54 protein-coding genes and 5 tRNA genes (1 of these 59 running past the window's edge) are annotated in these 57,671 nt (G+C 44.7%); 38 read left to right on the forward strand and 21 right to left on the reverse strand.

The features are described from left to right. The first annotated feature begins 86 nt into the window (after positions 1-86). The 10 genes from dnaA to PHILAsVB114_RS00055 all read left to right on the forward strand — a co-directional run bounded on the left by dnaA (position 87) and on the right by PHILAsVB114_RS00055 (position 10,435). Positions 87-1,499, forward strand: a complete 1,413-nt coding sequence (gene dnaA, locus PHILAsVB114_RS00005) for a chromosomal replication initiator protein DnaA (protein ID WP_095697381.1) — start codon at positions 87-89, stop codon at positions 1,497-1,499. A 315-nt stretch (positions 1,500-1,814) separates the two neighbouring features. After that, on the forward strand, positions 1,815-2,945 hold the full coding sequence (dnaN, locus tag PHILAsVB114_RS00015; protein ID WP_095697383.1) for a DNA polymerase III subunit beta: 1,131 nt from the start codon (positions 1,815-1,817) through the stop codon (positions 2,943-2,945). 7 nt (positions 2,946-2,952) lie between these two features. After that, the gene (gene recF / locus PHILAsVB114_RS00020) at positions 2,953-4,047 is read left to right on the forward strand and encodes a DNA replication/repair protein RecF (protein WP_095697384.1); all 1,095 of its coding nucleotides are present in this window, start codon (positions 2,953-2,955) and stop codon (positions 4,045-4,047) included. After that, a complete protein-coding gene (locus PHILAsVB114_RS00025; RefSeq protein WP_095697385.1) occupies positions 4,047-4,499 on the forward strand; it encodes a DciA family protein in 453 nt (150 codons plus the stop codon). The genes recF and PHILAsVB114_RS00025 overlap by 1 nt, the downstream gene beginning before the upstream one ends. A gap of 184 nt (positions 4,500-4,683) precedes the next feature. Next, a complete protein-coding gene (gene gyrB / locus PHILAsVB114_RS00030) occupies positions 4,684-6,645 on the forward strand; it encodes a DNA topoisomerase (ATP-hydrolyzing) subunit B (RefSeq protein WP_095697386.1) in 1,962 nt (653 codons plus the stop codon). After that, on the forward strand, positions 6,645-9,137 hold the full coding sequence (gyrA, locus tag PHILAsVB114_RS00035) for a DNA gyrase subunit A (RefSeq protein ID WP_095697387.1): 2,493 nt from the start codon (positions 6,645-6,647) through the stop codon (positions 9,135-9,137). Before gyrB ends, gyrA begins: the two co-directional genes overlap by 1 nt. A gap of 76 nt (positions 9,138-9,213) precedes the next feature. Beyond that, a tRNA-Ile gene (locus tag PHILAsVB114_RS00040) sits at positions 9,214-9,288 on the forward strand. Between the two features lie 14 nt (positions 9,289-9,302). Beyond that, positions 9,303-9,375: transfer RNA gene (locus PHILAsVB114_RS00045), tRNA-Ala, on the forward strand. A gap of 1 nt (position 9,376) precedes the next feature. Continuing rightward, positions 9,377-9,889 (forward strand): peptidylprolyl isomerase, encoded by a 513-nt coding sequence (locus tag PHILAsVB114_RS00050; protein WP_095697388.1) that lies wholly within the window; start codon positions 9,377-9,379, stop codon positions 9,887-9,889. Between the two features lie 3 nt (positions 9,890-9,892). Next, on the forward strand, positions 9,893-10,435 hold the full coding sequence (locus tag PHILAsVB114_RS00055; RefSeq protein ID WP_095697389.1) for a rhomboid family intramembrane serine protease: 543 nt from the start codon (positions 9,893-9,895) through the stop codon (positions 10,433-10,435). A 48-nt stretch (positions 10,436-10,483) separates the two neighbouring features. On the opposite strand, the gene PHILAsVB114_RS00060 is transcribed toward PHILAsVB114_RS00055, so the two are convergent. Then, complete coding sequence (locus PHILAsVB114_RS00060; protein ID WP_095697390.1) at positions 10,484-10,747, reverse strand: cell division protein CrgA; 264 nt, start codon at positions 10,745-10,747, stop codon at positions 10,484-10,486. A gap of 36 nt (positions 10,748-10,783) precedes the next feature. On the opposite strand from PHILAsVB114_RS00060, the gene PHILAsVB114_RS00065 reads away from it, so the two are divergent. Beyond that, on the forward strand, positions 10,784-11,410 hold the full coding sequence (locus tag PHILAsVB114_RS00065; protein WP_095697391.1) for an aminodeoxychorismate/anthranilate synthase component II: 627 nt from the start codon (positions 10,784-10,786) through the stop codon (positions 11,408-11,410). Here PHILAsVB114_RS00065 and PHILAsVB114_RS00070 read toward each other — a convergent pair whose 3' ends face one another. Then, complete coding sequence (locus PHILAsVB114_RS00070; protein ID WP_095697392.1) at positions 11,411-12,952, reverse strand: protein kinase domain-containing protein; 1,542 nt, start codon at positions 12,950-12,952, stop codon at positions 11,411-11,413. After that, positions 12,949-13,722, reverse strand: a complete 774-nt coding sequence (locus tag PHILAsVB114_RS00075; protein WP_095697393.1) for a PP2C family protein-serine/threonine phosphatase — start codon at positions 13,720-13,722, stop codon at positions 12,949-12,951. Before PHILAsVB114_RS00075 ends, PHILAsVB114_RS00070 begins: the two co-directional genes overlap by 4 nt. Between PHILAsVB114_RS00075 and PHILAsVB114_RS00080 the strand changes: the two genes are divergently transcribed. From PHILAsVB114_RS00080 to PHILAsVB114_RS00125, 10 genes are all read left to right on the forward strand, one after another. Beyond that, positions 13,721-14,467 carry a glycerophosphodiester phosphodiesterase gene (locus PHILAsVB114_RS00080; RefSeq protein ID WP_204246799.1) on the forward strand — a complete coding sequence of 249 codons (747 nt, stop codon included), beginning with the start codon at positions 13,721-13,723 and terminating at the stop codon, positions 14,465-14,467. The genes PHILAsVB114_RS00075 and PHILAsVB114_RS00080 overlap by 2 nt on opposite strands. 3 nt (positions 14,468-14,470) lie before the next feature. Next, positions 14,471-15,301: a prephenate dehydratase gene (gene pheA, locus PHILAsVB114_RS00085; RefSeq protein WP_095697394.1), complete on the forward strand. Its 831-nt coding sequence runs from the start codon at positions 14,471-14,473 to the stop codon at positions 15,299-15,301. Continuing rightward, positions 15,298-16,566, forward strand: a complete 1,269-nt coding sequence (gene serS, locus PHILAsVB114_RS00090; RefSeq protein ID WP_095697395.1) for a serine--tRNA ligase — start codon at positions 15,298-15,300, stop codon at positions 16,564-16,566. Before pheA ends, serS begins: the two co-directional genes overlap by 4 nt. Further along, positions 16,563-17,378 (forward strand): HAD family hydrolase, encoded by an 816-nt coding sequence (locus tag PHILAsVB114_RS00095; RefSeq protein WP_095697396.1) that lies wholly within the window; start codon positions 16,563-16,565, stop codon positions 17,376-17,378. Before serS ends, PHILAsVB114_RS00095 begins: the two co-directional genes overlap by 4 nt. A gap of 58 nt (positions 17,379-17,436) precedes the next feature. Then, a tRNA-Ser gene (locus PHILAsVB114_RS00100) sits at positions 17,437-17,519 on the forward strand. 146 nt (positions 17,520-17,665) lie between these two features. Next, positions 17,666-18,463, forward strand: a complete 798-nt coding sequence (locus tag PHILAsVB114_RS00105) for a succinate dehydrogenase subunit SdhC (RefSeq protein ID WP_095697397.1) — start codon at positions 17,666-17,668, stop codon at positions 18,461-18,463. An 18-nt stretch (positions 18,464-18,481) separates the two neighbouring features. After that, complete coding sequence (locus PHILAsVB114_RS00110; protein WP_095697398.1) at positions 18,482-20,365, forward strand: fumarate reductase/succinate dehydrogenase flavoprotein subunit; 1,884 nt, start codon at positions 18,482-18,484, stop codon at positions 20,363-20,365. Beyond that, entirely contained in the window at positions 20,365-21,126 is a 762-nt protein-coding gene (locus PHILAsVB114_RS00115) for a succinate dehydrogenase/fumarate reductase iron-sulfur subunit (RefSeq protein WP_095697399.1), read from the forward strand. Before PHILAsVB114_RS00110 ends, PHILAsVB114_RS00115 begins: the two co-directional genes overlap by 1 nt. Positions 21,127-21,129: 3 nt before the next feature. Further along, positions 21,130-21,501, forward strand: coding sequence for a fluoride efflux transporter FluC (locus PHILAsVB114_RS00120; protein WP_095697400.1), 372 nt, complete (start codon positions 21,130-21,132; stop codon positions 21,499-21,501). Beyond that, entirely contained in the window at positions 21,498-21,836 is a 339-nt protein-coding gene (locus tag PHILAsVB114_RS00125) for a fluoride efflux transporter FluC (protein WP_095697401.1), read from the forward strand. The genes PHILAsVB114_RS00120 and PHILAsVB114_RS00125 overlap by 4 nt, the downstream gene beginning before the upstream one ends. Here PHILAsVB114_RS00125 and PHILAsVB114_RS00130 read toward each other — a convergent pair. Beyond that, entirely contained in the window at positions 21,825-23,279 is a 1,455-nt protein-coding gene (locus tag PHILAsVB114_RS00130) for an aminopeptidase P family protein (protein WP_095697402.1), read from the reverse strand. The genes PHILAsVB114_RS00125 and PHILAsVB114_RS00130 overlap by 12 nt on opposite strands. A 68-nt stretch (positions 23,280-23,347) precedes the next feature. Between PHILAsVB114_RS00130 and PHILAsVB114_RS00135 the strand changes: the two genes are divergently transcribed. Together PHILAsVB114_RS00135 and PHILAsVB114_RS00140 are read left to right on the forward strand one after the other, a co-directional pair. Then, positions 23,348-23,436 (forward strand) — tRNA-Ser (locus PHILAsVB114_RS00135). 27 nt (positions 23,437-23,463) lie between these two features. After that, on the forward strand, positions 23,464-24,732 hold the full coding sequence (locus PHILAsVB114_RS00140) for an FAD-dependent oxidoreductase (protein ID WP_095697403.1): 1,269 nt from the start codon (positions 23,464-23,466) through the stop codon (positions 24,730-24,732). 2 nt (positions 24,733-24,734) lie between these two features. Here PHILAsVB114_RS00140 and PHILAsVB114_RS00145 read toward each other — a convergent pair whose 3' ends face one another. Both PHILAsVB114_RS00145 and PHILAsVB114_RS00150 read right to left on the reverse strand, forming a co-directional pair. Further along, on the reverse strand, positions 24,735-25,322 hold the full coding sequence (locus PHILAsVB114_RS00145) for a DAK2 domain-containing protein (RefSeq protein ID WP_095697404.1): 588 nt from the start codon (positions 25,320-25,322) through the stop codon (positions 24,735-24,737). Further along, positions 25,319-26,320 (reverse strand): dihydroxyacetone kinase subunit DhaK, encoded by a 1,002-nt coding sequence (locus PHILAsVB114_RS00150; protein WP_095697405.1) that lies wholly within the window; start codon positions 26,318-26,320, stop codon positions 25,319-25,321. The genes PHILAsVB114_RS00145 and PHILAsVB114_RS00150 overlap by 4 nt, the downstream gene beginning before the upstream one ends. Positions 26,321-26,491: 171 nt before the next feature. Here PHILAsVB114_RS00150 and PHILAsVB114_RS00155 point away from each other — a divergent pair, with 171 nt between their 5' ends. The 6 genes from PHILAsVB114_RS00155 to PHILAsVB114_RS00180 all read left to right on the forward strand — a co-directional run bounded on the left by PHILAsVB114_RS00155 (position 26,492) and on the right by PHILAsVB114_RS00180 (position 33,800). Next, positions 26,492-27,490, forward strand: coding sequence for a substrate-binding domain-containing protein (locus tag PHILAsVB114_RS00155; RefSeq protein ID WP_095697406.1), 999 nt, complete (start codon positions 26,492-26,494; stop codon positions 27,488-27,490). 119 nt (positions 27,491-27,609) lie between these two features. Then, complete coding sequence (locus PHILAsVB114_RS00160; protein WP_095697407.1) at positions 27,610-29,106, forward strand: sugar ABC transporter ATP-binding protein; 1,497 nt, start codon at positions 27,610-27,612, stop codon at positions 29,104-29,106. 2 nt (positions 29,107-29,108) lie between these two features. Then, positions 29,109-30,131 carry an ABC transporter permease gene (locus PHILAsVB114_RS00165; RefSeq protein WP_095697408.1) on the forward strand — a complete coding sequence of 341 codons (1,023 nt, stop codon included), beginning with the start codon at positions 29,109-29,111 and terminating at the stop codon, positions 30,129-30,131. After that, the gene (locus PHILAsVB114_RS00170) at positions 30,131-31,153 is read left to right on the forward strand and encodes an ABC transporter permease (protein WP_095697409.1); all 1,023 of its coding nucleotides are present in this window, start codon (positions 30,131-30,133) and stop codon (positions 31,151-31,153) included. Before PHILAsVB114_RS00165 ends, PHILAsVB114_RS00170 begins: the two co-directional genes overlap by 1 nt. Next, positions 31,153-32,241 carry a M42 family metallopeptidase gene (locus tag PHILAsVB114_RS00175; protein ID WP_095697410.1) on the forward strand — a complete coding sequence of 363 codons (1,089 nt, stop codon included), beginning with the start codon at positions 31,153-31,155 and terminating at the stop codon, positions 32,239-32,241. The genes PHILAsVB114_RS00170 and PHILAsVB114_RS00175 overlap by 1 nt, the downstream gene beginning before the upstream one ends. 23 nt (positions 32,242-32,264) lie before the next feature. Further along, complete coding sequence (locus tag PHILAsVB114_RS00180; protein ID WP_095697411.1) at positions 32,265-33,800, forward strand: FGGY-family carbohydrate kinase; 1,536 nt, start codon at positions 32,265-32,267, stop codon at positions 33,798-33,800. Between the two features lie 6 nt (positions 33,801-33,806). Here the strand turns inward: PHILAsVB114_RS00180 and PHILAsVB114_RS00185 are convergent, their stop codons facing one another. The 6 genes from PHILAsVB114_RS00185 to PHILAsVB114_RS00210 are packed head-to-tail and all read right to left on the reverse strand — an operon-like array spanning position 33,807 to position 38,524. Continuing rightward, complete coding sequence (locus PHILAsVB114_RS00185) at positions 33,807-34,835, reverse strand: zinc-dependent alcohol dehydrogenase (RefSeq protein WP_095697412.1); 1,029 nt, start codon at positions 34,833-34,835, stop codon at positions 33,807-33,809. Positions 34,836-34,840: 5 nt separating this feature from the next. After that, complete coding sequence (locus tag PHILAsVB114_RS00190) at positions 34,841-35,671, reverse strand: class I fructose-bisphosphate aldolase (RefSeq protein ID WP_095697413.1); 831 nt, start codon at positions 35,669-35,671, stop codon at positions 34,841-34,843. Continuing rightward, positions 35,664-36,551: an NAD(P)-dependent oxidoreductase gene (locus PHILAsVB114_RS00195; protein ID WP_095697414.1), complete on the reverse strand. Its 888-nt coding sequence runs from the start codon at positions 36,549-36,551 to the stop codon at positions 35,664-35,666. Before PHILAsVB114_RS00195 ends, PHILAsVB114_RS00190 begins: the two co-directional genes overlap by 8 nt. A gap of 9 nt (positions 36,552-36,560) precedes the next feature. Further along, complete coding sequence (locus PHILAsVB114_RS00200) at positions 36,561-37,364, reverse strand: BtpA/SgcQ family protein (protein WP_095697415.1); 804 nt, start codon at positions 37,362-37,364, stop codon at positions 36,561-36,563. 58 nt (positions 37,365-37,422) lie between these two features. Further along, a complete protein-coding gene (locus tag PHILAsVB114_RS00205) occupies positions 37,423-38,193 on the reverse strand; it encodes a DeoR/GlpR family DNA-binding transcription regulator (RefSeq protein WP_095697416.1) in 771 nt (256 codons plus the stop codon). A 19-nt stretch (positions 38,194-38,212) separates the two neighbouring features. Then, entirely contained in the window at positions 38,213-38,524 is a 312-nt protein-coding gene (locus tag PHILAsVB114_RS00210) for a putative quinol monooxygenase (protein ID WP_095697417.1), read from the reverse strand. Between the two features lie 170 nt (positions 38,525-38,694). Between PHILAsVB114_RS00210 and PHILAsVB114_RS00215 the strand changes: the two genes are divergently transcribed. Then, positions 38,695-38,767: transfer RNA gene (locus PHILAsVB114_RS00215), tRNA-Arg, on the forward strand. A gap of 1 nt (position 38,768) precedes the next feature. Here PHILAsVB114_RS00215 and PHILAsVB114_RS00220 read toward each other — a convergent pair. Both PHILAsVB114_RS00220 and PHILAsVB114_RS00225 read right to left on the reverse strand, forming a co-directional pair. Next, a complete protein-coding gene (locus PHILAsVB114_RS00220) occupies positions 38,769-39,893 on the reverse strand; it encodes a hypothetical protein (protein ID WP_095697418.1) in 1,125 nt (374 codons plus the stop codon). Between the two features lie 9 nt (positions 39,894-39,902). After that, the gene (locus PHILAsVB114_RS00225) at positions 39,903-40,094 is read right to left on the reverse strand and encodes a hypothetical protein (RefSeq protein ID WP_095697419.1); all 192 of its coding nucleotides are present in this window, start codon (positions 40,092-40,094) and stop codon (positions 39,903-39,905) included. Between the two features lie 328 nt (positions 40,095-40,422). Here PHILAsVB114_RS00225 and PHILAsVB114_RS00230 point away from each other — a divergent pair, with 328 nt between their 5' ends. After that, complete coding sequence (locus tag PHILAsVB114_RS00230; RefSeq protein ID WP_095697420.1) at positions 40,423-42,012, forward strand: alkaline phosphatase PhoX; 1,590 nt, start codon at positions 40,423-40,425, stop codon at positions 42,010-42,012. Positions 42,013-42,124: 112 nt separating this feature from the next. Further along, complete coding sequence (locus PHILAsVB114_RS00235; RefSeq protein ID WP_095697421.1) at positions 42,125-43,717, forward strand: metallopeptidase domain-containing protein; 1,593 nt, start codon at positions 42,125-42,127, stop codon at positions 43,715-43,717. A gap of 3 nt (positions 43,718-43,720) precedes the next feature. On the opposite strand, the gene PHILAsVB114_RS00240 is transcribed toward PHILAsVB114_RS00235, so the two are convergent. Together PHILAsVB114_RS00240 and PHILAsVB114_RS00245 are read right to left on the reverse strand one after the other, a co-directional pair. Next, positions 43,721-44,959 (reverse strand): Glu/Leu/Phe/Val family dehydrogenase, encoded by a 1,239-nt coding sequence (locus PHILAsVB114_RS00240; RefSeq protein ID WP_095697422.1) that lies wholly within the window; start codon positions 44,957-44,959, stop codon positions 43,721-43,723. Positions 44,960-44,968: 9 nt separating this feature from the next. After that, positions 44,969-46,057, reverse strand: coding sequence for a molybdopterin-dependent oxidoreductase (locus tag PHILAsVB114_RS00245; protein WP_095697423.1), 1,089 nt, complete (start codon positions 46,055-46,057; stop codon positions 44,969-44,971). 77 nt (positions 46,058-46,134) lie between these two features. On the opposite strand from PHILAsVB114_RS00245, the gene PHILAsVB114_RS00250 reads away from it, so the two are divergent. Further along, positions 46,135-47,571, forward strand: coding sequence for a GuaB1 family IMP dehydrogenase-related protein (locus PHILAsVB114_RS00250; RefSeq protein WP_095697424.1), 1,437 nt, complete (start codon positions 46,135-46,137; stop codon positions 47,569-47,571). Between the two features lie 4 nt (positions 47,572-47,575). Here PHILAsVB114_RS00250 and PHILAsVB114_RS00255 read toward each other — a convergent pair whose 3' ends face one another. Then, positions 47,576-48,970 (reverse strand): aspartate aminotransferase family protein, encoded by a 1,395-nt coding sequence (locus tag PHILAsVB114_RS00255; protein WP_095697425.1) that lies wholly within the window; start codon positions 48,968-48,970, stop codon positions 47,576-47,578. Positions 48,971-49,134: 164 nt separating this feature from the next. On the opposite strand from PHILAsVB114_RS00255, the gene PHILAsVB114_RS00260 reads away from it, so the two are divergent. Both PHILAsVB114_RS00260 and PHILAsVB114_RS00265 read left to right on the forward strand, forming a co-directional pair. Further along, positions 49,135-49,749 (forward strand): D-alanyl-D-alanine carboxypeptidase family protein, encoded by a 615-nt coding sequence (locus PHILAsVB114_RS00260; protein WP_095697426.1) that lies wholly within the window; start codon positions 49,135-49,137, stop codon positions 49,747-49,749. 9 nt (positions 49,750-49,758) lie between these two features. After that, positions 49,759-51,180 carry a glycosyltransferase gene (locus PHILAsVB114_RS00265; RefSeq protein WP_095697427.1) on the forward strand — a complete coding sequence of 474 codons (1,422 nt, stop codon included), beginning with the start codon at positions 49,759-49,761 and terminating at the stop codon, positions 51,178-51,180. Here the strand turns inward: PHILAsVB114_RS00265 and PHILAsVB114_RS00270 are convergent. Continuing rightward, on the reverse strand, positions 51,177-51,977 hold the full coding sequence (locus tag PHILAsVB114_RS00270; protein WP_095697428.1) for a tryptophan 2,3-dioxygenase: 801 nt from the start codon (positions 51,975-51,977) through the stop codon (positions 51,177-51,179). The two genes, PHILAsVB114_RS00265 and PHILAsVB114_RS00270, sit on opposite strands and share 4 nt — an antisense overlap. Then, a complete protein-coding gene (locus PHILAsVB114_RS00275; RefSeq protein ID WP_095697429.1) occupies positions 51,974-53,248 on the reverse strand; it encodes a kynureninase in 1,275 nt (424 codons plus the stop codon). Before PHILAsVB114_RS00275 ends, PHILAsVB114_RS00270 begins: the two co-directional genes overlap by 4 nt. A 24-nt stretch (positions 53,249-53,272) precedes the next feature. Here PHILAsVB114_RS00275 and PHILAsVB114_RS00280 point away from each other — a divergent pair, with 24 nt between their 5' ends. From PHILAsVB114_RS00280 to PHILAsVB114_RS00290, 3 genes are read left to right on the forward strand one after another with little or no spacing between them, the layout of a single operon-like run. Next, complete coding sequence (locus PHILAsVB114_RS00280; protein ID WP_095697430.1) at positions 53,273-55,042, forward strand: ABC-F family ATP-binding cassette domain-containing protein; 1,770 nt, start codon at positions 53,273-53,275, stop codon at positions 55,040-55,042. A 14-nt stretch (positions 55,043-55,056) separates the two neighbouring features. Beyond that, positions 55,057-55,587, forward strand: coding sequence for a TIGR00645 family protein (locus PHILAsVB114_RS00285; RefSeq protein ID WP_095697431.1), 531 nt, complete (start codon positions 55,057-55,059; stop codon positions 55,585-55,587). Continuing rightward, positions 55,587-56,519 (forward strand): DMT family transporter, encoded by a 933-nt coding sequence (locus PHILAsVB114_RS00290; protein WP_095697432.1) that lies wholly within the window; start codon positions 55,587-55,589, stop codon positions 56,517-56,519. The genes PHILAsVB114_RS00285 and PHILAsVB114_RS00290 overlap by 1 nt, the downstream gene beginning before the upstream one ends. Here PHILAsVB114_RS00290 and PHILAsVB114_RS00295 read toward each other — a convergent pair. Beyond that, positions 56,458-57,081 carry a DedA family protein gene (locus PHILAsVB114_RS00295; RefSeq protein ID WP_095697433.1) on the reverse strand — a complete coding sequence of 208 codons (624 nt, stop codon included), beginning with the start codon at positions 57,079-57,081 and terminating at the stop codon, positions 56,458-56,460. The two genes, PHILAsVB114_RS00290 and PHILAsVB114_RS00295, sit on opposite strands and share 62 nt — an antisense overlap. Further along, on the reverse strand, positions 57,078-57,671 hold the 3' end of the coding sequence (locus PHILAsVB114_RS00300; protein ID WP_095697434.1) for an NAD-dependent malic enzyme. Its footprint extends 783 nt past the window's final position; only the last 594 of its 1,377 coding nucleotides appear in the window; its start codon lies beyond the right edge, outside the window; its stop codon occupies positions 57,078-57,080. Before PHILAsVB114_RS00300 ends, PHILAsVB114_RS00295 begins: the two co-directional genes overlap by 4 nt.

Below are 57,671 nucleotides of genomic sequence, written 5' to 3' on the forward strand. Positions count from 1 at the left end.
ACCCCCTAAAAAGGCTCAACCCGCGGTTTAGGACACAGCCTGTGGATAACCATGTGGATAAGAGCTTTTTAGGGAAAAGGTGTCAAATGGCCGTTATTGAGATTGAACTAACCGATCTCTGGGGCCGTGTTATCGACGTCGTTTCAGCAGATGCGCCACAACACCGCGCATTTCTCTCCCTTACAAAACCACTTGGACTATTACAAAGTGATGGAACAACAAATTTATTAGTTGCAGCTCCTAATGCTTTTGCAAAAGATGTACTTGAGACCCGCCTTCGCGCATTAGTCAGTGAAGTTCTCACTCGCGAGCTCGGTGAAAAAACAAATATTGCAGTCACAATCGATGAAACTTTAGAAGCCACCGATCTTCCTGCGCCAGATGTTGATATTGAAATCGTTCCTGCTCGCGCCGGCACTGGCCGTGAAGATGTTTCAACACAACCTTCTTCTAAAAACGCTGAGTCTTCACAATTAAACCCTCGTTATATTTTTGAAACTTTTGTTATTGGCGCCTCCAATCGTTTTGCTCATGCCGCAGCTGTTGCAGTAGCTGAAGCGCCAGCAAAGGCATACAACCCTCTCTTTATTTATGGTGAGTCAGGCCTTGGAAAAACCCACTTATTACACGCTATTGGGGCTTATGCAAAAGAGCTATATGGACACGTCCGTGTGCGATATGTATCTAGCGAAGAGTTTACGAATGACTTTATTAACTCGATCCGTGATGACAAGGCTTCTGTTTTCCAACGCCGTTATCGCGATCTAGATATTTTGCTTGTCGATGATATTCAATTCTTAGAAAATAAAGAGCGCACCCAGGAAGAGTTCTTCCACACTTTTAACACTTTGTATAACGCTAATAAACAGATCATTATTTCTAGTGACCGTCCGCCAAAGCAATTAACAACTTTGGAAGATCGTCTGCGCTCCCGATTTGAGTGGGGTTTGATTACTGATATTCAACCGCCTGAATTAGAAACTCGTATTGCTATTCTTCGCAAAAAAGCTGCGCAAGATAAATTAAACGCACCTGATGATGTTCTTGAATACATCGCTTCGAAGATTTCAACAAATATTCGTGAGCTAGAAGGCGCACTTATTCGCGTTACCGCATTTGCTAGTTTGAACCGCCAGGGTGTTGACCTTGGTTTGGCTGAAATTGTCTTAAAAGATTTGATTCCAAATGATGCAACCTCTGAAGTAACGGCTGCAACGATCATGGCCCAAACCGCTTCATATTTCAGCCTTACTATCGATGACCTCTGTGGCACTTCTCGTTCCCGAGTATTGGTAAATGCTCGCCAGATCGCGATGTATTTATGCCGCGAACTAACCGAGCTCTCTCTTCCAAAAATTGGTCAGACTTTCGGCGGCCGTGATCACACAACAGTGATGCACGCAGATCGCAAGATTCGCCAATTGATGGCAGAGCGTCGTTCTATCTATAACCAAGTGACAGAGCTGACAAATAGGATTAAGCAACAGGCAAGAGCGTAAAAAGTCCAAATTTTCCTATTTAGGGGTGTTTACCCCCAGTATGGGGAAAACTTGTGGATAACTGTGGAGATCTAACCGATTTCTGTGGATAACCAACAAGTTATTCGAGTAGTGAGTAAAGGAAAGGGGTTGTGTAATGAAGTTAGCGCGCGTTACACACAGCTTCGCCCACAGAAAAAGTGGAGAAGTTCAAGGCTCTGAACAGGGCTTTCACTCTTTACCCACAGATAACGCGCTGGTTACTACTACTACCTTTATATATAAAAATGTCTCCGGAAGAGAACTTACACACAACCAGATGGAAAGAGGTGCGGCGTGAAATTCACCGTCGAACAATCAGCACTCGCAGATGGCGTTAATTGGGTTTCGCGTTCTTTATCCACGCGCCCGATTATGACCGCACTCCTTGGAATAGTTATCGACGCAAGTGGCGATGAAGTATTTCTATCCGGATCAGATTTAGAAACATCGAGCAAAGCTCACTTTGCAGCCGACATTAAAGAAAAAGGAAAAGTATTAGTTCCAGGAAGATTGCTCGCAGAAATCACTCGCTCACTTCCAAACAAACCAATCTCTATTTCTTTAGATGGCTCTCGCGTATTAGTTACATCAGGATCTGCAAAGTTCACACTTCCAACACTCTCGCTCACTGATTATCCAAACCTGCCAGAACTACCAGAGCCAACTGGAGTGATCGCAAGTGACACATTTGCAAACGCTGTTGCGCAAGTTGCAATTGCTGCAGGCCGCGATGATTCACTACCAACACTTACTGGCGTGCACATCGAAGTAAATGAAAACACTGTGACCCTCGCCGCAACAGATCGCTACCGCTTAGCAGTACGCGAAATTCAATGGTCGCCTTCACAACCAGGAGTTTCGACAACTGCGTTACTACGCGCTCGCACAATCGCAGATGCAGCTAAATCATTAGTTGGGACAAAAAACGTTTCTATCTCCCTTGCGCCGAGTGCCAGCAATGATCGCCTCGCTGGTTTTTCCGGAGATGGCAAAACAATGACATCTCGCATGTTAGATGGAACATTTCCTCCGTATCGCCACCTACTTCCTCAAGACATAACAAGTACCGCAGTTATTGAAGTTGCACCATTTTTAGATTCAGTACGCCGCGTTGCACTTGTAACAGATAAAACCGTTCCGTTACGTCTTGAGTTTGCAAACGCGCAACTATCTCTTGAAGCCGGCGCGGGCGAAGATGCACAAGCAACCGAAGTTCTCGATATTTTGCTAACGGGTGAACCAATTTCAATTGCTTTTAACCCAACTTATTTAGCAGATGGCTTACAAGCAGTTGGCACACCATTTGTGCAGATCTCATTTACTGGATCAAGCAAGCCAGCAATTTTGATGGGTAAAACAGAATCCAATTCAGCTGCAATCGAGAACTATCGCTATTTATTAATGCCAATGCGCTACGCCTCATAGGCCGCGCATGCGTATTAAAAAGTTAGAACTTACTAACTTCCGCTCTTATAAAGAGCTATCACTGGAACTTGCTTCAGGCGTCTCTACTTTTATTGGAGATAATGGTTGCGGTAAAACAAATATTGCTGAAGCAATAATCTATTTATCTTTTCTTTCATCCCACCGTGTTTCAAGCAATCAACCACTTATCGCTTTAGGCCACGACCAAGCAATCATTCGATCAGAGATAACACGCGAGGATCGAACACTGCAGGTTGATTTAGAAATTAATTTAAATAAAGCAAACCGTGCGCGCTTAAATCAAAACCCCACCAGAAGCCAACGCGAAATATTAGGTGCTTGCCAAGTTATTTACTTCTCCCCAGAAGACCTAGATCTAGTGAGAGGAGATCCCAATCAGCGCCGTGATTTCCTCGATAAATTACTGATAACTCGCACCCCTCGAATAGCAGGTGTTATTGCAGATTACGAACGAGTTGTTAAACAACGTAACGCTTTACTTAAAACACGATCATCTGCCAACGCCCTTGCGCCATGGAGTGAGCAACTTATTAACTTTGGCGCCCAATTAACAGCAGAACGTATTGCTTTAGTTGAGGCGCTAAACCCATGGGTTGCCAAAAACTATGCCAACCTCAATGAGGTAAAAGCTGCGAGTATTGCTTATAAATCAAGCACAGAAGGCTTAACAACAAATGTAGAAAAAAACGCACAGATTCTCACCGAGCGTTTAGCAGAAGTTTCATACCAAGAGATCGAACGCGGCGTGACTCTCATTGGTCCACATCGCGATGACCTACATTTACAACTAGGAGAGTTTCCTGCAAAAGGATATGCAAGCCACGGTGAATCCTGGTCAATTGCTATTGCCCTACGTATTGGTTCTTTTAACTTATTAAAATCAGAGGGCGCCGAACCAATTCTTATCCTTGATGATATTTTTGCCGAGCTAGACACATCCCGCCGTCAACAATTAACATCTGTGGCACAAATAGCAGAACAAACGATTATTACAGCCGCGGTTGAAAGTGATTTACCTGCAGAGTTGTTAACAGAGAGATATTACGTAACACCTGGTGCGGTTAAGAAAGCGAGAAGCTAATGGCAAAGCGCGATCTCGCAATTGATTTATTTCGCTCATTTAAAACTGGTGTAATTAAGAAAAGAAAAGTTATGGAAGTTCGAAATAACATTGCAACAGATCCACAACTACTCGGTGAAGTGCTGACCAACCTCATTGAAGAGCGAGATTGGAAATCTGGAGTTGCAGAAGGAACGCTTTTTACACAATGGGCAACAATTATTGGCGACGATATTGCACAACACGCATCCCCTGTTTCAATTAATGAAAATGTTTTAACAATTCAAACAACATCGACTGCGTGGGCAACACAATTAACACTTGTGCAAAGTGAAATTTTAAAAACAATTCAAAACAATCCATTTGGCGCAACAATCGAATCAGTTGTCATCATTGGTCCAAACACGCCTTCATGGAAGCGTGGAATCAGATCTACGCGCGATGCCAGAGGCCCCCGCGACACCTACAACTAAAGGTTGACCAATACATTTAAAGCATAACTAGTGGCTCAACCTAGTATCGTCCCTCAACCTGCGGATTTGCGCTCGGCTATACCCACTCCTACGCCTTATTTGCGCTAAACCTACTCGGATTTACCACTAGGATTAGCAGCGTGCTTGTGGGCAATTCCCACCCAGCGGCTTTTAGAGGAGTTTCATGCCAGGCAAAAGCGGTAATTACGACGCTAGCGCAATCACAGTCCTTGAAGGACTTGAGGCTGTCAGAAAACGCCCAGGCATGTACATCGGATCCACCGGTGAGCGCGGATTACACCACTTAGTTTATGAAGTGGTCGATAACTCTGTCGATGAAGCACTGGCCGGTCACTGCGATGAAATCAATGTAACTCTTATGGCAGATGGCAGTGTTCAAGTCATCGACAACGGCCGCGGTATCCCAGTTGATATGCACCCAGTTGAGAAAAAACCAGCTCTTGAAGTTGTTCTTACTGTTTTACACGCAGGTGGAAAGTTCGGCGACAGTGGTTATTCGGTCTCCGGTGGTTTACACGGTGTTGGCATCTCAGTTGTTAACGCACTGAGCTCTGATCTCTCAGTTTTTGTACAACGCGATGGTTTTCATTGGTCACAAAGTTACAAACTCGGTGTGCCAACCGCGCCACTTAAAAAAGGTGAGGCATCAAAGTCATCTGGAACAACAGTTCAGTTCTGGCCATCGGAAGAAATTTTTGAAACAACAGATTTTTCATTTGAAATTTTATCGGCACGTTTTCGCGAAATGGCATTTCTAAATAAAAGCCTCACCATTTCACTTACTGACGCCCGCGCCGGACATGTTGATGAAAAAGGCGAGCAATTACATGTGCGCTATAAGTATGACGGCGGAATTGCAGACTTCGTAAAACACCTTAATTCAACTCGTGGTGAAACACATAAATCAATTATTTACTTTGAAGCCAATGAGAACAAAAACCGTATGTCACTTGAAGTGGCAATGCAGTGGAATGAAGGCTTTTCAGAGTCTGTGTATACCTTTGCAAACACCATCAATACCCATGAGGGTGGAACACACGAAGAAGGTTTTCGCACCGCACTCACATCAATTGTTAATAAGTTTGGCGAAGAACAAGGATTTATCCGTAAGAAAGAAGATCGCCTCACAGGAGATGATGTTCGCGAAGGATTAACAGCAATTGTTTCTCTTAAACTCGGCGAACCACAATTTGAAGGTCAAACAAAGACAAAACTAGGAAACACAGAAGCAAAATCTTTCACACAAAAAGCTGTCAATGAATCTTTATCTGCCTGGTTTGAACAAAACCCTGCAGAAGGAAAAGAAATTGTTCGAAAGAGTATTGATGCCGCTGCGGCGCGCGTTGCAGCGCGTAAAGCACGCGACTTATCTCGTAATCGCAAAGGATTACTTGAAGGCCGCGGAATGCCAGGAAAGCTTGCAGATTGCCAGTGGACAGATCCTGCAAAGTGCGAGCTATACATTGTCGAAGGTGACTCTGCGGGCGGCTCAACAAAAGGTGGACGCGATTCGCGCAACCAAGCAGTTTTACCTATCCGTGGAAAGATTTTAAACGTAGAAAAAGCACGCATTGATCGCGTGCTACAAAACAATGAAGTACAAGCACTTATTACAGCACTTGGCACAGGTGTGCATGATGATTTCGATATTGCAAAACTTCGTTATCACAAAATTATTTTGATGGCAGATGCCGATGTTGATGGACAACACATTCGCACATTGCTACTAACACTTCTTTTTAGATTTATGCGCCCACTCATCGAACAAGGTTTTGTTTATTTAGCACAACCACCTCTATACAAACTTAAGTGGGGCGGCAAAGAACCAGTGCAATACGCATTCTCTGATCGCGAACGAGATGGCTTTATTAAATTAGGAATAGAAGCAGGAAAGCGACTACCAAAAGAAGATGGTATTCAACGCTTTAAAGGTTTAGGTGAAATGCCAGCAAAAGAGTTATGGGACACAACAATGGACCCAGAACATCGTGTGCTTATTCAAGTAACTCTTGAAGACGCAGCAGCAGCCGATGATCTTTTCTCTGTATTAATGGGTGAAAATGTTGAACAACGTCGTGCATTTATTCAACGCAACGCTAAAGACGTTAGGTTCTTAGATATCTAATGGATGACCTAACAAACAAACCAGATTTTGATCGCATTGAAAAAGTCGATCTACAAGTTGAGATGGCGCGTTCATATCTTGACTATGCAATGTCAGTTATCGTCGGTCGAGCACTTCCAGATGTTCGAGATGGATTAAAGCCAGTACACCGTCGCGTTTTGTATGCAATGTATGACGCTGGTTACCGACCAGATAAAGGTTATTACAAATCTTCTCGCATCGTTGGTGACGTTATGGGCAATTACCACCCACATGGTGACACAGCGATTTATGACTCTGTAGTTCGTTTAGCCCAACCATGGTCACTTCGTTATCCACTCGTAGATGGAAACGGAAACTTCGGTTCTCCCGGCAACGATCCAGCTGCTGCAATGCGTTATACAGAAGCGCGTTTAGCCCCACTTGCAATGGAGATGATGCGCGATATCGATGAAGACACAGTTAATTTTTCACCAAACTATGACGGCCGTTCACAAGAGCCAGATGTATTGCCATCTCGTTTACCAAACTTATTAGTCAATGGTTCTGCAGGTATCGCAGTTGGAATGGCTACAAATATTCCACCGCATAACCTTCGTGAAATCTGCGAAGGTGTTATCTACGCCCTTGAAAACCCAGAGCTTGCATCGGATCAATTACTCAAACACTTATTAACAGTTGTTAAAGGTCCAGATTTTCCAACAAAGGCACTCATTGTTGGACGCACCGGAATAGAAGAGGCCTATCGCACAGGTCGCGGTTCAATCATGATGCGCGCAGTTGTATTGGTTGAAGAGATTAATAAGCGCACATGTTTAGTCGTCACAGAACTTCCATATCAAGTCAACCCAGATAACCTTGCGTTAAAAATTGCCGAATTAGTAAAAGATGGAAAGATAAAAGGAATTGCAGATGTTCGAGACGAAGGTAATGAACGTCTAGGTCAACGCCTTGTTATTGTCTTGCAAAACACAGCTATTCCTAAAGTAGTTCTTAATAACCTATACAAACAAACACAATTACAAGACACATTTGGCGCCAACATGTTGGCACTAGTCGATGGCGTTCCACGCACACTACGACTAGATGAATTCATTCGTTACTACATCGAGCACCAGGTAGAAGTAATTGTTCGTCGCACAAAATTTCGCTTGGCAGAAAAAGAAAAACGAGCACATATTTTGCTCGGTTATCTCAAAGCGTTGGATGCACTCGATGCCGTAATTGCCTTGATTCGCGCAAGCACAACACCAGAAGAAGCACGCACCGGGTTGATGAAACTTCTAGATGTCGATGAAATTCAAGCCAACGCAATTTTAGATATGCAGTTGCGTCGCATCGCAGCCCTTGAGCGTCAAAAGATCAATGATGAGTACGACGGTTTAATGAAAGACATTGTCGAACTCAATGCAATCTTAATTAGCCCTGAAAAGCAGCGCGAAATAATCAAAACAGAGCTCTCAGAACTAGTTGCGAAATACGGTGATGAGCGCCGCACGCAAATAGTTGCAAGCGAAGGTGATTTCTCTGCAGAAGATTTAATTCCTGACCAAGATGTAGTTGTCACAATTACACACGGTGGTTACTCAAAGCGCACAGTTGCTGATTTATATAGATCACAACGCCGTGGTGGCCGAGGTGTAAAGGGTGCGGCGCTTAAACAAGACGATGTTGTTGACCACTTCTTTGTCGCGTCCACTCATGACTGGTTGCTCTTTTTCACAAACCAAGGTCGTGTGTATCGCGCAAAAGTTCACGAATTACCAGATGCTGGTCGCGATGCTCGCGGACAACACGTTGCAAACTTGATGGCATTTAAACAAGATGAACAAATTGCACAAGTTCTTTCTCTTAAAGATTATCAAGCTGCCCCGTATTTAGTTCTTGCAACTAAGAGCGGACTCGTTAAGAAAACCCCACTAGTTGAATATGACTCACCTCGCACCGGTGGACTTATTGCAATTTCACTTAAAGGTAGCGATGAAGTTGTTAGCGCATCCCTTGTGAATAAAGGCGATGAACTTTTATTAGTTTCTAAAAAAGGCATGTCACTTCGTTTTACTGCAGATGATGAATCACTACGACCAATGGGTCGTTCCACAAGTGGTGTCATCGGAATGAAATTCCGCGCAGGAGATGAACTACTTGCAATGGCGCGTGTTAATTCACAACTTGAAGGAAACTCATTTGTATTTACTGCAACAGATGGTGGTTATGGAAAGAAAACACCAATTGATGAATATCGCTTACAAGGTCGCGGCGGCATTGGAATTAAAGCGGCAAAAATCGATGAAGATTCACGAGGATCACTTGTTAGCGCACTTGTATTGCAAAATGATGATGAAGTTCTAGCAATCACATCTGCAGGAACAGTGATGCGAACACCTGCTGCAGAAGTACGCCAAACAGGCCGTGATTCAATGGGTGTGCGCCTAGTTAACCTTGATGAGGGCGCACTTCTGCTCTCAGTGACTAAGAACAGCGAGGATGAAATACCCGCTAAAGATGTGTAGAGTTCACCCGAGTTTGGGCTCACAGGAAGTTCGGGGTAACCTTGCGCTTCTGTAATTAGTGAAAAACACTTTTTACGGGCCTATAGCTCAGCCTGGTTAGAGCGCTTCCCTGATAAGGAAGAGGTCGATGGTTCAAGTCCATCTAGGCCCACCCCGCTCTAATACGGGGACCTAGCTCAATTGGTAGAGCACCGCCTTTGCAAGGCGGGGGTTAGGGGTTCGATTCCCCTGGTCTCCACATGACAACTACTGCAACCCTGCACACTTCACTCGGTGACATCGTTATCGAGTTGTTCCCAAATCATGCACCAAAGACAGTTGCAAACTTCGTTGAACTAGCAACTGGTGCACGTGAGTGGACTGACCCACGCACTGGTGCAAAGTCGACTGCAAATCTTTATGACGGAACTATTTTTCACCGCGTCATCGATGGCTTCATGATTCAAGGTGGAGATCCACTTGGTCAAGGAACTGGCGGACCTGGTTATCGCTTCGCAGATGAATTCCATGGCGAATTAACATTTGATCGCCCATACATTCTTGCAATGGCAAATTCAGGACCAGGAACAAATGGTTCACAATTCTTTATTACTGTGGCTCCAACAACATGGCTTAATCGCAAGCACTCAATCTTCGGTGAAGTAAAAGATGCGCCCAGCCAAGCAGTGGTCGATGTAATCGCAAAAGCAAAGACTGGCGCACAAGATAAGCCTTCTACACCGATCACAATTAATAGCGTCACAGTTAAGTAATACATGGCTTCATTGAAGCGCTCGGCAACAACAACACTTATTACAGTTATCGCTGCTGCATATCTCTATGATCTTGTAGTCGGCGGTCTTACAAATACTTTCGCTCTCCCCAGTATTGATTATTTAATGGCATCAGGGCAGTGGTATCGATTACTTACAGTCGCACTTGTCCATGGCGGAATCTTTCACTTAGCTTTTAATTTATATGCACTGATGGCACTTGGAAATCCAGTAGAACAAGCCTTTGGCAAAACAAAGTTCCTAGTTATTTTCTTTGTATCCCTTATCAGCGGATCCTTGCTCTCCACATACCTAGCAGCACCTAATCAATATTCAGTGGGAGTATCCGGCGCCGTCTTTGGTCTCTTCGGCGCATTTGCAGTTCTCAGCAAAAAATATGGCCTTGAAATTAAAAGCATTGCAGTAATTGTTGGCATTAACTTTGCGATGGGATTTGTTATTGGCGGCGTTGATTGGCGCGCACATTTAGGTGGACTTATCGGTGGCTCAATTACCACCGCAGCCCTGCTTTCACAGCGCCGTTAGTTATCCACAGGAGTTATCCACCGTGTGGATTGAATTACACGCGTGTAATTAGCGCCATTTAGTGGCGAGAGTAAAGCCAAATCCAATAAAGCTAAATCCGATAACCATGTTCCATGAGCCGATGCCTGGGATTGGATAACTTGTCTGAGTTATATAAAAAACAACGATCCAGAACAGACCTACTAGAAATGCTGCAACCATGACTGGTGCGAGCCATCTAGGGCTCTCAGCAGGAGCTGGTGTGTGATCGACAACGTCTTGCTCGTGGGCGTGCGCCTTTTGAACCTTCTTGCGGAGTTTTGATTTTGGCATAAGGCGAGGTTACACCGAAACCTTCATAATTGGCACATGGCTACCAAGATCCTCGTCATAGATAACTACGACTCCTTTGTCTTTAACCTGGTGCAATATTTAGGCCAACTCGGGGCCGAGTGCACAGTGGTGCGCAATGACGAAGTCAAGGCCAATGAAGCCAGCAAGTATGACGGCGTTCTTATTTCTCCAGGACCGGGCACTCCAGAAAAAGCTGGCGTCAGCATCGAGATGATTAATTACTGCGCAGAAAAAAAGATTCCACTCTTTGGTGTCTGCCTTGGTCACCAAGCAATTGGTGTTGCATTTGGCGCAACCGTTTCTCGTGCTCCTGAATTACTACACGGAAAAACTTCGCAAGTAATTCACGAAGGTGTTGGAGTATTAAATAACTTACCTTCACCATTTACTGCAACTCGTTATCACTCACTTGCTGTTGAGCCAGCAACCATTGGCGATCACTTAGAAATTACAGGCCGCACTGATTCTGGTGTTGTGATGTCGATGCGCCATAAGACACTACCGATTGAAGGCGTTCAATTTCACCCAGAGTCTGTGCTGACAGAGCACGGCCATAAATTACTTGCCAACTGGCTCACGCAGTGCGGGGATACAAACGCACAAAGCAAAGCTGTTGGACTTACTCCAGTAATAAGCGCGTAGTTACGGCGCTGTGTTAATCGTAATTGTTACAGGTTGACCAATAGTTTGTGTACTTCCAGCATCAGGTGCTTGTCTAATAACAACACCGATTGGTTGAGCTGCATCAAAAGCTGTTACTTCGCGAACTAAGAACCCGGCTTGCACTAACAAAGTCTTTGCTTGGATTGCATCAATTCCAATGAGCGCGGGAACTTCAACTTGTCCGCTAGCAATTTGTAATACAACTCCGCTTCCGGCAGAAATTGTGGAACCTGGCTCAGGTGAAACTTTCAAAACTGTTCCTTGTTCGCGATCAGAGGGCACCGTTTGAGTGGAAGCAATAACTAAACCAACTGCTGCCAATGAACTGCGCGCATCAATGAGAGATAGGCCAACTAAGTCAGTTGGAACAATTGCATCTCCTGGCCCATCTGAAATTGTGAGAATCACACCAGAGCCTTTTGCAGCGCGCGTTGTTGCTAGTGGAAATTGGCTAGCAACTCGATCTTTCGGTATTCGTGAATCGTGGGCGCGCGCAATTGTGACTGTGTAATCAGTTAAAAGTGCTTGGGCAGCTATTTGTGAAAGACCAACAACGTTTGGAATGCCATCAACACCAACAGATGAATCAGGCCGCGATAGGAAAACTCCGCCTGTTGCAACGGCAAGTGCTAAAACTAAAGCAAGGGCAGAGGTAAGAAACGTGCGGCGAGAAATCTTTGTCCGTGCAATCTTTGTTGTTACCGCTTGGCCCGTGCGCACTCGATGGAGATCATCAAACATTAATCCTGCAGATTGATAACGATCCTGTGGTTTCTTAGCAAGAGCCACGGCGAGTAAGACATCAATGTCACCAGCTAGCGTTGGCTGAATAGATGATGGCTTTGGTAATTCACCTGAAACATGTTGGTAGGCAATAGAAACAGGTGTGTCTCCAGTAAAAGGTGGGCGACCTGTGAGAACTTCAAATAACAAACAACCAGTTGAATAAATATCGCTGCGAGCATCTGCAGTCTCACCCATTGCTTGTTCAGGTGAGAGGTATTGCGCAGTGCCAACAATGTTCCACGTGCTTGTCAGAGTCGCACCAAAATCATCCATCGCACGCGCGATTCCAAAGTCCATCACCTTTACATCGCCCATTTCGGTAATCATGATGTTGGCAGGCTTGATATCTCGGTGAACAATTCCGCGTTCGTGTGAATATTCAAGGGCGGCAAGTATTCCTTCGCCAATTTCCAGTGCGCGATCTAATGGAATTCTCTCTCCACGATGAATTAATTCGCGAAGTGTGTGACCAGAGATTAACTCCATAACAATGTATGGCGCTGGATCTTCACCAGAGTCATAGACGGCAACAATTCCAGGATGATTTAAACCGGCAGCAGCAAATGCTTCTTTTCTAAAGCGCGAAACAAAGGATGGATCTTTAGCAAGATCGCTACGCAAAATCTTCACAGCAACTTGTCTAGCAAGTCTTTCATCTTGGGCAATATAAACATCGGCCATACCGCCGGTCCCGATCATTTCGCCAACTGTGTAGCGCCCACCAAGTAGTGTCATTGGGCAGCTCCTAATAATTGAACTGCATGCTTCTCTTCTTCAATAACATCTGCAACGACAACAGTGACGTTATCGGGGGCGCCATTGACATAGGTCGCTTCAACGAGAGCAACAACAGCCTCATCACGGTTAGATTTTTTCAACAAAGATTTAATTTCCTTCTCAGTTAAAACACTCGATAAGCCATCGCTACATAGTAGAAAACGATCCTTAGAATTTACTTCGTAAACCATGAGAACTGGCGCAACAGAACCTTCTCCCATGAGAACCTGAGTCAACATAGAGCGTTGTGGATGATCATGGGCTTCTGACATCGAAATCGTGCCTGAATCTAAAAGCTCTTGCAAGACAGTGTGATCATGGGTTAATTGCTCAAAAGTATTTCCACGAAGGCGATAGCAACGAGAATCACCAACGTGTAAAAGTGCCACACGCCCATCTCGAATTAAAAGGGCAGTCAACGTCGTGCCCATTCCGCGCAATTCGATTTCATCGCTGGCAACGCGGGCGATTTCTCCATCGATGGTGTGTAAAGAATTGAGCAACAAATCTTCAATGGAATCAGTATCAATATCTGGCGCGGTTAAAACAGGAACCATGCCAGCAAGAGTTGTGATTGCGATGCGGGATGCAACTTCACCGCCAGCATGTCCACCCATTCCATCGGCAACTGCCAATAGAGAAGAACCTGTGATTGCTGAATCTTCATTACCGCTGCGCGCTAAACCAATTGCAGTGCGCGCAGAAACAGCGAAGTAGCTCTTACTCATGCCGCCTAGCCTAATGGTTGGATTCGGCAATAATAAGGAGATGAAGTTCTACGCACACAGAGGTGCATCGGCAGATTTTCCCGAACACACAATGGCTGCCTACCGCGGGGCGATAGAACAAGGTGCACTCGGTTTCGAATGCGACATTCGCATCACTAAAGATGAAACCCCAATCCTGTGGCATGACGCAAGCATGAAAAAACAAGCCAATAACGCGGCAATTATTGCGAACAAAACATATGAAGAGATCAAGCAGATTTATCCAGAGGTAATGACGCTAAACCAACTATTTGATTTAGCTATTGAACATAAAAAATCTTTAGCGCTAGAAACCAAGCACCCTGTTCCAACAGGAAACAGAGTCGAAGAGATAGTAATTGCCGAATTACACAAAAGAAAAGAGGAGATAGCAAAATCTGGAATAGATATTGCGATTATGTCTTTTTCTTGGTTTTCAATTGAAAAAATTAAAAAAATAGATCCATCGATAAAGACCGTTATGTTGCTTCATGAATCCAACGCGCGAATCGCTCGTCGATTCACATCAGCACAAGGGATCGGACCAAGTGTTGAAATGATTAAGAAATCTCCAGAATTAGCCAAAGAAATTAAAAATTCAGGCAAAGAGTTATATGTGTGGACCGTGGATTCAACGCAGGATCTGCAGTATTGCGCAAGCGTTGGCGTAGATATTGTGATGACTAATCGCCCGGCGCATGCACGCTCTGTGCTCGGCTATTCTTAGCCAGTGAGTACATATGCATACCTTGGTCCAGTAGGTACCTTCACTGAGGCTGCACTCAAGAAAATTACATCAGCATCGGATTCACTTATTCCGTATTCAAACGTGACCGCAGCGCTCATGGCTGTGCGCGAAGGTAAAGCAGATTTCGCACTCGTTCCAATTGAAAACTCTGTTGAAGGCGTCGTTGCACGCACACTCGATGAATTAGCTACAGGTGATCCACTGGTAATTGCGGGCGAAGTTACATTACCTGTTTCTTTTTCTTTGATGGCAAAGCCCGGAACACAAAAGATTAATCGCATTGCAACCCACCCACACGCAGAATCACAATGTCGAGCATTTATCGCAAAGAATTATCCAAACGCAGAAATCATCCCAACGGCGTCAACGGCTGCAGCTGCAGAAGCTATTTCTCGTGGTGAATTCGATGCGGCCATTGCAGCTGAAGTTGCTGCAGCACATTACGGCCTAGAAGTCATCGCAAAAAATATTGGCGATAACAATGGCGCTGTAACTCGATTTGTTTTGGTTTCAAAACCAGGTGCGCTATCGGCGCCAACAGGTCGCGACCGCACATCTTTAGCGTTGTATATCGACATCGATCACGCAGGAGCACTTCTAGAAATTCTCACCGAATTCGCTAAGCGTGATGTAAACCTAACTTTCATTCAAAGTCGTCCAACTGGGCGAGTATTAGGTGATTACCACTTTATTATTGATGCCGAAGGTCACGTCAATGATCCATCAGTGTCGCAAGCACTAGAAGGACTCCGTGAAATTTGTGACGAGATTAGATTCCTAGGTTCTTATCCACGAGAGAGCAGTGCGAAATGATTGACATAAAGTTTATTCGTGAAAACCCAGATGCAGTTCGTGCATCACAAAAAGGTCGCGGCGAAGACACATCAATCGTTGATCAATTACTCGCACTCGATGAGACTCGTCGCGCTGCAATTAATGAATTTGAAGCGTTGCGCGCAGAACAAAACACATTATCTAAATCTGTTGGCGCTGCAAAAGGTGAAGAAAAAGCGGCCCTGCTAGAGAATTCAAAAGCATTAGCAAATAAAGTAAAAATTGCAGACACCAAGCGCGCAGAGATTGAAGAGCAAACAAATGCAGTTGCAAAGCAATTATCAAATCTTTTAGATCCAGATGCTCCAATAGGTGGGGAAGCAGACTTTGTTGTCATCGAACACGTTGGTACACCACGCGATTTTACAAAAGATGGGTTCCAACCAAAAGATCATGTTGAGCTCGGAAAACTATTAGGCGCAATTGATACAGAGCGCGGAGCAAAAGTCGCCGGTTCACGTTCTTATTACTTAACTGGTACCGGCGCACTTCTTGAATTTGCTTTAGTTAATTACGCAATCGCATCTGCCACTAAAGCAGGATTTATTCCGGTTATTCCACCAGTACTTGTAAATCCTGCCGCAATGGAAGGCACTGGGTTTCTAGGACAAGCCGCTGAAAATGTTTATCACTTAGAGCGCGATGAAGTGTATTTGGTAGGAACAAGTGAAGTTCCATTAGCTGCGATGCATATGGATGAAATTTTGCCAGCAGATAAGTTGCCACTTCGTTATGCAGGGTATTCAACATGTTTCCGCCGCGAAGCAGGAACGTATGGAAAAGATACTCGCGGAATCATTCGCGTTCACCAATTTGATAAAGTTGAAATGTTTTCCTTCTGCAAACCAGAAGATGCCAAGGAAGAGCACAAACGTTTGTTGCAATGGGAGAAAGACTTCCTTAACGCAATGGAGATACCCTTCCGCGTTATTGATGTGGCATCAGGAGATCTTGGCTCTAGCGCTAATCGCAAATTTGATATTGAAGCGTGGATACCTACTCAGGATGCATATCGCGAGGTAACTAGTACATCTAATTGCACAGAGTTCCAGGCGCGCAGATTAAATATTCGTTACAAAGATAACGATGGCACAAAAGCAATTGCGACCCTTAATGGCACACTCGTTGCAATTCCACGCATGATTGTTGCGATCCTTGAAAATCACCAAAACGCAGATGGAAGTGTCAATGTTCCAAAAGCACTGCAACCATTCTTGGGCACATCACGATTTGAGCTTGTGTGAGTTTTCGCCCCAAATTAATTGCTTCAGATTTAGACGGAACAATCGTTGCTCACTACGGGGAAGTAACTGAAAGAACCATTCACGCATTTCGCACAGCCCACGAGATGGGTATTGAAATATTCTTTGTAACAGGTCGACCACCACGTTGGATGCCAGAAATTAAAGAAGCGTTTGGTATCGGAAAAGCAATCTGCGGAAATGGTGCACAGCTATTTGATTTACAAAGCCAAAAAGTTCTCGAAGAGTGGCTCATCCCAGTAGATGCACAAATCGAAACAGTGAAACGATTGCGCAAAGCAATTCCACAGATTTCATTTGCATCTGAGGCTCACAATTATTTCCATCGCGAAAAGAAATATGTGCCGCGTTGGGATGTTGGTTTAGATAACGTCGGTGTAGATGACATAACAGAAATTATGACTTCTCCATCCCTTAAATTATTAGCTCGTTGTTCTGAGCAGGAACTCTCTTCTGATGAAATGCTTGCGATCGCTACAAAAGAATTAAAAGATCTCGTAACTGTTACGCATTCAAATCCACATGATTCACTCTTAGAAATTTCAGCAATCGGTGTTTCAAAGGGCGCAACACTTGCAAAAATGGCAGAACGTTTAGGAATTAGTGCAGAAGATTGTGTTTCATTTGGCGATAACCCAAATGACATTTCAATGCTCGAATGGTGCGGGCGATCATATGCAATGGCTGATGGACACCCAGATGCCCATAAGGCTGCTAAATCAATTGCAGAACCGCACACAAATGATGGAGTCGCAATGATTATTGAGGAGTTATTGAAACTTCCTGCTCGTTAATTAGCGTTAAATATTGGTCAATTTTAAGTGATGGCCTTCTTCAGGTAGATTACGCGACGGAGGGCTCGCATAGCGGCCGAGTGCACCGGTCTTGAAAACCGGCAGGTGAAAGCCTCGTGGGTTCAAATCCCACGCCCTCCGCTCTTTTTGTTGATGGCATTAATTTTCGAGCATTTGTGGCTGACTTCATACCTATTTATACGTACTTCAACCTAGCAACTTAACAACAGTCGGAGCACACTTACCCCTATAAAAGTTCCAAACTTTTAACACCAAAGGGGCTGTAGATGTCAGGAGTTTTCTCGCCAACGCGAGCAAAGATCAAAGAGCGCACACTGCGCACTGATAAATGGTGGCTCCAACCTGCAATTACATTTGGTGTTTTATTTAGTTTTGTAATTTATGCAACATTTCGTGCATTCGAAAACAAATATTATTTTGCAGAACCACTTGTTTCACCTTTTTATTCTCCTTGCCTTTCAACAAGTTGCATCGAAGGCTCATCACTTCTAGGCCAACCTTTTAATAATGAATACTTCGGAATCGGAATTTCACCAGCGCTATTTATTTTGATCTTCCCACTCGGATTCCGTATGACTTGTTATTACTATCGCAAGGCGTATTACCGTGCATTTTGGATGTCACCACCTGCTTGCGCAGTTGCAGAACCACACACTAAATACACAGGCGAAACTCGCGCACCATTAATTTTGCAAAATGGTCACCGCTGGTTCTTCTACTTCGGTTTGATTTTTAATGTGTTGCTTACATATGACGCAATTCTTGCTTTTAGAGATGCAGAAAAGCATTGGGGCCACATGAGCGTTGGAACGCTTGTGCTGTTACTTAACGCAACTCTTCTCTGGTTGTACTCAATGTCATGTCACACATGTCGTCACACACTCGGCGGACGCTTAAAACACTTCTCTAAACACCCAGTGCGTTACAAGTTGTGGTCATGGGTTTCAGTTCTCAATCACAAGCACCCAACATTTGCATGGATCTCACTCTTCGGAGTTGCATTCGCAGATATATATGTACGAAACGTCGCATCCGGCGCCTGGACAAACTTCTATTTCTTCTAAGTGAGAGCAGCTAAATAAATGACAAACCTCGAACGCCACTCATATGACGTAGTTGTCATTGGCGCGGGCGGCGCCGGTCTTCGTGCTGCGGTAGAAGCACGTGAAGCTGGTTTGCGCGTTGCAATTATTTGCAAATCTCTCTTTGGAAAAGCTCACACCGTTATGGCAGAAGGTGGCGCTGCTGCTTCTATGGGAAATGTAAACGATAAAGACAATTGGCAGGTTCACTTTCGCGACACAATGCGCGGTGGAAAATTCCTTAACCATTACAAAATGGCTGAATTACACGCCAAAGAAGCACCAGATCGCATTTGGGAACTAGAACAATGGGGCGCACTCTTTGATCGCACCTCAGAAGGAAAAATTAGTCAACGTAACTTTGGCGGACATGAATATCCACGTCTTGCGCACGTGGGAGATCGCACAGGTCTAGAACTTATTCGCACAATGCAACAACGCATCGTTGCGCTGCAACAAAAAGATGGTAAGACATATCAATCAATGGAGAGCCACCTAAAAGTATTTGCAGAACTAACAGTTACTGAAATTTTAAAAGAAGATGGAAAAATTGCAGGTGTCTACGGATACTGGCGCGAAAGTGGTGCCGAAGTTTTATTTGAAGCCCCTACAGTAATTATTGCAACTGGTGGTGTTGGAAAGACATTTAAAATTACATCTAACTCCTGGGAGGGCACAGGAGATGGTCACGCACTTGCACTTAAAGCAGGAGCAAACCTTGTTGATATGGAGTTCTTACAATTTCACCCAACAGGCATGGTCTGGCCACCATCTGTTCGCGGAATTTTAGTTACTGAATCTGTTCGTGGTGAAGGCGGAGTTCTAACCAACACCAACGGTGAACGCTTTATGTTTAAGTACATTCCAGATGTATTTAAAGATAAGTATGCCGATAATGAAGAAGAAGCCGATCGTTGGTATGCGGATCAAGATAACAACCGCCGTCCACCAGAGTTATTGCCACGCGATGAAGTTGCTCGCGCAATTAACACTGAAGTTAAAGCAGGACGCGGCACAGAGCACGGTGGAGTATTCCTCGATGTTTCAAAGCGCCTCACTGCAGAAGTAATTAAGAAGCGCTTGCCATCTATGTGGCACCAGTTCTATGAATTAGCTGGAGTGGACATTACAAAAGAGGCAATGGAAGTTGGTCCAACGTGTCACTACGTAATGGGCGGTGTTGAAGTAGAAGCAGATACTGCAGCAGCAGTGGGTGTTCCTGGTTTATTTGCAGCAGGTGAAGTTGCTGGCGGAATGCACGGTTCCAATCGCCTTGGTGGCAATTCACTTTCTGACTTACTTGTATTTGGTCGTCGCGCAGGTATGGGCGCCGCGGAGTATGTAAAGAGTGCAAAACCTGTTGCAGTAAGTGAGGCAGCAATAAAAGCTGCAGCAGAGCGCATTCAAGCGCCATTTAATCGCAGTGGTGGCGAGAACTCTTATTCATTACACGCCGAACTTCAGGAAATTACACATAACCTTGTTGGAATTATTCGCACAGGCTCTGAACTCACAGAGGCAATTACAAAAATTGCAGAGATTAGAAAACGCAGTGCAAATGTTTCAGTCGCCGGCGATCGTAAATTTAATCCTGGCTTCCACCTTGCCTTCGATCTAGACAATATGTTGCTAGTTGCTGAGAGCACAGCAAAGTCTGCAATCTCTCGTGAAGAGTCTCGCGGTGGTCACACACGAGATGACTTCCCACAACTAGATAACAAGTGGCGCCAGATAAATCACATTGCATCCTTTGACGGCAAAGAAGTAAGCGTTCGCAAACAAGCACTTCCAGCTATTCCTAAAGAACTCTTTGACCTCTTTGATATTCATGAATTAGAGAAGTACATGACACCGGATGAAATCGCGAAAGGCGGTGCACGCTAATGGCACGCAAACTAAAGATGCGCATCTGGCGCGGAGATGCAGATAACGGCGGACTTCAAGATGTCACAGTCGAAGCCAATGAAGGCGAAGTAGTCCTTGATGTAATTCACCGTGTCCAAGCAACACAGATGGGCGATCTCGCTGTGCGCTGGAATTGCAAAGCTGGCAAGTGCGGTTCATGTTCCATGGAAATTAATGGAAAGCCACGTCTTGCGTGTATGACACAAGTTGCTTCATACGGTGATGAAGAAACAATTACTGTCACACCACTTCGTGCATTTCCCGTCATTAAAGATTTAGTAACAGATGTTTCTTTTAATTATAAAAAGGCTATGGAAATTCCATCCTATGAACCACCTGCAAATCTCAAGCCAGGTGAGGCACGTATGGAGCAGATAGATGTTGAGCGCAGTCAAGAGTTCCGCAAATGCATCGAATGTTTCCTATGCCAAGACACATGTCACGTCATCCGCGACCACGAAGAGAACAAAAAATCTTTCGCTGGTCCACGCTTCTTTATCCGTATCGCAGAACTAGATATGCATCCACTGGATATGTTGAAAAATCGTAAACAAAAAGCTCAAGAAGAGCACGGTCTTGGAATGTGTAACATCACGAAGTGCTGTACTGAAGTGTGCCCAGAGCACATCCGAATCACAGATAACGCAATCATTCCGATGAAAGAGCGCGTAGTAGATGTTAAATACGATCCAGTTCGTTGGCTGGGCACAAAAATACGTAAGCGCGAGGGTATCGTTTAATACATGAACCAAATCGTCAACGTGCGATCAATTTCATTGGTCTCACTTGGCGGAGTACTCGGTTCGCTCCTTCGTTACACAATCGGTGAGTTATTCACTTCTTCGCGCACATCAACTCTGATTGCCAATCTATTAGGTGTTGCAATTGCAACCTTCTTACTTGTTCTAATGCAGCGCCGCGGCAGCACAGACCAACGCCACTTTTGGTTGCCAGGATTTTGTGCAGGTTTGACAACATTTTCTGCAGTGGCGTTATTAACACTGCAACCAAGTGATGGCGGCACGATGTATCTAAGCGCCAGCGTTATTGCGAGTTTGGCAATAATCGCGATAGTGATGCCAATAGCACGCAAAGTAATTCCGGCGCGCTCATGAGATTGGCTTACGTAATTCTTGGAGCCGCAATAGGCGCACCAGCGCGCTTTGTTATCGATCAGTACTTACGCAAGTTTGCAAATGCTCCATGGGGAACATTTGCCGTAAACGTGGCTGGCTCATTTGTTATTGGTCTGACATGGGGCGCAACACAAAACACTGTCGCCCTTGTTGCAATTGGTTTTGCCGGTGCGTTTACAACGTGGTCAACATTTATGTTAGATATCTACTTGGCAATCGAACTCAAAAAATATAGGTCAGCTGCAGTAAATTACATCGGATCATTGCTTGTTGGATTACTTGCTGCAGCTATTGCTATGAATCTAGTTGCGTAAAGAGAGCATCCACTTTTCTATTTCATCTGGGTGGCGCGGTAAATTCTGACTTAAATTACGGCAACCATCAGCTGTCACAACAACATCATCTTCAATACGGATTCCGATACCTCGATATTCAGGTGCAAACATCTCATCATCTGGCTGGATATAAAGGCCTGGCTCTACGGTTAAAACCATTCCTTCTTTAAGTGTTCCAAGAATGTAATCCTCATCGCGCGCTTTATCGCAATCGTGCACATCCATACCGAGCATGTGGCTTACACCGTGCAGAGTCCAGCGGCGATGCAGACCATTTTCTGGCAACAAGGATTCCTCTGGTGACATAGGCAGGACGCCCATATCTGACAGCCCCTTTGCAAGAACTGCTTGGCATGCAGCATTGATTGATTTAAATGTTGCACCAGGTTTTACTGCTGCAAAACCTGCAAGCTGTGCTTCATAAACCAACATATATAAAGCGCGTTGTGCGGGAGAAAACTTTCCAGAGATCGGCAATGTGCGAGTGATATCTGCTGTGTAATACGAATCCATTTCAATGCCAGCATCTATAAGTATTAGTTCACCAGGTCGGACTTCTCCGTCATTTTGAATCCAATGCAAAATGCACGCATGCGAACCAGATGCCGCGATGGTTTCATACCCCAAATCATTTCCAGCAATACGCGCACGACCAAAGAATGCTGCTTCCACAACACGTTCTCCGCGCGCAGTACTAACCGCGGCAGGCAATGAACGAATGACATCTGCAAAACCTTTTGCAGTTTCATCACAAGCGCGTTGTAACTCAGAGATCTCGTACTCATCTTTGATTAATCGAGCAGCCGATGTGTATGCAACAAAGTCTTTTTCTTGTGGATGCAGCGCAATGTTTTTATCAATCATTGGATCTTCGCCGCGAATTGTTAGCGCAGCGGCACCATCTTTTAAGAGTGCTTCAAGATCATCAACTCTGCGAGTTTCGATTTGGTAGCGAGCACGGGCTTCATTTAATGTGAAACGTCGGCCGACCCATAATTCGCCAAAACGTCGGTCGGTATAAAAAGCGTGCGTATCGCGAGTAGAGCGCGGATGAATATATAAAAATGTTTCGTGGCCAGTTTCCGTTGGTTCTAGAACAAGTACAGCATCTGCACTGGCTTCAACACCTTGTACACCAGAGTAATAAGCGAATGCAGAGTGTGGTCTAAATCTGTAATCAGTATCGTTGCTGCGAACTTTAAATCCGCCAGCTGGCAAAACTAAACGAATACCTGGATATTGCGCAGATAAAGTTGTGCGACGCAAAAACGCAGAAGTAACAGCAGGGCCTGCAACGACATCATCTAAATCAGATGGCACCCAACCCTCAGACATAAATTTGGCATAAGCAGGAGAAGGAGTGTTATCGCGCGCAGCCTTAACAGGCTCTGCAGCAGGTGAATTCACTTCTTTTTGATCCATATATGAAGTCTAAAGCGAATCGCTTTGTACCGCGACCTTCTTCTTACCTGTAAACTTTGCCTGTACAAGGAGACGTCGCATAGCCCGGTCGAGTGCGCCTCACTGCTAACGAGGTAAGGTGTAAAAGCCTTCGGAGGTTCAAATCCTCTCGTCTCCGCAGATAATTAAGTGAAGGAGTCCACGCGTGCCAACGTTTAAGGTCGCAATCGTTGGCGCAGGACCTGCTGGTTATTTCGCAGCGCAAGCGCTACAAAACGCACAGAGTGATGACAAAACATTTGCAATCGACATGATTGAACGCTTACCCACTCCGTGGGGTTTGGTACGAAGCGGTGTTGCACCAGATCATCCAAAGATTAAAACTGTGTCCAAAGTATTTGAAAAGATTGCAACAGCCGGAAACTTTCGTTTATTCGGAAACGTTGAATTAGGTACTGATGTGCAACTCAGTGACTTACAAAAGAAGTATGACGCAGTGATTATTGCAACTGGTACTTCTCTGGGGCGAAAACTTGGTATCCCTGGCGAAGAGTTAAAAGGATATTTATCTGCGGCCGACTTTGTGCCTTGGTATAACGCACATCCTGATTACACAGATGTTGATGTGCCACTAGATACGGACACAGCAATTGTTATTGGCGCAGGAAATGTTGCAATGGATGTTGCGCGCATGTTAGCCCTTGACCCAACAGAGCTAGATCCAACAGATACTGCAAACTATGCAATCGCTGCATTTAAGAAAAGTGGCATTCGCAAGGTTTATATCTGCGCTCGCCGCGGCGCAGAACACGCAGCATTTACATCTCCTGAACTTCGTGATCTACCAAAGTTAGAACACACAAATGTAATTATTAGTAAAAGCGATATCGATGCAGCAATTACTGCAGCCGGTGATGCTCCAGAGAAAGATGTGAAGAACAACTTAGATGCCATGCTGGCAATTGCTGAACATGAAAAAACAAGCCATGTGCGCACAATGGAGTTCTTATTTCACCACGTGCCAACAGAGATCAAGGGTGCTGGTCAGGTTCAAGAAGTTGTCTTTAAAACTCCAACGGGTGAAAAAGTTATTAAGTGCGGCCTTGTTATCAGCGCTATTGGCTATGAAGCACAGCCCATGACAGGCATTGCCTATGAAAAGGGCAAAGTACTAAATACAGATGGCCGCGTGAAAGACAATCTCTATGTAGTTGGCTGGGCTAAGCGCGGACCATCAGGTGTTATCGGCACAAACAAAAGCGATGCCGCTGGTGTAATTGAATTAATCATTTCTAACTTAACAACACCAAAGAACTCTGGTGACATCAATGATCTTATTGGCGCGCACAAAGTCATCACACAAACTCATTGGGAAGTGATTAATGCCGCTGAAGTCGCAAGCGGTGAACCACTCGGAAAGCCTCGCGTGAAGGTTGCAGATAAAGAAGAGCTACTACGTTTGGGCGGCTTTTAAAGTTATTTAGCTAGCGCTTCAAAAACCACAGCCACAACAGTTGCACCAGCATCTTCATTGCCTTGTGCGCGTTCGCCAATCCATCCGGCTCGGCCATGCTTTGGCGCCATTGCAGCTGTCGCAGTTGCTCCTGCGCGCGCTGCAATACCTGCAGCATTTAATCCTGCTTGTAAATCTGTTGCGCTATTTAAGGCAACGGATGCGGGATGTAGCGCATCCAATAATGTGCGCTCACCGAGTGCTGCTTTTCCACGTGCTGCAATTCCGTCATAGGCAGCAGTCACAGAGATCTGTGTATTTTTCAAAGCATCGCCATCTGTAACAGCAGCTGATGCTCGAATAAATCCTGTTGCAAACAAAGTTCCAAATGTTGAGGGTGCAAACTTTGCAATTTCGCGACCAATTAACATCAGATCTGCTTTGAGGTCACCAGTTGCACCGGCGGCGCCAGAGCGAAGACCCTTTGCAATATTGCCAGCAGTAATTCCTAGATCACCATCGCCAGCGACAGAATCTAACTCCTCAAATTTCTTTGAGTTATTTTCAAGCGCCGTTGCTACCGTTTCGATGGCGTCAGTAAATGCACTCATGCCTGAGTAAAGAATGGTGTGTGCACAGGAGTATTTATGTAGTTGAGCAATTCATCATCCACACGGATAACACTGATAGATGCACCAGCCATTTCCAGAGATGTAGCGAATTCGCCAACGTAGGCGCGGGCAACGTCAACGCCGTAACCCTTAAGAGTTTTCTTGGCGTGACGGAACATGATGTAGAGCTCCTCCGGTGGGGTAGCACCAAGGCTGTTCATCAGCACACAGACTTTGTCGCCGCTCTTTAGATCAAGGTCATTTTTAATTGCAGTCAACAACTCTTCTGTAATTTGATCTGCACTTTCTAGCGCGCTCTTGCGAATTCCAGGTTCGCCATGGATACCCATACCGATTTCCATTTCACCTGCTTTAACTTCAAATGTTGGATGACCAACTGCAGGAAGTGTTACAGGACTTAAGGCAACGCCCATTGTGCGAGTCTGCGCAGAAGCTTTTTTAGTAACGGCTACAACTTCATCGAGTGATAAACCTTTTGCGGCCGCTGCTCCAGCAACTTTGTATAGAAAGAAAATTCCAGCAATTCCGCGACGTCGCGCTTCTTCACCCTTTGGTGCAGATGCAACATCGTCTGCGCCAACTACAGTTTCAACGCGAATTCCTTCTGCTGCTGCAAGCTCTGCTGCAAAATCAAAGTTAAAAACATCTCCGCCGTAGTTTCCATAAATATAAAGAACACCGGCACCAGAGTTTGATTGTTTAGTTACTGCAAGCATCTGTTCTGCAGTCGGACTTTGGAAAACATCGCCCACTGCAACGCCATCGAGCATGCCTTTTCCAACGTAACCAAGAAAGAGTGGAAGATGGCCAGAGCCACCCCCTGTTGTAATCCCTACCTTGCCGGCAACTGGTGCATCGGCTCGGACCAGGGCGTGGTTGTCTCCATCGACTGCCTTAAGCTGGGTTGGATAGGCCTCGAGGATGCCCTCTAACATCTCGTTAACGAACTCTGTTGGCACATTTAGGATCTTTTGCATGACGTAAGCCTATCTCCCTGGGAATTAACCTTTTATAACAGCATTGTTACAAAAAGTTATCTTGTTATAACGCAACTCTTGACCAATTTTGTTAAAACAGAATATATTCGTCCTTACCTACGGGGTCAACCTGTCCCGATCCCCTGCAGAGGTAACACAAAAGGAGCACGAATGAAGAAGTACAAGCTCATCGCAGTTGTTGCTGCGACAGCGCTCTTGGTTTCAGCTGGCATCTCAACAAGCCAAGCTGCAGCAAAGAAGCGTTATGTAATCTCCGTTAAGTTGATCGGCGTCGGCTGGTTCGACAACATGGATAAAGGTATTAAGTCATGGGCTAAGTCAAAGAAGATTGACGCGACAATGACTGGTGCAACAGATGCTTCACCAGAAAAGCAATCAAAGATGGTTGAAGATCTTATTGCACAGAAAGTTACAGGTATTGGAATTGTTCCTAACGACGTAGCTTCAATCGATGGTGTTATTGCTAAAGCTAAAAAAGCAGGCATCAAGGTTGTAACTCACGAAGCAGCAGGAATTAAGAATGCTGATGCTGATATTGAAGCGTTCAATAACGCTGCATACGGCGCAGTTATGATGGATAACCTACAAGCATGTATGGGCGGCAGCGGAAAGTACGCTGCATTCGTTGGAACACTTACTAACGGAAGCCACAATGAATGGGTTGCTGGAGCACTTGCACAAGCAAAGGCTAAGTATCCAAACATCACACGTGTTGAAGATCCTCTAGAGTCAAAGGAAGATGCAGATGTTGCATACAACAAGACAAAGGAACTTCTAAAGAAGTACCCAGATCTCAAGGGTGTTGAAGGCTCATCAGCTAACGACGTAGTCGGTATCGGCCGCGCTGTTGAAGAACTTGGTCTAAATGACAAGGTCTGCGTAATGGGTACATCAATTCCTTCAATGACAAGCAAGTACGTTGCAACCGGAGCGATCGACAAGATCTTCTTCTGGGATTCAGCACTTGCAGGTCAAGCAATGTTGAACATGCTTGAAATCCTTAATAAGGGTGGAAAGATCAAGGCTGGTATGGACCTTAAGGTCGCTGGCTACAACAAGATCGTAAAGATCCCTGGCACAACAAAGGGTTGGGCAGGAGCAGCTTGGGTTATTGTTGATAAGAACAACATAACTAAGTACAAGATCTAACGATCAAGTAAAAAACAGCTTGAAAAGAGTGGGGCGCGGGAAACCGCGCCCCACTCTTACTTAAATAGCAATAAACTAAATCGGCCTCATAAAAATGTCAGAAAGGCATATACACAGAGATGGTTAAGTTGCTTACAGCGCAATACGGCGTAGAAAATATCGTCAAGAGTTTCGGTGGCGCCAAAGCACTATCAGGAGTATCGCTCTCCGTTAAAGGCGGCGAAGTTCACTGTATTGCTGGCGAAAATGGTTCTGGTAAATCCACACTTATTAAAATTATGAGTGGCGTTCATGCCCCAGATTCAGGAATCATTCAACTGGGCGAAAAAACTTTTAATCAACTCTCACCACGTGAAGCAGTCCGTGAAGGCGTTCAAGTAATTTTCCAAGATTTTTCTTTACTTCCAAACTTAACAGTTGCTGAAAATATTGCGATGCCTACCTATATTTTAAACAATTCACGCATACTAAGTAAGAATCAGACTAAAGAGATTGCATCAAATGCACTTGACCTCATTGGCGTTGATATTGATATCAACGCATCCGTTGCTGATATTTCAATCGCATCCAAGCAACTTATCGCAATCGCTCGTGCAACAAACCTTGGTGTGAAAATGTTGTTTATGGATGAACCAACAACAGCGCTCACACGCAAAGAAATCAAACGTCTATTTGAAGTTGTAGAACAGATCAAAGCACGCGGCGTTGCGACAGTCTTCGTCAGCCACAAGATTGATGAAATTCAAGAAATATGCAACACCATTACTATTTTGCGAAATGGTGAAGTTGTTGGCGACGGTTTAATGACAGACTTCAAACGTCAAGCTATTTCTAAAGCAATGACTGGACTCTCGGTCTCCGAAACTCGCATTGCGCCACCACTTAAGAAGACAACCAAAAAAGTTGTTGAATTAAAGAACTTCACCACAAAGCCAACATTTTCAAATATTTCGTTTTCAATAGCTCCTGGAGAAATCCTTGGAATGACAGGTTTGCTCGGTTCTGGACGCACAGAACTTGCAGAAGCAATCTTTGGTCAATACCCAGTTGATTCAGGCGAAATTATTGTTGACGGAAAACCAATTAAATTAAACTCTTCATCAGAGGCGCTCAAAGCAGGCATTGGTTATGTTCCACCAGATCGCCTCACACAAGGTTTATTTCTTGAGCAATCAATTCTTAATAACTTAGTTGCAGTCGGTATTGATCAATATCAAAGTAAAGGCGGAAGACTTTCAAAGAGCCGTCTTGCCCAAGCAGGAGAGCGCTGGATTAAAGACCTTCGTATCAAAACAAATAATCCTCAAAACCCTGTCACCTCACTTTCAGGTGGTAATCAACAACGCGTAGTACTCGCAAAGTGGCTGGCAATGAACCCACACTTAATGATTCTTAACGGTCCAACTGTTGGTGTTGATATCGGATCAAAGCGTGAAATTCTTGAAATTATTCGAGATCGCGCCAAAGAAGGAATGGCTTTTCTAGTTGTGTCAGATGATATTCCTGAGCTTGTTCAGATTTGTCACCGTGTGATTGTTATTAAAAATGGCCAGATTTCAAAGGAATTTAGTGAAGCGCAATTAGATGAAAAAGTTCTATATAAGGAGTTGAGTTAATTATGAATTTTAAGAAACTCCTTCTTCGCAACGAAACTGCTCTAATTATTGCAATCATCGTTCTTTCGTTGATTATTGGAATTAAGAGCCCTGAGTTCTTCACGCTGGCAAATCTTTTTGACATCTTCCGATCATCATTTGTGCAGTTAATTTTTGCACTCGGTGTGCTCATCGTGATCATCAGCGGTGGAATCGATATTTCATTTCCTGCCGTAGGTATTTTCGCCGGCTATACAGCCGTCGTATTGATGCAGCGCTTTGAATGGAATCCTGAAAATCTTCTCTTGCCAATCGCACTAGCGATTATTATCGGAACAATCCTGGGTGCGATTAACTCAATTGCAATTGCTACCTTTGGAATTCCCACATTGATTGCAACACTTGGTACCTCTGGAATTTTCCGTGGGCTCATGCTCACATTTATCGGTTCATCCTTTATCAGCGATATTCCAATAGCGCTAGATAAGTTTGCAACAGCAGATCTTCTTAAGATTCAACCTGAAGAAGGCACACTTGCCCGTCTGCATGTTTTGATTATTCCTGTAGCAATTCTGACAATTCTTATTTCACTTCTATTGACCAGAACTATGTTTGGCCGCTCTGTGTATGCACTTGGCGGAGGCGTTGAAGCAACACGTCGTTTAGGTATCTCAGTTAAACGCACCCAGGCAAAGATTTATATGTTGGTAGGCGGTCTTTCTGGTCTTGCTGGAATTTTATATGTTTCGCTACAAAGAAAAGCTAATCCATATGATCTAACCGGTTCCGAACTCGACATCATTGCAGCCGTTGTTCTAGGTGGTGCAAGCATCATGGGTGGTTACGGAACGGTATTTGGAACAGTTCTCGGAGTACTTCTTATCAGTTTGATTAAGGGCAATCTCATTCTTCTAGGCGTAAGTGGTTCATGGCAACGCGCTGCAGTGGGCGCGCTTCTCATTATTGGTATCACCGTTCAGGCACTTAACGAGAGCAAAAAAGCCAAAAATCGAAGAGTGTCAACAAGTGATGAGGCGGGCGAATAATGAACGAGCGTTTGAGTAAATTTAACACTGGCCTACTTGCCGATCGCAAGATCACACAATTGATGATCTTTACCGCTCTTACCTTTTTTATCTTCTCCTACGTTTCAAAAGATATCTTCTTTACATCATCTAACTTCGTATCGATGGCTTATCAAATCCCTGAGATTGCGATTTTAAGTATTGCCCTGATGCTTTCAATGCTCACAGGTGGAATTGATCTTTCAATTGTTTCCATCTCAAATGCTGCAGCTCTCGTTGCTTCATGGGTTATGACAAATAAAATGGGTGAGTCAGAAAACCTATCTAACAAGTGGATCATCATTGCGTGTGTGCTCGGTACGATTGTTGGTGTTTTAGCAGGCGCCGTTAACTCTATTTTGGTCGCACAACTGAATGTGACACCTATTCTTGCAACCCTTGCAACCATGACTCTTTTTAACGGAATTGCAATTGGCATGACTAACGGAGAGTCTGTCTCAGGACTTCCAGAGCAATTCATGCGAGTTGGAAATGGAACCTTCTTTGGTATCCCAACTCCATTTGTATTAATGATTGTCATCGCTCTTGCTGTGGGATTCTTCATCAACCGCACAACTCTTGGCCTTAAAGTCTTCCTTGTTGGAACTAACCGAAAAGCAGCGCAATACAGTGTTATGGGCGATCGCAAAGTAATTGCGTGGGTTTATTTAATCTCAGGTCTTTTGTCTTCACTTGCTGGGCTAATCATTGCCTCCCGCACATCGGCTGCGAGCCCGGACTTTGGCTCTTCATACATTCTTCTTGCAATCGTTATTGTCGTTCTTGGCGGCGTTAATCCAAATGGTGGATTCGGAACTGTTACAGGCGTAATTCTTGCAACAGTTGTTCTACAGATGGTTGCCTCAGGATTTAATATTTTACGCTTTAGTCAGTTCTTCTATCTTGCCGCGCAAGGTGGAGTACTTATCATCGTTATGATTCTAAACGTTGTACTTGAAAATCGCAGAACCAATAAATCTATTGCTAAGTCATTGAGGACCTAATGTCACTAATCGAGCGTTTAGAAAAATACTGTCTAACCCCTGCAATGTCAGGTTTTGAAGATGAGATGATTAAAAAGCTCAAAGCTGATTTAGAAGATTATGTTGATGAGATTCGAGTCGATGTACTTGGCAATGTGATTGCCACAATAAATGGCACATCAGCAGATGGTTCAGATTTAATGATTTTTGCTCATACCGATTCACTCGGAATGATCGTTAAGGGCGTTGAAGAAAATGGCTTTATTCGAATTGAACGAGTCGGTGGAGTTCCTGAGCGAATCCTGGCTGCATCAAATGTAGTTTTGCAAACAACCTCAGGCAAAATAGTAAATGGCGTTATTGGATTTGTATCCCATCACCTCACACCGCCAGAAGATAAATACATAGTTAAGCCAATCGGTGAGTGTTATGTTGATATCGGTGCGACGAGTGCGAAGGAAGTTGCAGCTGCTGGCGTAAAGATAGGCACACCAGTTTTGTATCGTCCAAGTTTTGAAAAACTCGTAAATAACAGAGTCGCAGCAACGTCACTAGATGATCGCGGTGGATGCGCAGTTCTAGTTGAGCTTGCACAACACTTTAGTAAGAAGCGTCCAAAAGTAACGTTGCATCTAGTTGGAACAGTTCAAGAAGAGTTCAATTTGCGTGGTGCAATGGTTGCGGCGCAACAAATTCACCCAACGGCTGCGATAAGTATTGATTTAGTTGCTGCATCTGATACCCCTGATATTCATGGGGGAAATGCCGTAGAAGTTGGCGCCGGCCCAGTAGTTGGCACATATACATTCCATGGCCGCGGAACACTAAATGGATTAATTCCACACCCACGTTTGCTCTCACTGATCGAAGAGGCCGCAGATGCGCAAAAAGTTGATCTCCAACGTCACGCAACTATTGGCTTGTTAACCGATGCTTCATATGTGCAGTTAGTTGGTGGAGGTATTGCATGCGTAGATGTCGCATGGCCAACTCGTTACACGCACTCAGGCGTTGAAGTCTGCTCACTTGATGACTTAGAAGATCTCACAAAGCTACTCATAGGAGTTGTTAAGAAGTTTCCAACCGATGAGAATTTCACTCGAGGTTAACTCTTTAACAAGGGGATAACGCCATGGGACAAGACTTACTTCTTGGAATAGATATTGGCACCTATGAATCAAAGGGCGTCCTAACTACTCCGCAAGGAAAAGTAATTGCGCAAGCAACAATTGCCCACAAGCTTTTATTTCCACGAGCCGGTTGGGCAGAACACGATCCAGAGCTAACGTGGTGGGGAGATTTTTGTAATCTATCCAAGCAATTACTTGCTACCGATGGTGTTTCACCAAGTGATATCAAAGGCGTTGGCGTCAGTGCAATTGGCCCAGATGTATTGCCTATCGATGAAAACTTCAATCCCTTGCGCATGGGAATTTTATATGGCGTTGATACACGAGCAGTCGAAGAAATTGATGAACTAAACGCTATCTATGGCGAAGACACAATTTTTAATGCAACAGCAAATACTCTGTCGTCGCAATCAACAGGGCCAAAGATTCTATGGATTAAGAAAAACGAACCTGAGGTCTATAAAAAAGCCAGATGGTTTGTTGATGCAACCACTTTTATTGTTGCTCGCTTAACTTCTCGAGTCGTAGTCGATCACTTCTCGGCCGGCACCATGGTTCCGATGTATGACCCGTGGAAAAATCAGTGGAGTGATAAGTACTGCAAAGAAATTTTAGATATTAATCAACTTCCAGAGCTTATGTGGAGCCATGAATTAGCGGGCCACATCATTGAATCAGCGTCAAAAGCCACTGGTTTAGCAGTTGGAACCCCTGTTTCTGTGGGCACAATTGATGCGGGCGCAGAGGCACTAAGCGTTAGCGTTACACAGCCTGGTGAATTAATGATGATGTATGGCTCAACAATTTTCATGATTCAAGTAACCGATAACGATCAAGCACGGGATAAAAGATTATGGGCAGGTCCTTATCTTTTCCCCGGCACATGGTGCTTACTGGCAGGAATGGCAACGAGTGGATCATTGACCCGTTGGTTTAAAGATAACTTTGCAAAAGAGTTGGTCGCAGCCGAAGAAGCAGGCGGTGAAAACGCTTATGCAGTATTAGTAAAAGAAGCAGCGGCAACGCCACCGGGGGCTGAAGGAGTAGTTGTACTTCCTTATTTCAGTGGAGAGCGCACACCAGTTATGGATCCCCGTGCAAAGGGAATGATCTTTGGTTTAAGTCTGACGCATACTCGTGGACATATTTTCAGAAGCATTCTTGAAGGTATGGGTCACGGATTTAAACAACACGTTGATTTGTTCACCGCAATTGGTGCACGTCCACACGCAATTAAATCTGTTGGTGGCGGCACAAAAAATGCCGTCTGGTTACAAGCCGTCAGTGATATTTCAGGAGTGCCACAAGAAGTTGCGCCCCTTACATTCGGTGCTTCATATGGGGATGCACTTCTTGCAGGAGTTGCAGTGGGATTAGTCTCTAGCCCAGAAGAGATTCGCGTGTGGCAAGGTAAGCCAACCATTGTGCAGCCAGATCCATCACTTGCGCCAACGTATGCACCACTGAGTGAGATTTACTCTAATTTGTATCAATCAACAAAAGAGTCAATGCACAAACTCCATGAATTGGGTTATTAAGACTAATTACGGGTGCAGCATCACGCGATAACTAGGTGAAGATGTTGCACGCTCAAAGGCTGCAGCAGCTTCTATAAGTGGAAACGTCGCGTCAACAATGGGTGATAAATCAATCTGACCTGTTGCAATGAGATCAGTTGCAACTGCGTGATCGCGGCGATCAGCGCTAACAACACCAACTGCTGAAGTTTCGCGGTTATGCATCAGGTTTGGATCAATTGCAAAAGGTGTCACTGGGTGGGCAGAGGCAAAAAGGCATATTTTTCCTCGTGTATTGAGCACATCTAGAGCATCTTGATTGACTTCTTCACTGCCATAGGCTGCGATAGAAAAATCAACGCCTCCAAGAAATGCCGCCTTCACGCGATCTCGAATATCTGGACCTGCTTGTAATACGAGATCGGCGCCGAGTGATGTTGCCTTTGCAAGGCGAGCTTCATTGACATCGACAACTGCAACACGAAGCCCAGATTTTTTCAAAACCATTAAGTTAAGCAATCCCATAGTGCCGGCGCCAAATACAACTGCGGTGTCGCCCAAGCGCGCATCTAATAAGCGCGCAGCATGTATTGCACACGATAAAGGTTCTGCAAGTGCTGCTTGATCCCACGGTGCATTACCAACCGGGAAAACACCATCGCTTCTATGTATTTTGTACTCTGCAAAACCACCAGGACCGTAGAAACCACCTTTAAGGGAGAAGTTTAAGAAGTGTTCGGCGCACCCTTTATCTTGTCCGCGAAGACAAGCACGGCACGTTCCACATGAAGATGAACCCATTGTGACTCTGTCACCAACTTTTACATTTGTTACTAACTCACCGATTGCTGCGATTTCTCCAGCATTTTCATGTCCACCAACTAGTGGGTAATCAGATTTCGCTTGACCTGTGTAAATGCGTTGTTCCCATGTGCACAGACCTGCAGATTTGATCTTGAGCAAAACATCGCGCGGTCCAATAACTGGCATTGGCACATCAACGATTTGGATCTGCTTCACTCCAGATATTGCTGCAGCCTTCATCATCTGACTCATTGTTCCTACTTCTTTTCTAGAACGAGCATTGCTTCATCAACTGATGCGTTCTTATGAACAATGGCGCGAATAGCTTTTATGAATTTAGCTGGAGTTGGATGTTGGACAATATTTCGACCATAAACAACTCCAGATGCACCAGAATCAATTGCAATGCGTGTGCGCTCCAGTAATTCGCGAGGAGGCACTGAGCCACCACCACGAACAAGTACTGGCACACCGGATGCAATCTCAACGATCTGATTGAAATCAGTCATAGGCACTGTCGGATCGACCTTTATGAGGTCGGCGCCTAGTTCTACAGCCTGTCGCACAAGGGCTGCAATCTTATTTACATCGCCCACAGAAGTAGTTCCGGTTCCTGACTTTGCAGTCATCACAAGAGGTTCAACCATCAGCGGAATTCCTTCTTCGCGGCACTTAGCGCCAATTAACTGAATGTTCTGCACGCATTGCTCTTGCAGACGAGAGTTCTCATCGATGTTAAGAAGGTTAAGTACAACAACTTTTACGCGCTTATCAAAAGCATCGGAAAGGGTGGCAAGATTTGCGGTGTCCCATGAGTATTCAATATCGCGCGCTTCATAGGCGTTAGTCACATCAAGACGCAACGCGATAGCCACATCTGTCTTTAAATTCAGTGAGTTAAAAATCTTGAGTCCACCTGGGTTTAACTGAATTGCATCTGGCTGTCCGTCAATGATGCCGGGCAATGACTTTGCAAGATCTTCAATCCCTTTTGCAAAAGATCTTTCTCCAAAGATTCCAAGGTCTAATGCAATATTGATGCACTTACCTGATTTTGGATTAAACATTCCTTCAAGGCGCTTATTCACTTAAGTTCACTCCTGCACGATTAGAAATCACTTTGACGATTGCCGAAGCGTTTAGTTCTCCCATGCCCGCGTCCACGCCCTCTTTTGCTAACTCCTCTGTTGTCACAGCAATGGAAACAGGAGAGTTAAGTCGGCTTGCAAATGCTTGAATGAGTCGAGCATCTTTTAACATTAACTTCAATGGAAAGTTAACTTCGTAATCATCCTTAATCACACCGGCGCCTACGCCTGCATAAATTGGAGTTTTAAAATCTGCAACAGCGGCAACTTCAAGAACTTTAGTGAGGTCTAGCCCAGCTTTTTTAGCCAGGGTTAGTGCTTCACCGATAGAAACAATTTGGGATGCAACAAGTAAGTTGCCCACTAGTTTCATCTTTGTGCCATTGCCGCCTACGCCCATGTAATGAAGGGTTTCGCTAATTGGCTCTAGAACCGGCAAAGACTTCTTATAAACATCTTCTGGTCCACCAATAACAATCCACAAACCACCATCGCGCGCTTCACCCTTTGTGCCGAAGACAGGAGCGTCTAGAAACGCTATACCCCTTGATTCATACACCTTTCGCTCTGCAGCGCTGGTGACAGGATCGATCGTAGAAAGGTCGATAACAATCGTTGATTTTTCTACTTTACTCGCAAGCTCTGGCCCTTTAAGAAATAGAGCATCAACTGCAACGTCATCTGCAAGGCAGTACATAAGAAAGTCAGCACCGGCTAACAATTGTGTTGGATCGCTAACAGTTTTCGCGCCAACTTTTTCAATTGCTGCATACTTACTGTCGCTTCTATTCCAGACTGTTACATCGTGGCCGGCCTTAACAAGATTTGCGACCATGCCAGAGCCCATAATTCCAAGCCCAATAAAACTTACCTTTGCCATGAATATCTCCTAACGAGATTTATTTGCAGCCGAAACAAGTTCGATGACTCGTTTTGGATCTACAGGATTAAAAGTCTTTCCATCTACCTTCATGCTGCTGCCAGCAATTACGCCATCTGCAATCTTTAAAGTATCGGCAATGGTTGTGGCATTAACACCAGTGTTTGCAAAGACAGGAATCTTCTTCGCTGTTTCTTTTGCGGCCAATAAATCTTCACTGCTATAGGCAACACCTGCAACTGGTCCAGAAATCAAGATTGCATCAAAGCCAAAGTACTCAGCAGCCTTTGCGCGTTGAGCAACGGTGCGACCTTCGAGGGCGGAAGCAAATTCAGGAACAATGTTTGTAAAGAGTGCGATGTGCTCTGCCTTTAAACGCGTGCGAGTCTGTGCAACAAAAGCAGGGTCCGGTGCCAATGGCCCCATGTCACTTGCAAAAGAGCCACACATAACTTCGCGAACAAAGGATGCACCGCAAGCAGATGCTGCTTCGATAGATGCAATTGGATCCCACAGCAGATTTACACCGTAAGGCAATTTCAATTGATCATGGACCGCACCGATCATGAACGTTGTCCATGCACCGACTTCGGAGTTCACACGAGTTGTATAAGGAAGATCGCTCTCATTACAAAATAAGAGTCCATCGATTCCACCATCTTGCAAAGCTTTCACATCGGCTGTAACAGCTGCAATCATCGCCTTTAGATCTGGCTTACTTTTAAATTGAGGCTGTCCTGGAGATGCCGGTAAGTGCACCATTCCGATAATTGGCTTGGACGCCTTGAAAATTGAAGATAATTCGATGCTCATGGTTCGATTTCAACCCCTCTGTAGGGACAAAATCTAACACAAAATATGTGATGAAATGTTACCCGTTCGGGGTCAATATCGTCGCCGCAGGCCCAAGTTGGCGCTGCATCGACTCCTTGCCATCACTAGATGTCACAAATTCATCGACGATATCAATGCCTGCCACACGGTAATTAGCTGTCACGCCACCCTTAGATGGATCGACCAAGACAATTACTTCTTCGCACCTTTCAACCATTGAACGGTTGATATCTGCAATCACCTGATCAAACTCAGTTAGCCCACCGTTCTTTGAAACTCCACCGGAGCCAATAATTGTTCTACTCGCAACAAAGCGGTTAATTGTTTCTTGTGCGATCACACCAGTCTGGGCCAAATCCGCTGTGGCAATAACACCGCCAGTACTAATTACTTCAATACCGCGGGAAGCAAGCTGGGAGGCGTGGGGAAGAGATGGCGTAATAACAGTTAAATCTAAATCATTTGGCAAGAACTGCGCGAAGACGGCAGTAGTTGAACCAGTGCCTAAGAAAATCACTTCACCCTTTTCAATTAGCGATGCCGCGTATTGACCGATTTGGGTTTTAGCCAACGTTTGATCCATTGCCCGTGGGTGTAACAAGAGATCGTGTGAATGCACTAACTGCGCCGATGCGCCGCCACGAGTAGTTTTTAAGTACCCGGCTTCTTCGAGAATATGTAAGTCGCGGCGAACCGTCATCGATGAAACGCCTAATTCATCTGCAAGGCTTGCAAAATCTACTGCGTTTTCAGATGCAACTCTTTCGAGAATTTTCTGGTGACGCTCAACAGATAGTAAACGGCGCATAATTAAGGAATCCTACAGACTAAAGAGCAGCCTTCGAATTCTCTCCTCCAAACAAAGCCTTACCTTGATATACGGTTAGTGGCTCTGCCAATAGATCATCTAATTTTCCTAAGAAGGATTTGACATGAGGCGTTTCTAAGTGTGATTGGAATGCAGCCTCATCTTTATACACTTCAATATTCATAAAAGTTCCAGGTTGATCAATTAACTCGTGCACGTGATATCCCCGCACGCCAACCTCATCCCACGAAGCGCTCGCGCCACCATGTAGTTCTTCGCGCAGTTCACTTTCTTTTCCTGGCTTTGCTTTAAATATCGCAGTAACAATCATGACTTCCCTCTTTGATATCAGTTAAAAAAGTATGAGCCCGAGTTTACTGATGTGAGTGCAAAAGCAATAGAGTCTTTTGGATAGGAAATCCGTGCGTAAAACAAGGCAATAAAAGGCTTTCGAAACGTTTGGGGGGCATATAAAAAACAGGTAGGATTCACACGCATTAAGCGCCCGTAGCTCAACGGATAGAGCATCTGACTACGGATCAGAAGGTTAGGGGTTCGAATCCCTTCGGGCGCACTTAATTAGCTTCTAAGTATTGCTTTGAAACCACTCGAACAAGAATTGGCTTAGCGCTCACCCAAGAGATCCCATAAACCTTTTCGAAAGCTTGGTCGAAGGTCATTCCTGAAGCGTACTTATCAAGTACTTCAAATGTGGATGAAATTCCACCAATTGAAACAAGCGCCTCAACAGCTATAAATCCAATGTCATATATGTGTTGTCGAGATGCAGCGTCGCACGGTTGTTGATGTTGCAAATCAAAGAACTTGTTAATACTTGCTTCTGAAAAATCAGGTAGACCGCGCAATGGCGGACGAAGCCAGTTATAACGATTAACTGAATAAGAAGCGAGACTTTCACTAGCTGAAGTTTGGCCAACCACTTGCGGTTGTCCTTCAGAGAACCAACAAGGGATTGAGAATTTCTTTAATCCATACTTCTTATATATGGATTTCTGAATCGTGTGGGTGGTTTCGTGGGCGTAATGAGATCTAATAGTTGAAATTTTTGTATTCATAGAATTTGGCAAACCAGATGTGGCCTGAGTAATCAAGCCTGAATCTAAGGAGATATTTCCGAAGGCGCCGTCACATTCTGATGCAGAAGTACATGCAACACTGACTTGGTCGGCAAATGTGTCACTTAATGTGAAGGGAGATTCGATCGTTCCCAGGCGAGTTTTAGCCCAATCCCTGTCTTGGAAATTAAATGCAATCACTAAAAACTTAGATTGTCGAGGAAAGCTTGCTCCAAGTTGATTGGCCCTAGAAATTCCATATTCAATTTCTGAATAGTTGTATAGGATTTTTGTAGATGGTCCTTTTTCCACTTCTATTTTAATCGGCGCACTCAAAGGCTGATCCAAGAGCTTCTTTGCATTAGCCCAAACAGCATCAGGAATTCCTTTGTAATTAGATTCCAGATTGGCAAAACTAGTTGGCTTTACAACTACAGGCGTAGTTTTAGAAATTGACTTCCAGAGCAGCTTTTTAGCAACCTTAGTACAAACGAATTTAACCGAATTGGAACTCTGAACCTGACCAAACTTCTTACACGCACTGCCATCTTTAATTGCGGCATTAGCTGTTGCAGGAAATGCAAGCATTCCAGCCAGAACAGCAATGAGAAGCTTTTTAGTCATAATAAGTAATTACTCAGCTGCAATAACGTCGCCAACGATCTTTACTTGGAAATCGAGTTGGTTGAGGTCGTTATTCTCCATAAATGCAGTTGCTGCTTCAGTAACGAGGTCCACGTATGACTGACCTTCTTCACGAGATGATTCATTAATTGTTAAAGGGATTTCTGCTATTAATTCAATATTGATGCTAACAATTGCCACGAGTGCTCCTTATTTAGTAAGAAGTAAAGAATACGGTGCGTTAGAGCCCTCAGTCGGGATTGAACCGAAGAGGAGTGCAAAAACTGGACGCTTTTGCCCGCAATCCAGTTTTTGACTCATCCCCTCAGATGAACACACGAACAGGGTGTGCGGGTGGTACTTAAATATCTTTGTGTAGATGGTTAGTACTAATTGAGTTAATAGAGGGTTAAGTATTTCCTAAATTCAATGTGTTCACTTTATCTACTGCAATCTGTAACCATCCGTTTTATGTGCAACTGCCAATATTCGACGCAGTAGATAACTACTAACTCGTATAAGGAGAAAAATGAAAAAGGGCTTCGTAATTGCAGCGATAGCAGCGTCGCAGATTGCTGTGGGAGTATCTCCTGCATCTGCAGCAAGTTATCCTGTTTATGTAGAACCAGTCGCATCAGGTGTTTCACTCAATGTTGTCGGAACAGTTGGCGATGTAGTCAATGGATATCAAATTGTAGGAATCCCAGATGGAATGGGATTAATTAAAGAAGGCAAGAAGCTTTCTCTCATCACAAACCACGAATTAAGCGCAACCAATCCAGTTGTAGCCGCTCGCACAACAGCAGGTGGAGCAGCACTTGGTTCATTTGTTAGCAAGATTACTTTGGATCCAAAGACTCTCAAGCCAACAGCGGCTGAAGATTTGTTTTCAACAGTTTCTTGGTATGACTATGCAAGTGGAACATGGGGAACTAACCCAACTGCTCCACTAGGTGCAGCGTTGAAAGATTCATACGGAACTCCAAATCACACAAACGCTTTTAACCGTTTCTGCTCAGCAACTCTTGCACCAGCAGGAACTTTTTATAATAAAAAGACAGGTGCTGGATTCAAAGATGCCCTTTATCTAACCGGTGAAGAAGGCGACGATGAATCTCGTGGATTTGTTTCAACAATGGATGGCGACGTTGCACAGATCCCTGGATTTGGTTTAGCAGCATGGGAAAACTTCATCCCAGTGCCAACTAATAACGATGTCACAGCAGTTATGAGCAACGAAGATGGCGCAGCAGTTGCTAGCCAGTTGTTTATGTATGTTGGCAAGAAGCAGAAGTCAGGCACTTTCTATCAAAAGGCTGGACTTACAAACGGTAAGAATTATGTTCTTAGCGGCTTCCCAGGAGATGACAACCAGATCCGTTCTCTCTTTGGAAAGAACAGCCCGATTCCAGTTGAGTTCACAGAAATCAACTATTTGCTCAGCGGTAAAGAGCAGAATGATAAAGCCCTCGAAAAAGGACTTCGTCTTTCACGCGTAGAAGATGGTCACTTTGATCCTAAGAATCCAAATGACTATTACTTCGTAACTACTGAATCAAATAAGGATTCAAAAGCAACAACTGGTAATCCAGAATATCCAGGCGCATCTCGTGACGGTGGAGCGCTATGGCGCCTACGTTTTGATGATGTAGCCAATCCTCTTAAGGGTGGAACTCTTGAAATGTTATTAGATGGCTCAGAAGATGTCTACATGAGCAAGCCAGATAACATCACAATTGATAATAAAGGCAATCTTTTGATTCAGGAAGATCCAGGCAGAAATGATGCAATCGCTCGCATTGTTGCCTACAGAATCTCTGATGGCGCACTTGGTGTAGTTGCTAAGTTCAAAGATCAATACTTCAAAAAAGGTGGAGCAGACTTCATCACAAACGATGAAGAGTCCAGCGGAATTATTGATGTGACTAGCTTCCTTAAGAAGGGAAGTTCAGATAAAGCAACATATTTCATGTTCAACGCTCAGGTTCACGCACCAGCTGCTAAGGCTCGCATGGACATTACCGATGCAACAGCGGTCGCAAATCTTGCAACAGCTATTGAAGGTGGACAGTGGTATGTAATGAAGGTTACGGACTGGAAAAAAGTCTACGGCCTCTAAAAACTAAACAAATAAGGGGCAGAGATACCTCTGCCCCTTATTTGTTTTCTAATGAGCCACGAGGGTGGGATTAGCTCTTAACTTAACCGCTCTCGAGGAATAAGATTTGCAAATGAAGCCGAAGACGACAACCAAACTTTTTGCATGTGGACTTTTGGTTGTGCTCATGCTCCCCGCACAGGCGTTTGCTGCTGCAAACCCAAAGAGTGGAGCTTCTTGTACAAAGTCAGGAATAATTAAAGAGTTTCAGAATAAAAAATTCACTTGTATAAAAGTAAACAAGAAACTTATTTGGAACAAAGGTTCCTTAATCGTAAAACCTGTAGCAGGAATCCCAGTTTCCGAACCGATTCAACAATCTATTCCAACGGGGCCGCAGGAAGTAACTCAAAAAAATTTGCCATCAGGTTGCCATGCTCGAGTATCAGCCACACTTCAATTGAAAGATGGATCCAATTGGAAAGACCTCGGTGGGCCTGATGGGTGGGAATCAATTGCCACTTGCCCGAGTACAAACCCTTATCAACCTTTTAAAACTGTAACTTTACAAAGCGGAAGCATCGTTCGATGGAAAATTTATTCGCCAGGTAATTGGGAATGGTTTGGAAGCGAAGAAACTATCACCCCTGTCTTCAAGCCAGCTAATGTCTGCCAACTGCTTGGTCAAGATGGAAACTCCAACATGAACATGGGTTTCCCAAAAAGAAGTAGTCGGTTAACAAGCAATGGTGTAATCCGAGCAATCGTTGTAGGAGTTGATTTTCCAGATGTTCAAAGTACTGGAAATCCCGCAACAGAATTCTCTGAAATGACAGACGGAATGCAGACTTTTTATAAAAAAATGTCTGGGAATCGGGTTTCTTTCAGCTTCACCTATACCGACAAATTTATTCGAATGCCCTTTGAATCAACAAAGTTTAATCTTGGAAAATGGAACAGCGGAGACTCCTGGGGATATGTAAATGCATTAATATCGGGCACGGATACAGAAATTGATTTCAGTAAATACGATGTGGCTTATTTCTTAAGCCCCCGCACAATCCCTTGGGATTCAATTGCCTACGGACCAGCATTTCCAATTGATTTACAATCAAAAGATGGAGCAATTAAGAATTCAACATTCTCAGGTGCAGATGCATACCAAAATTTTCCAGGTGCGGGCTGGAAATGGATTTCTCACGAAACCGGACACCTATTTGGTTTGCATGATCTTTATACCCTCAGTACAAAACCATCCACGTATGGATCTTGGGATCTAATGTCGCTTAATTGGTCCAATGCAGCAATTGAATTAAATGCTTGGAATAGATACATACAAGGGTGGTTAACAGATAACCAAGTTAGATGTCTAGATAAATCCAATTTATCTGCAACAGAAGTGGTCGTATCTCCAATCGCAAGAGTTGATTCTGGAGTAAAGGCGGTCACCATAAAGCTCAGCGATACGAAAATTCTCGTAATTGAATCTCGTCGGAATGAAGGTCTAGACGTGTTAAGCCCGAGTCAGGCTGGAACATTGGTTTACACAGTTGATATGACTGTGATGAGTATTCAAGGCGGTTGGAGCACACAACGTCGCACTGGTTCGACTGCACTGGATTTTTCAGATGCTGCTTTAAAAACTGGCGATAAAATTGTTGTCGATGGTGTAACTATTGAAATTCTGACTCAAGATTCTAATGGAGACAAAGTAAGAGTTTCTTAACTCTTATGGATAAAGCCCGCGCAACCTATGTGCTTCTGCAACGCGCGCAACACCAATCATGTGTGCTGCTTCGCGCCATGAAACTTTCTTAGACTTTGCCATCTCTTCAACTTCTTTAAATGATCGCATCATGATGTCATTGAGGTTTGATTTAACTTCATCAGCGCTCCAGAAGTAATTCTGCTTATCTTGTACCCATTCGAAGTATGAAACGATTACACCGCCTGAGTTAGCCAAAATATCTGGCACAACAAGAATGCCTTTATCGTTGATAATCGCATCTCCACCAGGTGTGGTTGGCGCGTTTGCGCCTTCAACAATGATCTTAGCCTTAATTCCTGTCGCTGTTTTTTCAGTAATTGAATCAGCGAGAGCTGCAGGGATTAATACATCAACATCGAGGTGAAGCAACTCATCTTGTGTGAGTTTGTCTGAGCCAGGAACATTGATGTTGCCATGTGCAAGGTGATGATCCCAGACTTCCTTGACGCTCTTAAATCCTTTAATGCCGCCCTGCACATCACTGACTGCGACAACTTTTAATCCCATGTTTTCTAAAGCAATTGCTGCCCAGTAACCAACTTTTCCGAAACCTTGAATAGCAACCGTGGCACCCTTTGGATCAATTCCTTTAACGCGAAGCGCTTCAATAGTTGAGATGGCAACACCATCACCAGTTGCAGATGTGCGACCAAGCGAACCGCCGAGAACAATTGGCTTTCCTGTAACAACACCAGGGACAGAGAAACCAGCGTTAACAGAGTATGTATCCATCATCCACGCCATATTGCGTTCATCTGTTCCAACATCTGGTGCTGGGATATCGCGCTCTGGTCCGATGATTGGCAAAATTTCAGATGTGTAACGACGTGTGAGTCGTTCATTTTCTGTAAGTGAAAGCGTGTGTGCATCAACTGCGATGCCACCTTTTGCGCCGCCGTAAGGCAAATTAGTAAGTGCGCACTTCCACGTCATAAGCATTGCAAGTGCGACGGTTTCATCCATATCTATGTCTGGGTGAAAGCGAACACCGCCCTTTGATGGGCCACGAGTTGTTGAGTATTGAACGCGGAAACCTTTATACATTTCAACATTGCCGTTATCTCGGCGAAGTGGAACAGCGACTTCTAGAATACGCCGCGGTGTTGAAAGAGTTTGCCAGTCGTTTTCGGAGAGTTGTAAAAGTTCTACAGCGCGTCGTAATTGCGAACGCGCGGTATCAAGAGCTGACTCCTTTGTCATACCCCGATACTACTCGGCAAAGACAGTGATTGTGTGCCACCCCTGAGCGCCATTAGGTAATACATCTTTTTTAACACTCGTTTGAATATCACCTTTTTTATTGACTGCACGCACTTGAATCTTGTGTTTTCCTGGTTGCACATCCCAATCAAGCCACCACTGGCGCCACGTGGTGTTATTTAACTCAGGTCCTAGATTTGCTTCGCGCCATTGATCCCAATCTATTTTTACTTCTACTTTTTCAATGCCAACGTTATGCGCCCAGGCAACTCCCGCAATTGCTCTTTTGCCGGCCGCGAAAGTTTCTTCAACGTAGGGCGTATCAATTCGTGATTGCATTTTAATTGGCGCAAATTTTGCCCAACCCTTTTTAATCCAATAACCCTGCTTAAGATCAAAACGAGTGAGCTCTAAGCGAGATAACCACTTTGTTGCAGATACATATCCATATAAGCCGGGAACAATGAGTCTGGCAGGAAAACCATTCTTAACTGGTAGTACTTCACCATTCATACCGACCGCGATAATTGCATCTCGCCCATCTAAGGTTGCAGTGGGGAATCCGGCAGTAAAATCATCAACAGAGTGACTCATGATTTGATCAGCATCTCGAGATGGTCTGGCTTCATTGATCAGATCATCTAGTCGCACACCAAGCCAGCGGGCATTGCCAACATATGGTCCGCCCACCCAATTAGAGACACAAGCAATCGTGTCATCGACTTCGATGATTGGCCTAGCAAGTAATTCATCGTATGAAAGAGTTATTGGGTTTTTAACCATTCCATCAATTGTTAACTTCCAATTTGCCGTATCTACCTGTGGAACAACAACTGCGTTATCAATAATGAAAAACTTGTCATTAGGTGTGAACAAGGTTGAGAGCTTTTCAACTTCTAGAGCCGGATCGGCAGGTGGTGCGGGTAGTGGATTTAATGCTTTAGGAAGAGATATTCCTAAACGTTCTAGTTGAACGCTTGCACCACGATGTAAGTATGCATAAGTGCCCGAGCCCAGGATTGTTGCTGCTACAACACCGCCACCTATTTTGAATAGATTTCGACGAGAGATTCCAGGTCGTGAGTTCTCCGAAGACATGCTTAAAAGGGTAACAGCAGGCTTATATTTTGGCCTTTCTAGAACTTTGCCCCGCACCAGATATAGAGTTAGCCAACGTGCGATTCATAAATAATCCGAGCCACGACCTCACCTATGACGATGTATTCATGGTGCCGAGCAAATCCGAACTCTCATCTCGTATGGAAGTTGATCTGACTTCACATGATGGTTCCGGAACAACTATTCCACTCGTTGTAGCGAATATGACTGCAGTATCTGGTCGCCGCATGGCAGAGACAATTGCTCGTCGTGGCGGGCTTGTGGTTATTCCACAAGATATTCCACTGGACGTTGTAGATAGCGTTATTAAATGGGTTAAATCCCGTCACACATTCTTTGATACTCCTCTTACTTTGTCTCCACAACAAACGGTTGCAGATGCGGTGAGCTTGTTATCAAAGCGAGCACATGGCGCAGTTGTCATTGTTGAAAACAACAAACCTGTGGGAATCGTGACTGAAGAAGATTGCGCTGGCGTTGATCGCTTCACACAACTGCACACAGTGATGAGCAAGGATTTAGTAACGCTAAATGATAATGCCGATGCACGCCAAGCATTTGATTTCTTGCACGATAACCGACGCAAACTTGCTCCAGTTGTAAATGGTAAAGGCGAGTTATCAGGCATTCTTACCCGAGTCGGTGCACTTCGCAGCACTTTATATGCCCCCGCAGTTGATGCACACAATAAGTTACGCATCGCTGCAGCCATTGGAATTAACGGAGATGTGGCGGGTAAAGCACGAGCACTTCTTGATTCGGGCGCAGATGTACTTGTAATTGATACAGCTCACGGTCATCAGAAGAAGATGTTTGAAGCACTTAAAGTGATCAAAGCTCTTAATCCACAGGTGCCATTAGTTGCAGGCAACGTTGTAACGGCTGCGGGCACAGAAGATTTAATCGATGCAGGCGCCGACATTGTGAAAGTTGGCGTTGGACCGGGCGCGATGTGCACAACACGCATGCAAACAGGTGTTGGCCGCCCACAATTTTCTGCGGTACTTGAGTGTGCTGCTGCTGCAAAGAAAAAAGGAAAGTTTGTTTGGGCAGATGGTGGCGTGCGCCATCCGCGAGATGTTGCACTGGCGTTAGCCGCTGGTGCATCAAATGTGATGATCGGTTCTTGGTTTGCAGGTACTCATGAATCCCCTGGGGATGTGCAGACAGATTCAACAGGGCGTTTATTTAAAGAATCCTTTGGAATGGCATCTGCTCGCGCAGTTGCAGCCCGCACCACTCAAGAAGATGCATTTGATCGTGCGCGTAAAGCGCTGTTTGAAGAAGGTATCTCAACATCTCGCATGTATTTAAATCCACAACGTCCAGGCGTTGAAGATTTACTCGATGAAATTATCGCCGGGCTTAGATCATCTTGCACATATGCCGGAGCGAAAACCCTTGATGAGTTTGCAGACAAAGCAGTAGTCGGCATTCAATCTTCAGCAGGTTATGCCGAAGGCCGACCACTGCATTCGTCGTGGACTATTTAATTACTTAACTGCGAATTGCAACTGCAAGGCTACGGAAGTCCTCAACCAATAGATCGATTTCTTTTTGACCATGCGCCAAGGAGATGAGCCACTGCTCATCGAGTCCTGGTGGCGTCATAATTCCGCGGTTAATTGACCAGAGCCATGAAAGCTCGGCAATTTTGAAATCAGTTGACTTGTAATCACGATAATTACGAACTGGTTCTGTTGACCAAGTGATGCAACCTTTCACACCAAAACCAACAGTATGTGCAGGCAATTCGAACTCTGAAATAATTTCAGAGATGCGGTTAAGTGCTTGCATATTGAATCCTTCTGCAACGCCGAGTGTTTCTGCAGTGCAAATCTTGTCAATTGCGCGAACACCAGCCATAGCAAGTGGGTTTCCGTTAAAAGTACCGAAGTGCGACATGCGCCCATCAGTTACGGCGTCCATGTACTTTTTCTTTCCGCCGAATGCAGCAACAGGAACTCCGCCGCCAATTGATTTAGCCAGAGTAATGAGATCTGGCTGAACACCTAGACGTTGCGCAGCACCTTGGGCACCTGCTGTAAGACCAGTCTTTACTTCATCGAAAATCAAAACGATTTCGTATTGATCGCAGAGTTCACGCACACGCTCGAGATATCCAGCATCTGGCAGAACAATTGCGATGTTTTCAAGCACTGGCTCGACAACGAAGCAAGAAATCTTGTCCTTGTGTTTTGCAAATATGCGCTCGAGAGCTTCTGCATCGTTATAAGGAACAACGAATACATCGCCCACAACAGTTGAAGGATCGATTACCGCATTTGGATTCTGAGCATCTCCAGCTTGAGCAAGTGTTGGCTTGCATGAGACTGTCAGTGGGTCATAGCTACCGTGGTAACCACCTTCGACTTTAACCAGACCAGTTTTGCCAGTGAAAGCACGAGCAGTTCTAATCGCATACATCGTTGATTCGGTGCCTGAGTTGGTGAAGCGAACTTGATCAAGGCTAAAGCGCCTACAGATTCGCTCTGCAGCATCTCTAGAAATCGGTGATGGGGTGACAAAGAGGGTTCCGACTTCCAGAGACTCTTTGATTTCCTGAACAACTTCTGGATTGAGGTGACCTGCAAGCATCGCTCCAAAGCCCATAGACAGATCGAGCACAGGGCGATCATCCATATCAACCATCCAGGCGCCTTTGGCTGACTTGATGGAGATTGGATATGGATCCCAATACTGGAAACTGGAAGGAACGCCCATAGGAAATGTCTGAGCAGCTAATTTGTTTTCTTTTTCTGATCCTGATGTTCCCTCTTTGAAGCGGGCCCATTCTTGGTCTAGTAGTGCACCAACTTTAGATTCAGATAGTGGCGTGGATGTTGCAGGGACATTTCTAAACGTTTGCGCATGATTCGCATGTGTTTTCATTTATCAAACTAGCTTCGCTTTGGATCTAGTATTTCTAGAAATGAGCGAAACGGGCTCCTTTTCAGCAGCTTTATAAATAGTGAGTTTACCTGCTTTATTTTTTTAATCAACAATTGTTTTTATGCGTAAAATTCGGACATTTTCTCGCGTGTTACAGTTTTTCTATGTTTTTTATGGCCGTTTTGGTAATGGGCGCGGCCTCCCTTTTTGGACTTGCGGCCGATGAAATAAAGCCTGAAGAAAAACAAATAGTCCAAGAAATTAAATTTACCCCTGTTCATTGTTTTAATACACCGACACAAAAATTAGTAATTCGTCCTGATTTTGTTGGTTGTGTTATTGGCGAAGACCAACCACTAGGTGAAACAGAAATTGTTGAAGGTACTGATCGACCGGAAGAAATAAATCCACTTGTACTTGCGCGTTTTCTTAGTGCACAAGCTGCTGCAAAAGAATTGGGAATCGAATTGAGCATTGATTCTGGATATCGAAGTCCAGAAAAACAAAATTACTTATATCAGCGCGCAATTAAAACTTACAAAAGTGCAGAAGAAGCAATGAAGTGGGTTTTACCTTCAGATCTATCCAGACATCCCTGGGGTCTTGCATTGGATGTGAATCTCAACCACGATAAATCTGGAGCAACGTGGTTAGAAGCCAATGGAGCCGCTTTTGGGCTCTGTCGTGTCTATGTAAACGAGTGGTGGCATTTTGAACCATTGACCGCACCAGGTGGAATCTGCCCGCCACTTCTGCCCGATGCATCACAAGTAAAGTAAAGTGCAACCGTGAATAAGCCAACAATCATTCTTGCAACAAGTAATGGCGTTGGCATGGGTCACTTGGCGCGTGCAAGTGCTATCGCTTTAGCTCTAAAACCAATTGCTAATCCAATTATTGTTTCAATGGCAGGCGGAATTGCAGAAATCTCTGACTACATGGGAATTCGCACCGAATATATCCCTGGTCGCGATCGCGAGTGGATGACCCGAGATTTGTGGGATCAATACTTACGTGATCGACTTGTTGCACTCGTTGAAGAAACAGATGCCAAACTCATTTCATTCGATGGCGTTGTTCCATACCCAGGTGTGATTGCAGCAAAAGTTAAAGCGCCACACATATCTTTAGTGTGGGTGCGCCGCGGTTTGTGGCAGAAAAAACCACAACGTTTTGTATTGGGATTGCAATCGGCGATGATGGATTACATCGTAGAGCCCGGAGATATTGCACGTTCATATGATCATGGTCCAACATCTACAAGAAAAGACGCGCAGCTAACTTCGCCTGTCTCTTTATTTCAAAAAGATACTGCGCTTTCACGCGAGGAATCACGAAAAATTCTAGGTTTAGATCCCGATCGTCCAGCAGTATTAGTACAACTGGGCACAGGCGATAGTGATGTCAATGAAAAAATGACAGCAGCCCTAGCAGGACTTATTGGCTGGAAAGATCTACAAGTTGTTCTAACAAAGAAACCAATTGATAAAGATGGCAACTCTCTAGCACCAGAAGGCCTTGATCTAAAAGTTGTCCGTTACTTTCCTTTGGCACAAGTGCTACGTGCATTCGATGCAGGTGTGTGTGCAACTGGATATAACGGAGTGCACGAGCTATTGCCGGCGCAGATCCCAACTGTCTTTGTCTCCAATATTCGCGGAACAGATGATCAAGAAGCACGCGCCAAGTGGTGTCACGACTTTGGTTTTGCTCTGCGCGCAGATCAAGCAGATTTGGCAGATATCACCGCAACAGTTGAGAAGTTACAAGATCCACAGGTGCGCACATCACTGAGCGCTAAGTGCGCAGAACTGGCTGAAGTTTCCGGAAGCACCGAGATAGCTCAGATTTTCTTAAAACTCATTGCAGATCAATCTGCCATCAAACCAGGGACACTTACCTACAAACGATTAATGCTTCAAGATCACATCAATCGTGGAATGCGACATATTGCATACATTGGTCTTCGCCGTCTCGCACTTATCTATCGCAAATTTAGACCGCATCCAGATGCTGCAAAGATGGCAACGGTTGCACCTATTTTTAGTCAGATCACAGCAACGGCAGAACTACGAGATTTGATTAAGGGCGATGTCAGATTTGAACACATGATCGCTGGCGCATCGGACGCGTATAAAAAGCGCCGCCAAGAAATTGCACACACTGCCTATAACCCACCGCTTATTGCAATTAGAAAACGCAAGAACTAAAAGCGAGAACGAATCTCCCATAAGTCTGCAAAGACTGGATTAAAGAGTGTGGAGCGCAAATACTCGGCGCCACTTGATCCGCCGGTGCCCATCTTTTGTCCAATAGTGCGTTCAACCATCTTCACGTGGCGATAGCGCCACTCTTGAATACCTTCATCGATATCTACTAAACGCTCACAAATCATCGCGCGCTCAGGATCGCTTTGGTGCACGGCGAGTAAAACATCTTGCACATTTTTATTTGCAACGTACTGCTCTGATTTATCGCGATTGATAATCGATGCTGGCATTGCGTGGCCAGCGTTGTGTAAATAAACAAGCGCTGAATCCCAGATTGAATTACCTGATGTGATTTCTGCAATATCTTTTTGGATATCTGGCGGTAAGTGCCCAGCCATTTTGCTATCGCGGCGGCCGAGTAAAGCTTCTACTTTTCTGAACTGGGCTGATTGGAATCCGCTCGATGAAGATAAATACCCGCGGAAAGAGTTAAATTGCAGAGGAGTCATTGTTTCTAAAATATCGATCTGTGCCACACAGACTTTCATAATCGTGCGAATACGGCCCAAGATGGCAAGTGCGTAATGAGTATCGCCATCTTCGAGTGCGCGCTGTGCTTGTTTAAACTCATGGATTAACTGTTTAAACCACAACTCATATGTCTGGTGAATAATGATAAAGAGCATCTCATCGTGTTCTGGTCCATCAGAGAGTGGACGCTGCAGTTTTAATAACTCATCGACTGCAAGGTATGAGGTGTAGGTCAGTGCTGAATCGAAACTCTTTGATTCGCTCATGTGACTCGTGATCCGCCTTCTTTGACCTTCTCGTATTGGCGCGTGGAAACTAAATCTCTGATTCGCTCAAAACCATCCCAGACTTCAATGTATGAGGTTGGAAGAGGTGAGATTGCTAAGCGAATTGAATTAGGTGTGCGGTAATCAGGAATCACATTGGCAAATTCGCGAAGTGCAACGCAGATACGCGCAGCATCAGGATGAACTAAAGAAATATGTCCACCGCGCTCTTTTGCATCGCGCGAAGTATTTAACTGCATCCCAAGAGGTGCCAGCCACGCATCGTATAAATCAATCATCATCTGAGTACCAACTGCTGCTTTGTGCGCAATTTTGTCGATACCTGCTTCTTTAATTATTTCAAAAGATGCTTTGATGCAGCGCAGACCAATCAAAGAAGGACTAGCAATTTGAAAACCACGGATGCCATCAGCTTTTTCAAAGACCGGTCCCATTCCAAATTGATCTGCCTGTGAGAACCAACCTTGAATCGGAACTTGTAACTCTTTTTGTATTTTCTTTGACACATACAACCAGGCAGGGGCTCCCGGTCCAGAGTTTCCATATTTATATGTGCAGCCAACAGCTAAGTCCACACCGCTTGCATCAAAGTTCATTTCAATTGCGCCCACTGCGTGGCTGGCATCCCAGAGAACTAATCCACCGTGAGAGCGAACTAGATCAGTAATTGATTTAATGTCTGTGCGAGCACCAGAGCGATATTGGATTACTTCAAGAGTTACCAGGGCAACGTCATCATTGAGGTATGGCGCAAGAATGTCGGCGGTGATGCGCTCATGCTTAATCACTCCAGCACTTTCATTATCGATTAAAACCAAATTCATTCCAAAATCTTTTGCGATTCCATCTAAAATGTATCGATCAGTTGGAAAATTAGCGGTGTCAGTAATAATTGTTTTACGCCCCGGACGAGCCTTAATTGCAGCCATGGCGAGCTGATAGAAATTAACAGATGTTGTGTCGCACGCAAGTACTTGTCCCTTTGCAGCGCCAAGAGTTGCTTCACCGATTAAATCTCCCACTGGTTGTGCTTCATCAACCCAGTGGCTCCAGCCCGTAACAACTTCTGGGCCCCATTCTTTGGTTAATAAATCATTGACAGCAACAACAGTTGCATGGGGTAGTCGACCGAGTGAATTTCCATCTAAATAACACATTGCAGGGTCAGTAACCACGAACTTTGATTTAAAATGTGCCAGTGGATCGTTCTTATCTAGATCCAGGGCGTATTGGCGGTCAGTGACGTTCATGGTTGAAAGGTACGCTCTGTCACCATGGCGCGCAATCTTCTTAATTTAGAGGAAGTCTCAAAGGCTTTCGATATTCGCGCGCTCCTAGATGGCGTATCACTTGGTATCTCAGAGGCAGATCGCATCGGAATTGTTGGAAGAAATGGCAGCGGCAAGAGCACACTGATGAAAATTATGTCTGGCGCTGAATCACCAGATGCGGGACGCGTAACTAAATCAAATGAGACAAATATTGGTCTGCTCTCACAAGTAGATAACGCACCAGCGGATGCAACTGTGCGAGATGTTGTACTTGGCAATAAACCAACGCATGAGTGGGCAAGTGATTCTGGAATCCGTGAAGTATTTATCGGTTTATTTGGTGGCTTTGATGATCACCTCTTTGAAAGAAAATTTGGGACTCTTTCAGGCGGAGAGCGCAGACGTGTGGGACTTGCACGGTTATTAATCGATGATCTTGATTTAATTTTGCTCGATGAGCCAACCAATCACCTAGATGTTGAAGGCGTTGCATGGCTTGCCAATCATTTGTTATCACGTAAATCTTTAGCGCTCGCGGTAATCACCCACGATCGATGGTTTTTAGATGCTGTCACTGAGCGCACATGGGAAGTAGTTGGCGGCAGAGTCGAAGAGTATGACGGCGGATATTCCGCATTCGTTCTAGCTAAAGCAGAGCGTGCTCGCCAAGCAAATGCAATGGATGCTCGTCGCAATAACTTAATTCGCAAGGAATTAGCGTGGCTACGCCGCGGCGCCCCTGCTCGAACAACTAAACCAAAGTTTCGAGTAGATGCAGCCAATGAATTGATCTCTGCAGAGCCGGCGCCCCGTGATCAAGGCGAACTACTTAAATTTGCACGTAATAGGTTAGGTAACACTGTGTATGAATCACACCATGTGCAGCTGCGCGCTGGTGAGAAATTACTACTCGATGATTTGTATTGGAATATTGGACCAGGTGATCGAATTGGAATCGTTGGTATCAACGGTGCTGGCAAAACAACTTTGATGCGCATGTTGACCGGTGAATTACAACCTACGGCCGGCAAGTTTGTTACAGGCGTAACTGTTAAAGCAGCCTTTCTCACACAGCACTTACACGAATTAGATCCAACGTGGCGGGTACTAGAAGCGGTTGAAAAGATTGCAAACCATGTGGAGTTAGGAAATGGAAAGTCGTTGTCGGCATCCCAACTATGTGAGCGATTGGGATTTGACCGCGATTTACAGTGGACACCAATTCGTGATCTCTCTGGTGGTGAAAAGCGTCGCCTGCAGCTCACGCGCTTGTTAATGGATAGCCCTAACGTTTTATTACTAGATGAGCCAACAAATGATTTTGATATCGAAACGCTGACGGAGTTAGAAGACTTATTAGATAGCTATGGCGGCACGTTAATTGTTGTTTCCCACGATAGATATTTCCTTGAACGAGTCTGTGATCGCTTTGTTGGCTTATTAGGCGATGGAGCGCTGCGAGATTTACCGCGCGGTGTTGATCAATACCTCGAGCAACGTCGCGATGCTCTGAGTAACAATAAATCAGGCTCAACGAATAAAAGCACATCAAGTGCTGCCGAGCAGAGACAACTGAAAAAAGATGTGGCGCGACTTGAAAAACAATTGGTGAAATTAGATGAACAGATCAGCGCCTTGGTGGAAGAACAAAGCAGTGCCGCATTTGATGCGCCGCGACTCATAGAAATCACTTCAAAACTCGAAGAATTGCGTGGGGATAAGAACACGAAAGAAGAAGAGTGGCTTCATGCCACAACTGCGCTAGATATTTGAGTAAAATTTCGCCCATGAACAAAGTCGTACACACAATCGAAGTCGTCCTCTTCCGCGCTCGCTGGTTACTGGCACCTCTTTATATTGGCCTGGTTGGAACGCTTGTATTACTTGCCTATCGATTTGTTATCGAATTCATCCACCTTGCACAACACATCGGTGATTCAGATGCCAGCACCTTTACTTTAGATTTATTGGCTCTACTTGATCTAACCCTTCTAGCAAATCTCATTCTTATGGTGATTTTTGCAGGATATGAAAACTTCGTCTCTCGCATTGATGCTGCTGCAGATTCCACTGATCGCCCACACTGGATGGGAACAATTGACTTCAGTGGACTTAAAATCAAATTAATTGGTTCACTCGTTGCAATCTCTGTGATCGAATTGCTTAAAGACTTTATTGAACTCTCAGGAGAAGCCGAAGTTGGAGAAGGCACAATTTGGCGAATCGCTATTCACCTAACATTTGTCGCATCTGGAGTTCTCTTTGCACTGATGGATTGGATTGCAGATAAGCGGGAGTTCAACGGTACGCATTCGTAATGCGCCTTGATTTACTTGCAGCGCTCTCAGGAATCCTTATCTCCATGCAAGCGCGAGCAAATGGTGAGCTCTCCCTTCGCTTAAACAACGGATTACAAGCCGCGTTTATCTCATTTAGTTCAGGTTTACTGATCATTGCCATTATTTCTATCTTTAGTCCAACAATAAAAAGTGGCGCAAAGCGATTGCGCGCAGCAGTTGTTGCAAAAGAGATTGCGCCATGGACACTCTTTGCTGGCGCACTCGGTGGGGCATTTGTCGCCGTGCAAACACAAATCGTTCCTTTAATTGGTGTTGCTATTTATTCAGTGGCATCAATTGCAGGACAGGGCGCCACATCTCTGATTGTCGATCGCATTGGATTAACCGGCGGTGGTAAAAAACCAATTAGTCCACGCCGTATTACGGCCGCGGTTGTGACCGTGCTGGCAGTTCTGGTCTCTGTTCTAGATCGCATTGACGCAAAAGATTTATCATTTATTGCAGTTGTTTTAGCCGGTGTAGCGGGTGCCATCGTTGGTGTGCAGCGGGCAATGAACGGGCTAATCAATGAACACTCCAAGCAGAGCTTTACAACATCTCTTCTTAATTTCATTATGGGCTCTAGCGTTTTGGGAATAGCGTTGTTAGTTGCGGTCGCAATTGGAAAAGTTGAATTTGTGCCTCTTCCTGCTGGTCCTTGGTGGATCTATATGGGCGGAACAATCGGTGTTATTTATATTGCATTTACTTCCACAATCGTGCAGCACCTAGGAGTTTTGACCTTCACGTTATTTAGCACAGGCGGACAGTTAGTCGGTGCGCTCTTAATTGATATTTATTCACCGACTAAAGGAGTCAGCGTCTCTGCTTACTTAGTTAGCGGAATTGTTATGACTTTTCTTGGGGTTCTTGTGGGCGGCGTGAATAGTTCCAAACCATTGAAACGATAGAAGCTCCAATAAAAAATGCTGCAATTGCATAACTAGAACTCTTCACCCACGGAATAGTCGCTGCATAGAAACCAGCCAGTGTGATTCCAACTCCCCAGAGCAGAGCACCCAATGCATTGGCTGAAAGAAATTGGTAGTAATTCATCCGAGATGCACCAGCAATGACAGGAACAAAGGTGCGAATCCATGGGAAGAAGCGAGCTGCAACTACTGCCCACCAACCCGTTTGCATATAAAATCGATCAGCACGAGCAATCATTGATTGGATCCGCTTTGACTTACGCTTTTCTAAGTACGGGCGCCCATAGACGCGACCGATAACAAAGCCGACTTGATCGCCAAAGAATGCAGCAAGAAAAATAACGCTGACAAGAATGACAATATTTATATTGCCATGAGCGGCTGCAACTAGTCCTGCGCTAAAGAGAATTGAATCCCCTGGTAAGAAAAAGCCAAGCAAAATACCTGTTTCAACAAAGACGATTGCTCCAACAATTACATAGAAGATGAAAGGCGCAAGCGTTGAAAGTTGAGAATCAAAAGAGGCAGCGAGCTCGATCACACCGATTTCCTAACAGCCGCAGCAACTGCGGTGACAACGTGGGAATCAAAGACGCTAGGAACAATAAAAGATGTGTTGAGTTGTTCTGGTGACACACAATCAGCAATTGCAGTGGCAGCGGCCACCAATAACTCATCGGTGATCTTGTGGGCGTTGGCATCGAGTAAACCGCGGAAGATTCCAGGAAATGCTAAAACGTTATTAATTTGATTAGGTTGATCGCTGCGACCAGTTGCAACAACTGTTGCGTGCTTTCGAGCAATTGCTGGATCAATTTCAGGATCTGGGTTAGCCAGTGCGAAGACAATTGAACCCTGAGCCATCGCAGCGATATCGGATTCAACCAAGATATTTGATGCGCTCACGCCGATAAAGACATCTGCGCCGACTAGTGCTTCAGACATTGATCCTTGGAAATTGTCTTTATTGCTATGTTCGATAAACCACTGCTGCATCTGATCATCACTTTTCATCCCAGGATGAATAACGCCCTTGTGGTTAAAGCCGATGATGTTTCTAGCACCATCTAGTACCAATAAGCGCGAGACTGCATTTCCGGCCGCTCCAACACCGCTTAAAACAATCTTCAC

Source organism: Candidatus Planktophila limnetica (assembly GCF_002288365.1).
Taxonomy (GTDB): domain Bacteria; phylum Actinomycetota; class Actinomycetes; order Nanopelagicales; family Nanopelagicaceae; genus Planktophila; species Planktophila limnetica.

What these genes read in the sequence shown, in the direction of transcription:
- dnaA (WP_095697381.1), top strand. Translation starts at nt 87, where the DNA reads ATGGCCGTTATTGAGATTGAACTAACCGATCTCTGGGGCCGTGTTATC.
- recF (WP_095697384.1), top strand. Translation starts at nt 2,953, where the DNA reads ATGCGTATTAAAAAGTTAGAACTTACTAACTTCCGCTCTTATAAAGAG.
- PHILAsVB114_RS00025 (WP_095697385.1), top strand. Translation starts at nt 4,047, where the DNA reads ATGGCAAAGCGCGATCTCGCAATTGATTTATTTCGCTCATTTAAAACT.
- gyrB (WP_095697386.1), top strand. Translation starts at nt 4,684, where the DNA reads ATGCCAGGCAAAAGCGGTAATTACGACGCTAGCGCAATCACAGTCCTT.
- gyrA (WP_095697387.1), top strand. Translation starts at nt 6,645, where the DNA reads ATGGATGACCTAACAAACAAACCAGATTTTGATCGCATTGAAAAAGTC.
- PHILAsVB114_RS00050 (WP_095697388.1), top strand. Translation starts at nt 9,377, where the DNA reads ATGACAACTACTGCAACCCTGCACACTTCACTCGGTGACATCGTTATC.
- PHILAsVB114_RS00055 (WP_095697389.1), top strand. Translation starts at nt 9,893, where the DNA reads ATGGCTTCATTGAAGCGCTCGGCAACAACAACACTTATTACAGTTATC.
- PHILAsVB114_RS00060 (WP_095697390.1), bottom strand. Translation starts at nt 10,747, where the DNA reads ATGCCAAAATCAAAACTCCGCAAGAAGGTTCAAAAGGCGCACGCCCAC.
- PHILAsVB114_RS00065 (WP_095697391.1), top strand. Translation starts at nt 10,784, where the DNA reads ATGGCTACCAAGATCCTCGTCATAGATAACTACGACTCCTTTGTCTTT.
- PHILAsVB114_RS00070 (WP_095697392.1), bottom strand. Translation starts at nt 12,952, where the DNA reads ATGACACTACTTGGTGGGCGCTACACAGTTGGCGAAATGATCGGGACC.
- PHILAsVB114_RS00080 (WP_204246799.1), top strand. Translation starts at nt 13,721, where the DNA reads ATGCCGCCTAGCCTAATGGTTGGATTCGGCAATAATAAGGAGATGAAG.
- PHILAsVB114_RS00075 (WP_095697393.1), bottom strand. Translation starts at nt 13,722, where the DNA reads ATGAGTAAGAGCTACTTCGCTGTTTCTGCGCGCACTGCAATTGGTTTA.
- serS (WP_095697395.1), top strand. Translation starts at nt 15,298, where the DNA reads ATGATTGACATAAAGTTTATTCGTGAAAACCCAGATGCAGTTCGTGCA.
- PHILAsVB114_RS00105 (WP_095697397.1), top strand. Translation starts at nt 17,666, where the DNA reads ATGTCAGGAGTTTTCTCGCCAACGCGAGCAAAGATCAAAGAGCGCACA.
- PHILAsVB114_RS00110 (WP_095697398.1), top strand. Translation starts at nt 18,482, where the DNA reads ATGACAAACCTCGAACGCCACTCATATGACGTAGTTGTCATTGGCGCG.
- PHILAsVB114_RS00115 (WP_095697399.1), top strand. Translation starts at nt 20,365, where the DNA reads ATGGCACGCAAACTAAAGATGCGCATCTGGCGCGGAGATGCAGATAAC.
- PHILAsVB114_RS00120 (WP_095697400.1), top strand. Translation starts at nt 21,130, where the DNA reads ATGAACCAAATCGTCAACGTGCGATCAATTTCATTGGTCTCACTTGGC.
- PHILAsVB114_RS00125 (WP_095697401.1), top strand. Translation starts at nt 21,498, where the DNA reads ATGAGATTGGCTTACGTAATTCTTGGAGCCGCAATAGGCGCACCAGCG.
- PHILAsVB114_RS00130 (WP_095697402.1), bottom strand. Translation starts at nt 23,279, where the DNA reads ATGGATCAAAAAGAAGTGAATTCACCTGCTGCAGAGCCTGTTAAGGCT.
- PHILAsVB114_RS00145 (WP_095697404.1), bottom strand. Translation starts at nt 25,322, where the DNA reads ATGAGTGCATTTACTGACGCCATCGAAACGGTAGCAACGGCGCTTGAA.
- PHILAsVB114_RS00150 (WP_095697405.1), bottom strand. Translation starts at nt 26,320, where the DNA reads ATGCAAAAGATCCTAAATGTGCCAACAGAGTTCGTTAACGAGATGTTA.
- PHILAsVB114_RS00155 (WP_095697406.1), top strand. Translation starts at nt 26,492, where the DNA reads ATGAAGAAGTACAAGCTCATCGCAGTTGTTGCTGCGACAGCGCTCTTG.
- PHILAsVB114_RS00160 (WP_095697407.1), top strand. Translation starts at nt 27,610, where the DNA reads ATGGTTAAGTTGCTTACAGCGCAATACGGCGTAGAAAATATCGTCAAG.
- PHILAsVB114_RS00165 (WP_095697408.1), top strand. Translation starts at nt 29,109, where the DNA reads ATGAATTTTAAGAAACTCCTTCTTCGCAACGAAACTGCTCTAATTATT.
- PHILAsVB114_RS00170 (WP_095697409.1), top strand. Translation starts at nt 30,131, where the DNA reads ATGAACGAGCGTTTGAGTAAATTTAACACTGGCCTACTTGCCGATCGC.
- PHILAsVB114_RS00175 (WP_095697410.1), top strand. Translation starts at nt 31,153, where the DNA reads ATGTCACTAATCGAGCGTTTAGAAAAATACTGTCTAACCCCTGCAATG.
- PHILAsVB114_RS00180 (WP_095697411.1), top strand. Translation starts at nt 32,265, where the DNA reads ATGGGACAAGACTTACTTCTTGGAATAGATATTGGCACCTATGAATCA.
- PHILAsVB114_RS00185 (WP_095697412.1), bottom strand. Translation starts at nt 34,835, where the DNA reads ATGAGTCAGATGATGAAGGCTGCAGCAATATCTGGAGTGAAGCAGATC.
- PHILAsVB114_RS00195 (WP_095697414.1), bottom strand. Translation starts at nt 36,551, where the DNA reads ATGGCAAAGGTAAGTTTTATTGGGCTTGGAATTATGGGCTCTGGCATG.
- PHILAsVB114_RS00200 (WP_095697415.1), bottom strand. Translation starts at nt 37,364, where the DNA reads ATGAGCATCGAATTATCTTCAATTTTCAAGGCGTCCAAGCCAATTATC.
- PHILAsVB114_RS00205 (WP_095697416.1), bottom strand. Translation starts at nt 38,193, where the DNA reads ATGCGCCGTTTACTATCTGTTGAGCGTCACCAGAAAATTCTCGAAAGA.
- PHILAsVB114_RS00210 (WP_095697417.1), bottom strand. Translation starts at nt 38,524, where the DNA reads ATGATTGTTACTGCGATATTTAAAGCAAAGCCAGGAAAAGAAAGTGAA.
- PHILAsVB114_RS00220 (WP_095697418.1), bottom strand. Translation starts at nt 39,893, where the DNA reads ATGACTAAAAAGCTTCTCATTGCTGTTCTGGCTGGAATGCTTGCATTT.
- PHILAsVB114_RS00230 (WP_095697420.1), top strand. Translation starts at nt 40,423, where the DNA reads ATGAAAAAGGGCTTCGTAATTGCAGCGATAGCAGCGTCGCAGATTGCT.
- PHILAsVB114_RS00235 (WP_095697421.1), top strand. Translation starts at nt 42,125, where the DNA reads ATGAAGCCGAAGACGACAACCAAACTTTTTGCATGTGGACTTTTGGTT.
- PHILAsVB114_RS00240 (WP_095697422.1), bottom strand. Translation starts at nt 44,959, where the DNA reads ATGACAAAGGAGTCAGCTCTTGATACCGCGCGTTCGCAATTACGACGC.
- PHILAsVB114_RS00245 (WP_095697423.1), bottom strand. Translation starts at nt 46,057, where the DNA reads ATGTCTTCGGAGAACTCACGACCTGGAATCTCTCGTCGAAATCTATTC.
- PHILAsVB114_RS00255 (WP_095697425.1), bottom strand. Translation starts at nt 48,970, where the DNA reads ATGAAAACACATGCGAATCATGCGCAAACGTTTAGAAATGTCCCTGCA.
- PHILAsVB114_RS00260 (WP_095697426.1), top strand. Translation starts at nt 49,135, where the DNA reads ATGTTTTTTATGGCCGTTTTGGTAATGGGCGCGGCCTCCCTTTTTGGA.
- PHILAsVB114_RS00270 (WP_095697428.1), bottom strand. Translation starts at nt 51,977, where the DNA reads ATGAGCGAATCAAAGAGTTTCGATTCAGCACTGACCTACACCTCATAC.
- PHILAsVB114_RS00275 (WP_095697429.1), bottom strand. Translation starts at nt 53,248, where the DNA reads ATGAACGTCACTGACCGCCAATACGCCCTGGATCTAGATAAGAACGAT.
- PHILAsVB114_RS00280 (WP_095697430.1), top strand. Translation starts at nt 53,273, where the DNA reads ATGGCGCGCAATCTTCTTAATTTAGAGGAAGTCTCAAAGGCTTTCGAT.
- PHILAsVB114_RS00285 (WP_095697431.1), top strand. Translation starts at nt 55,057, where the DNA reads ATGAACAAAGTCGTACACACAATCGAAGTCGTCCTCTTCCGCGCTCGC.
- PHILAsVB114_RS00290 (WP_095697432.1), top strand. Translation starts at nt 55,587, where the DNA reads ATGCGCCTTGATTTACTTGCAGCGCTCTCAGGAATCCTTATCTCCATG.